The sequence below is a fragment of the Actinomyces ruminis genome (assembly GCF_002154335.2).
GTDB classification, from domain to species: domain Bacteria; phylum Actinomycetota; class Actinomycetes; order Actinomycetales; family Actinomycetaceae; genus Actinomyces; species Actinomyces ruminis.
Genome location: NZ_MTPX02000008.1, coordinates 1 through 50,679, shown reverse-complemented (window position 1 = coordinate 50,679; position 50,679 = coordinate 1). Strand labels below are relative to the sequence as shown.

Sequence of the window (50,679 nt, the reverse complement as noted above, 5' to 3'; positions counted from 1 at the left end):
CCCCGGTGGTCGGCGGTGCGGTGTGGGACGCGGTGCCGCCCGGCGCCGTCGAGCCCGGCGCCCGGAGTCGGCTGCTGGTGATGACGTCGTTGGAAGGCGCGGTAGGCCCAGTACGCCAGCCCCACCGCCAGGCAGCTCCACACCACGGGCCAGAAGCCGTTGTACAGGTCCGACTGGGCCAGGCCGGTGATGTACCAGGACGGGACCAGGCCGTGGTCGAGCAGCACCCAGCCGGCAATGAAGGTGGCCAGCGCCCCGGCGAGTCCGGCGTCGAAGTCGCCGTTCAGTGCCTGCTCCAGGTGGATGCGTCCGTCGGACTCCTCGGGCATGAGCGCCCAGCCGAGGCCGTACAGCACCAGCCCGACCCCGCTGAAGATGGTCAACACCAGCCATATGCAACGCACCAGGGTGGGGTCCAGGCCAAGGCGGCGGGCGACGCCGCCGGCCACACCACCGATCCAGCGCTCATTGGTGCGTACCAGGCCGGTGCGGCGCAGGGACTCGAAGAACCCTGCCGCGGCCGGCGTGGTAGGGGCGCGGACGCGCCGGCGTCGGGTGGGAAGGCGCCCTGCGGCGGCACAGTGCCGAGGGGATCGGTGCCCGGCGGCAGGTTGCCCGGGGGGGACGGCACCCGGTGGAGGGACCGGCCCACCGGGCTGGGCGGGCTGCCCGGCACCGGGGCTGGGCGCCTGCTCTTGAGGCTGCTCGGCGGACGGCTCGGGAGGGGGCACTTCGCTCATGGCCCTATCTTCGGCTCGTCGGCCACGCCGAGGCGATGGGGGTCCCCCCTGAGCCTCCCCCGATTCCCACACCGGGGGTCCCTGATTTCCGCCCGTGGCCCTGCATGGGAGACGGAACGGCGTGCCACCATGGGGCCATGACCCAGACGGCCTCCGGCACGCCCCCCGCATTCGGGGAGCGGTCTGCGCCCACCCCGTCCGCGCCCCCGCAGCAGCGGCCGACGTCGGCGGCCGCTGCTGCGGGCGTAGGTGCGGGTGCGCCGTCGTCCGGTCGCCCGCCGCTGCTGCGTCCACCCTTCCGGGCCGTGGCGCCGTGCCCGTCGCGGGTCCTTGCCGGCGTATGCGCGGGACTCGCCGTCCACCTGGGGCTGCCGGTAGGCGTCGTGCGGCTGGGCATGGTGCTGGCGGGAGTCATGAGCGGCGCCGGCATCCTGCTGTATCTGCTGCTGTGGGCGTTCGTGCCCACCGGCAACCCGCTCAGCCCGGCACCGCTGCCACCCGCGCGAGCTCGGCTCGCCGCCCGGTTGGCGGGTCGCACCGCCGATCGGCCGTTGTTGACGCCCAGACTGCGTGGCCTGGTCGGGGGCGCTGCGCTACTGGTTGCGGCGGCCCTTATCGCCGCCTGGCGGCAGGGAGCCTTCTCCGGTGGCGCAGGTTGGCTGCTGCCGCTGATCCTGGTCACCTCTGGTGCCGCCCTGGCCTGGTCCCAGGCCGATGCTCTGACCGGCCCGGAACGGGATTCCGGCACCGTCGTGCGCCTGGCCGGCGCGTGGTGTTGACCGCCGTCGGCGTGCTGCTACTGATCGGCGACGACACCCCGCCGCGTGAGTTGTTCAAAGGCGTACTTACCGGAGGTGCGCTGGTGCTCGGCATCGGCCTGGTGCTGGCGCCCCTGTGGCTGCGCACCAACCGCGCTCTGTCGGACACCCGGGCCGCCGAGGCCCGCGAGGCCGAGCGCGCCGACATCGCCGCCCACCTGCACGACTCCGTGCTGCAGACCCTCACCCTGATCCGCAAGCGCGCCGACGACCCCGAGACGGTGGCCCGCCTGGCCCGCTCCCAGGAGCGCGAACTGCGTGCCTGGCTGTACACCGACCGCCCCGAGGCAGCCACCTCAACCGCCGACGTCCTGCGCGACCTGGTGGCCGAGATCGAGGATCGCCACGGCGTCGAGGTGGAGCTCGTGATTGTGGGGGACCGGCCCCCAGACGCGGCAACGGAGGTCGTGGTCGCCGCCGCCAGGGAGGCGCTGTCCAATGCCGTGCGCCACGGGGCGGCGCCGGTGAGCGCCTACGCCGAGATCTCCGTCGACCACCTGGACGTGTTCGTACGCGACCACGGCACCGGCTTCGACCTCGCCACCGTCGCCCCCGACCGCCACGGCGTGAAGGAGTCGATCATCGGACGCATGGAGCGCCACGGCGGCCACGCCACCGTGCGCTGCCGCGAGAATGGCACCGAGGTGCACCTGTCCCTGGCCGCACCGGCCGTCCCGTCCACGCCGGCGTCCACCGCCTCCGCGGCCTCGGCCGGGCCCCCCTCTCCGTACTAAACCGGCCGGCCCAAGCCATCGCCTGCCGCAGCCCACCCCATCCAGAACCAGGAATCCCCATGACCCAGCCGCCCACCTCCGAGCCGCCCCAGCCCCCGCTGCGCATCCTCGTCGTCGACGACCACGCCCTGGTACGCGCCGGCGTGCGCGCCGAACTCGCCGCCGACGCTCCCGACATGGAGGTGATCGCGGAGGCCGACGACGTTGAGGGCGCCATCGCCGCCGTTCACGCCCTGACCCCCGACGTCGTCCTGCTGGACGTGCACCTGCCCGGCGGCAACGGTGGGGGCGGTGCCGAGGTCGTCACCGCCTGCCGGGACATGCCGGCCACCCGCTTCCTGGCCCTGTCCGTCTCCGACGCCTCCGAGGACGTCGTCGGGGTCATCCGCGCCGGCGCCCGCGGCTACGTCACCAAGGCCATCTCCTCCACCGACCTGGCCCAGGCGGTGCGGCGCGTCGCCGCCGGGGACGCCGCCTTCTCCCCGAGGCTCGCCGGCTTCGTACTGGACGCCTTCGGCGCCGGGGCCGGGGAGGTGGCCGTGGCCGACTCGGAGCTGGACCGCCTCTCCGCCCGTGAGCGCGAGGTCATGCGGCTGATCGCCCGCGGCTACACCTACAAGGAGTGCGCCGCCGAGCTCTTCATCTCCGTCAAGACGGTGGAGACCCACGTGTCCGCCGTGCTGCGCAAGCTGCAGCTGTCCAACCGCAACGAGCTCACCCGCTGGGCCGCCGCCCGCCGCATCGTGTAGGCGGCCCGGCGGACGGTAAACTGTGGCCTGTCCCGCAGGAACCGTGCCCTGAGTAGAACGAGGTGACCACATGGCGGACTTCCTGACAAGTATGTTGTTAGTTGTTGCATGTGTCGCAGGCGGTCTCACGGTCACAGTCATCGGCGTCAAGATGAAGCGAGGCACCCTGAAACCGAACTCCTTCGCAGGCGTGCGCATCCCCCGCGCCTACCGCTCCGAGGAGGACTGGTATCAGATCCAGTCGGCCTCCGCGAACGCCACCTTGCTGATGGGCTTCATGTTCTTCGACTGCGCGGTGCTGTTCGCGATCCAGGCCTTCTTGCCCGAGGTCATACCATTCTTAGTCCCGTCAGGCATATTCGTGCTCCAGTCGATCCTCGGCATTGCCTGATCTGGCACAGTGCGCTGACCGCAGGGAAGGAGCCGACCGGCCGCTGAGCCGGTCACCGCGGCGCGTGCGCGCGTAACGGGGTGAATCGTGCGAAGATGACGGCCGTGACAGAGCAGGCCCAGCAGTCGATGCCCGAGCAGATCGCCAGGGCCGCCGCACACGTCGCCGCAGGCGGGCTTCTTTCCCTGCCCACCGACACCGTCTACGGCCTGGGCGTGCGCGCCGACGACGCCGACGCCGTGGCCCGACTGCTGGCCGCCAAGGGACGGGGCCGCTCCATGCCGCCGCCCGTACTGGTCGCCGACGCGGCTCAACTTGACGGCGTCGTCGCCCACGTCCCGGACGCTGCCCGGGCGCTCATGGATGCCTTCTGGCCCGGGGCGCTGACCCTGGTGCTCGACGCCGCCGTCGGCCTCGGTTGGGACCTGGGGGACACCGGCGGCACGATCGCCGTGCGCATGCCCGACCACCCCGTCGCCCTGGCCCTCCTGCGCGCCACCGGCCCCATGGCCGTGACCAGCGCCAACGCCACGGGACGGCCACCGGCCACCGACGCCGTCGGCGTGCGCGCCGCCTTCCCGGGCCGCGTCGTCGACGTCGCTGACGCGCCCCGGCCGGGCGAGATGGGAGCGGTGCCGACGCAGATCCTCCTGCTGGACGGCGGCCCCACCCCCGGGCCAGTGCCCTCCACCATCGTGTCCCTGGCCGGGGCGACCGCCCGGGGCCCCGAGCTGCTGCGCGAGGGCGTTATTACCTGGGCGCAGTTGGAGAGTGTGGGCGCGTGAAGGTCTACCTGCTGGTACTGCTGGTCGCTGCGGCCGTCACTTACGTGGCCGTGCCGATCGTGCGTCACCTCGCCCTGGTCAGCGGTGCCCTCACCCCGGTGCGGGCGCGGGACGTGCACTCCACCCCCATTCCACGGCTGGGTGGTGTGGCCATGTTCGCCGGCTTCGCCACCGCGATGGTGGTTGCCTCACAGGTGCCCTACCTGTCCCGAGTCATCGACTCCTCGGCCTGGGCAGTGGTACTGGGGGCCGGCCTGGTGTGTGCCCTCGGCGTTATCGACGACCTGTGGGAACTGGACTGGATGACCAAGCTGGTGGGGCAGGTGTTGGCCGCCGGCGTCATGGCGTGGCAGGGCGTACAGCTGATTACCTTCCCCGTCGGCGGGCTGACGCTCGGCTCCTCGCGACTATCGCTGTTCTCCACGATCATCGTGGTGCTGGCGGTTATCAACGCCGTCAACTTCGTCGACGGCCTGGACGGGCTGGCCGCCGGCATCATCGGCATCGGTGCCTCCGCCTTCTTCCTATACATATACGTGCTCACCCGGCACACCTCCCCGGAGTCCTACACCTCCCTGGCAGCCACGGTGATGGCGGCCTGATCGGCATCTGCCTGGGATTCCTGCCGCACAACTTCCATCCCGCCACCATCTTCATGGGCGATTCCGGCTCCATGCAGCTGGGACTGATCAGTGCCGCCGGCACCATCATCGTCACCGGGCAGGTCGACCCGGGTACGCTCGGGGGCCCGACGGCGGTGCCCGTGTTCCTGCCCGTGCTCATCCCCCTGGCGGTGCTGCTGCTGCCGCTGATGGACATGCTCATGGCAATCGTGCGCCGCACCCGCGCCGGCCACAGTCCCTTCCACCCCGACCGCATGCACATGCACCACCGACTGCTCGCCGCCGGCCACTCCCACCGCCGCGCCGTGCTGGTGATGTACGTGTGGGCGGCCGTGGCCGCGTACTCCGTGGCCGCAATGGCCTTCTTCCCCCTGAGCTGGGTGCTGGCGGGCGCCGCCGTCGGCGTGGCCCTCGCCTGGTGGTCACGGCGGATCTGATGCCCGGCGTCCGTCAGGCCTGGGCCCGCCACCTGGGTGCCCGTCATGCCCGCCCCCGGCACGGCAGAGGTAGCCGACGTTGAAGCAGAAACCGAGACAGAGCAAGAAGCAGCCCCTGTCGCAGCGGATGTCGCAGCAGTCGCTGTTCCGCCGCACCGCCGTGCGCGTGGCATGGACGGGTGGGGTAATCGCCGCAGCCGCGTTGATTGCCGGCGCCCTGGCCGGTGGCAGCGCCTGGGCCGGGGCGGCGTGGGGCGCTCTGATCGGGGTTCTGCTGACCCTCATCACCGTGGGCGCCCTGCTCATCCCCTGGGACCGCTTCCCAATGTTCGCGTCGGCCGGCGTCATGGCCTCATTCGCCGCCAAGATCCTGGTGATGATCGGGGTGGTGCTGGTGCTCGGAGCGCACCGGGAGGCACTGGCCCCGGGTTGGTTCTTCTGCGCCTTCGCCGCAGTACTGCTGGGGGTGACCGCCGTCGAGGTCGTCTCGCTCGGTTCCGGCAGCCACGCGCCCTCTGGCCGGTCGGGCAGGAATGGCGGCGAGAAGGACGCGGCGAACCCGGGCGCTTAGACGGCGCGGACCGTCAGCCCGCCCGCGTTCCGGCAGAGTCCGAATCGCATGGCTCACCTGCACGCCGCCATATCGACCGACCTCGGCACGTAACGTCTACCGACATTGGCGAAAGTGCGACCGGGGTTGAAGCAGGGCTGGGTCACTGCCCCATGAGGGGAGTAGCATGACCGCCAGGTGCTGGCGCCGGATGCGGTGATGAATGCCATCGGGCATCACTGCTACGGCGCACCGCGGTAGCATTCCGCAGTCCGCAATCGTTCCTGAGGAGGTCCGGTGACAACGAGCGCGATCCTCGCATCCGGTCTGGCCGCGATCGTCCCGGCAGCGGATGAGGGCGGCTTCGAGGCCCCGTCGATCGACGACTTCTATCCCGAGCCCTTTGCCTTCCTGGGCACCCCCTTCGAGCTCAACCGGGTCATGCTGGTGCGCATCATCATGACGCTGGTGCTGGTGGCCCTGTTCGGCATCGGCGCGTCCCGCGCCAAGGTGGTGCCTGGGCGCTTCCAGAACGTGCTGGAGATGCTGCTGGAGTTCGTCCGTAAGAACATTGCGGTCGAGATCCTCGGCGAGAAGTACGGCGAGCGCTACACCCCGATCATCACCACGATTTTCCTGGGCGTGTTCTTCCTGAACCTCTCCGGCGTGATCCCCGGCCTGCAGATCGCCTCCACCGGCGTGGTGGGCATGCCGCTGGTGTTTGCCATCGTCTCCTACATCACCTTCATCTATGCGGGTGTGCGTACGAACGGGGTCGGAAAGTTCACCCTGCGCTCGCTGGTGCCGGCGGGCGTGCCCGGCTTCCTGTACCCCCTGATCGTCCCGGTCGAGTTCCTGTCCACCTTCGTGATGCGACCGTTCACGCTGACCGTCCGACTCATGGCGAACATGATCTCCGGACACCTGCTGCTGTCGCTGTGGTTCCTGGCCACCAACGCGCTGTTCGTGTACGCGTCGGCGCAGCTGAAGGCTGTTGGCGTCGTCACTATGGCGGCGGGTATCGTCTTCATCCTGTTCGAGACGTTCATCGCCGCTCTGCAGGCCTATATCTTCGCCCTGCTGTCCGCCGTCTACATCGAATCGTCGGTGCACCTGCACTGACACGCCCGAATAATCCACCACCACCCACCAACACTGAGGAGAAACCCCATGGGAATCACCGGTTCTATCGCGACGATCGGCTACGCCCTGGCGACCGTCGGTCCCGCCCTCGGCATCGGCATGGTCGTGGCCAAGACCCAGGAGTCCACCGCTCGGCAGCCCGAGGTCGCCGGTGTGCTGCGCACCAACATGTTCATCGGTGCGGCCCTGATCGAGGCCCTCGGCCTGCTCGGCTTCGTCGCCGGCTTCATCTTCTCGTGATCGATACGGAGTGACCAGCATGTCTGTCGGTACCGTCGTGCTGCCGGCGGCCGGGACTCCGGAGGGGATTGGTCTGTTCATCCCTGACCTGGCCGACCTGGTTTGGGGCACGATCTGCTTTCTGATCATCGCCGTCGTCCTGGTCAAGTACGCCCTGCCACGATTCAACGCGGTGCTCGATGAACGCACCGCGAAGATCGAGGAGGGGCTCGCCCTGACGGAGAAGGCCAAGGAGGAGCAGTCCGGAGCCGAGGCCCGTGCGGCTCGGCTCGTGGAGGACGCCCGTCTGGAGGCCGCCAAGATCCGCGAGAACGCGCAGGCGGAGGCGGACAAGATCATTGCCGACGCGCGCGCCGAGGCCGCCGGTGAGGCGGGCCGCGCCATGGAGGCCGCCGAGCGGCAGATCCAGGCGGACAAGCAGGCCGCCCAGATCTCACTGCGCTCCGAGGTTGGCCTGCTGGCCACCGACCTGGCCGAGAAACTCGTCGGCGAGCACCTGACCGACACCGAACTGTCCAGCCGCGTGATCGACCGCTTCCTCGACGAGCTGGAGGACGCCCCGGTCAGCACAGCCTGGTCCGCGAGAGCGGGGTCGGTCCGGTGAAGGCCGGCACCGCCACCACCCGCGCCCACGCCGAGGAGGCCTGGGCGCCCGTCCTGGCCGCCGCCGGCGCGCAGGGCCAGGAACTGGGCGAACAGATCCTCGCCATGGCGCACGCGATCGCCTCCAACCCGCTGCGCGGGCCGCTGACCGACCCCAACCGGGAGCCGGAGCACAAGGCCGCGCTGGCCTCACGGTTATTCGCCGGGCGGGTTGACGCGCGGGTGGTGGAGCTGCTGCAGGGCATGGTCCGGGGCCGCTGGTCGCGTCCCGTCGACCTGATCAGTGCGCTGCACGACCTGGGCATCCAGTCGATCCTCGCCGGCGCCCGGGCGGGCGGCACCCTCGACGACGTCGAGCAGGAGGTCTTCGCCGTCTCCCGGCAGGTCGCCGCAAACCGGGAGATCCGCGAGGCACTCGAGCCGGCCCGCCGCACCAGCACCGAGGCCCGCGTGCGCCTGGCCCAGCGGCTGTTCGCCTCCCGCATCTCTCACCCCGCCATGACCCTGGTGGTCTGGTGCGTGCGGCACCAGCCGGAGGTCGCCGTCGGCGGGGTGCCCTACAACCTGCGCCGCGTCACCGAGTTGGCCGCCGCCATGCAGAACCGGGTGATCGCCGACGTCGTCACCGCCGTGCCGCTGACCACCCAGCAGCAGGCCCGGTTGCGTGACATCCTGGCCCGCCGCCTGGGATACGACGTCGAACTCAACCTGGAGGTCGACCCGGAAGTCATCGGCGGCGTGCGGGTCATGGTGCGCGACCTCGTCATGGACAACACCGTGCGCCACTCGCTGGCCGGGCTGCGCGCCGCACTGACCGGATGACCCGACGCCACACACAAGCCAAACGAACCGCTGCGAGAACGCAGCCAGCCACAGCGAAGGAGACGACAGATGCTGATATGACCATCGCCGCGGAGGACGTGCGCTCCGCCCTGGACGAGTTCGTCGATTCCTACCGGCCGGCGGAAGTTGCCGCCGATGAGATCGGGCACGTGGTCTTCGCCGCCGACGGCATCGCCCACGTGGAGGGTCTGCCCGGCGCCATGGCCAACGAGCTGCTCACCTTCGAGGACGGCACCGCCGGACTGGCCATGAACCTGGACGAGCGGCAGATCGGCGTGGTCATCCTGGGCGACTACTCCGACATCGACGAGGGGCAGGTCGTGCACCGCACCGGCGAGGTGCTCTCGGTCCCGGTGGGGGACGCCTTCCTCGGGCGCGTCGTCGACCCCCTGGGCCGTCCCATCGACGGGCTCGGTGAGATCGCCGCCGAGGGACGCCGCGCCCTGGAGCTGCAGGCACCCGGCGTGATGATGCGCAAGTCCGTGCACGAGCCGCTGCAGACCGGCCTGAAGGCCATCGACTCCATGATCCCGATCGGCCGCGGGCAGCGCCAGCTGATCATCGGCGACCGCAAGACGGGCAAGACCGCCATCGCCCTGGACACGATCCTGAACCAGAAGGCCGCCTGGGAGACCGGCGACCCCTCCCAGCAGGTGCGCTGCATCTACGTGGCCACCGGCCAGAAGGGCTCCACGATCGCCTCGGTGCGCGCCACCCTGGAGGAGCGCGGCGCCCTGGAGTACACCACCATCGTCGCCTCCCCGGCCTCCGACCCGGCCGGCTTTAAGTACCTGTCGCCCTACACCGGCTCGGCCATCGGCCAGCACTGGATGTACGGCGGCAAGCACGTGCTGATCGTCTTCGACGACCTGTCCAAGCAGGCGGAGGCCTACCGCGCCGTTTCCCTGCTGCTGCGCCGTCCGCCGGGCCGCGAGGCCTACCCCGGTGACGTCTTCTACCTCCACTCCCGGCTGCTGGAGCGCTGCGCCAAGCTGTCCGACGAGCTGGGGGCCGGCTCGATGACCGGCCTGCCGATCATCGAGACCAAGGCCAACGACGTCTCCGCCTACATCCCCACCAACGTCATCTCCATTACCGACGGGCAGATCTTCCTGCAGTCCGACCTGTTCAACGCCGACCAGCGCCCCGCCGTCGACGTGGGCATCTCGGTGTCTCGCGTCGGTGGTGACGCGCAGATCAAGGCCATGAAGAAGGTCGCCGGTACCCTCAAGATCACCTTGGCGCAGTACCGCTCCATGCAGGCCTTCGCCATGTTCGCCTCCGACCTGGACGCTGCTACTCGTCAGCAGCTGACGCGCGGCGAGCGGCTCATGGAGCTGCTCAAGCAGCCGCAGTTCACGCCCTATCCGGTCCAGGAGCAGGTCGCCAGCGTGTGGGCGGGCACCAACGGCTACCTCGACGACCTCCCCGTCGCCGACGTGCTGCCCTTTGAGCGTGCGCTGCTGGACCACCTGCGCCGCAACACCTCCATCCTGGACACCATCCGCGACACCGGTCAGCTGGACGAAGACACCGAGGCGGCCCTGCGTCAGGCCGTGGAGGCCTTCCGCACCACCTACCTGTCCGGCGGGCGCATGCTGTCCGGGCAGGTAGAGGCACTTGAGGAAGAGGTGCCCGCGGAGCACACCGCCGAGCAGATCGTGGTCAAGAGGGGCTGACGCACGTGCAGGGAACCAGCGCATCTACAAGCAGCGCATCCGGTCTACCCAGACGCTGCAGAAGGTCTTCCGGGCCATGGAGCTGATCGCTTCCTCCCGGATCGGTTCCGCACGCCACAACGCCCAGGAGGCCGGCCCCTATGACCACGCCCTGAGCCAGGCGGTTGCCGCCGTCGGCACCCACGCCGCCCTGGATCATCCGCTCACCCGGGAGCGGGAGGACACCAACCGGGTGGCCGTCCTCGTGCTCACCTCGGACCGGGGCATGGCCGGCGCCTACTCCGCGACCATCCTGCGGGAGACCGAGCGGCTGATCGAGCAGCTGGTGGCGGACGGCAAGGAGCCGGTCCTGTTCACCTACGGGCGCCGTGCGAGCGCGTACTTCGCCTTCCGCGGACGTCCCGTGGAGTTCTCCTGGACCGGCGAGTCCGACCGCCCCAGCGACACCTCCATCGAGGAGGTGGCGACGGTCCTGCTGGACTACTTCCTGTCCAGCCCCGAGGCCGGCGGCGTAGCGGAGGTCCACATCGTCTTCACCCGCTACGTTTCCATGGTCTCGCAGGTGCCCGAGGTGCGCCGCATGCTGCCGCTGAAAGTCGTGGACGTAGACGGCCCCGGGGAGCTGAGCCGTGAGGACCTGGCCGCCGACGTCGAACGAGTCCGGGCCGAGCGGACCGGCGCCCGCCCCCTGTACGAGTTCTCGCCCAGCGCCGACGCCGTCCTGGATGCCCTGCTCACCCGCTACGTGCGCAGCCGCATCCGCAATGCCCTGCTGCAGGCCGCCGCCTCCGAGCTGGCCAGCCGGCAGCAGGCCATGCACACGGCCACCTCGAACGCCGAGGACCTGATCGCCACCTACACCCGCCTGGCCAACGCCGCCCGCCAGGGCGACATCACCCAGGAAATCACCGAGATCGTCTCGGGCGCCGACGCCCTCGGTTCGCAATAGCGGCCCGTCGCACCACCCGACTCACAGCCAATCAACCCCAGCAGCTTCTGGCAGAACGGACACGGAAGAACGCATCATGACCGACACGACCCCCCAAGGGACCACCCCCGCCATCGGGCACGTCACCCGGATCATCGGCGCCGTCGTCGACGTCGAGTTCCCGCCGGACGCGATCCCCGCGATGTACAACGCGCTGAAGGTGACCGTGAACGCCACCGGTGAGGGCGATGCGACCCACGAGATCACCCTCGAGGTGGCTCAGCACCTGGGCGACAACATCGTGCGCACCGTCTCGCTCAAGCCCACCGACGGGCTGGTGCGCGGCACCGAGGTGCGCGACACCGGTGCCCCCATCTCCGTGCCTGTCGGGGATGTCACCCTCGGGCACGTCTTCAACGTCACCGGCGAGGTGCTCAACCTCGCCGACGGAGAGCACCTGGAGATCAACGAGCGCTGGCCCATCCACCGCCAGCCGCCGACCTTCGAACAGCTCGAGGCCAAGGAGCAGATGTTCGAGACCGGCATTAAGGTCATCGACCTGCTGACCCCCTACGTGCAGGGCGGCAAGATCGGCCTGTTCGGTGGTGCCGGCGTCGGCAAGACGGTTCTGATCCAGGAGATGATTCAGCGCGTCGCCCAGAACCACGGCGGTGTGTCCGTGTTCGCCGGTGTCGGTGAGCGCACCCGTGAGGGCAACGACCTGATCGGGGAGATGGACGAGGCCGGCGTGTTCGACAAGACCGCGCTGGTGTTCGGGCAGATGGACGAGCCGCCGGGCACGCGTCTGCGGGTGGCCCTGAGCGCGCTGACCATGGCGGAGTACTTCCGCGACGTGCAGCACCAGGACGTGCTGCTGTTCATCGACAACATCTTCCGCTTCACCCAGGCCGGCTCCGAGGTCTCCACCCTGCTGGGCCGCATGCCCTCCGCCGTCGGCTACCAGCCGAACCTGGCCGATGAGATGGGCCAGCTGCAGGAGCGCATCACCTCGGCCGGCGGCCACTCCATCACCTCCCTGCAGGCGATCTACGTGCCCGCCGACGACTACACCGACCCCGCCCCGGCCACTACCTTCGCCCACCTGGACGCCACCACGGAGCTGTCCCGCGACATCGCCTCCCGCGGCATCTACCCGGCGGTGGACCCGCTGGCCTCCACCTCCCGGCTGCTTGCCCCCCAATACGTGGGTCAGGAGCACTACGACGTCGCCACCCGGGTGAAGTCGATCCTGCAGAAGAACCGGGAGCTGCAGGACATCATCGCCATCCTCGGTGTGGATGAGCTCAGTGAGGAGGACCGGGTCACGGTGGGCCGGGCCCGGCGCATCGAACAGTTCCTGTCCCAGAACACCTACATGGCGGAGAAGTTCACGGGCGTGCCCGGCTCCACGGTGCCGCTGGCGGAGACCATCGAGGCCTTCCGCCGCATCACCGAGGGCGACTACGACCACCTGCCGAGCAGGCCTTCTTCAACATCGGCGGCATCGAGGACCTCGAGCGTCGCGCTGCGGAAATGGCAGACGCCTGATGCCCGGCGAGCACAGCCTGAGTGTGGAGGTGGTCTCCCGGTTCGGGGGAGAGGCCTGGGTCGGCACAGCCACTCGGGTCTCGGTCCCGCTGCCCGACGGCGAGCTCGGTGTGCTGCCCGGGCGGCAGCCGATCCTGGCGGTGCTCGGGCGCGGCAATGTGCGCATCATGCCGCTCGACGGTGAGGCGGTCGCGGTGCCCGTGGCCGGCGGCTTCTGTTCGGTCGATGGCGACGTGGTCACCGTGGCGGCCGACGTCGCGGGGGCGGAGGCGCTCGAGTCCAGCACCCGGGTCACGGACGTGATCGCCGAGACCATCGTCATCCCCGGCGTGAGCATACGGGACTGATCATGAGCATGCCGGTGTGGGGAATTGTCGGCGCGGTAGCGCTGGTCGTGATCATCCTCGCCGGCCTGTTTCTCACGCGGCTGCGCCACCTGGCGGGGCGCGTGGGCGCCTTCGAGTGCGCCCTGCGCCCGGCCGGCGGGCGGCACTGGATCAGTGGCATTGCCGTCTTCGGCGACGATGACCTGGAGTGGCACCGGCTGGTGTCCTGGTCGTTGCGGCCGCGGCGGCGGCTGCTGCGCGAAGACCTTGAGCTGGGTCCGGTGCACCGCCGTGGCGAGGGCGGGCACGTCGTGGACGTGCCCTGCCGCTACCGCGGTGAGCGTTTTGAACTGGCCATGGTGGAAGACTCCCATTCCGCGCTGGTCGCCTGGATCGAGTCCGCCGCCCCCTCCCAACCCACGCTCTTCTAGCGCTTCCGGCTCCCGCTACCTCCCCCCCCTCGCCGAGACCGGCACAAGTTGTGTGCCGAGGTCGGTCGACGTGGTGGTGCCTGCCCAGCCGCTGGGGCTGCCCGTTCGCTGTGTCATCACGGAGGCCGCATCGTCGTCGACCTCGGCGAAGGGGACTGGGACGGAGGTGAACGGGTAGCTGCCGGGGTGCGCGTCGTCATTGCTTCCTGCTCCGTGGACTACTCCGGCCGCCTGGACGCCCACCTGCCCCGGGCCACCCGCCTGATCATGGTCAAGGCCGACGGCTCGGTCCTGGTTCACTCCGACGGCGGCTCCTACAAGCCGCTGAACTGGATGAGTCCGCCCGCGCGCCTGGCCGAGGTCGCTCCCGACGAGGAGGACATCGAGGCCGGCGTCACGGCCCGCTGGGAGGTGACCGCCGCCAAGAGCGACGACCGCCTGGTCATCCGTCTGTTCGACGTTGTGTCCGACAACAGCGTAGAACTGGGCGTGGACCCGGGCCTGACCAAGGATGGGGTCGAGGCCCACCTGCAGGAGCTGCTTGCCGAGCAGGTGGAGGTGCTGGGCCCCGGCTTCCGCCTGGTGCGCCGGGAATACCCCACTCCCATCGGCCCGGTCGACCTGCTGGTGCGCGACGCCGCCGGCGCCGCCGTGGCTGTGGAGGTCAAGCGCGTAGGCGGCATCGACGGCGTCGAGCAGCTGACCCGCTACCTGGACATGCTCGACCGCGACCCGCTGCTCACCCCGGTGCGCGGCGTGTTCGCCGCCCAGCAGATCAAGCCGCAGGCGCGGGTGCTCGCCGAGGACCGCGGCATCCGTTGCGTGGTGCTGGACTACGACGCCATGCGGGGCCTGGACGATCCCTCCGCCCGGCTGTTCTAACTCGCCCGTGCCACGCCCGGTGAGCGAGTCCGACCAGGCGGCACATACCATCTGCCCATGCCCGTCTCTCGTCCCGTCGCAGCCCCGCGCGAGATGTCCTATCTGCGCATCCTCGCCCAGGGACTCGTTCCCGCCACCACCGCCCCCGACGTCGTCGAAGCAGTGCGCCGTCAGCTGGCCGTGCAGGGTCAGCAGCCCTCCGCGGTGCCTCATGCACTGATCGTCCGCGCCGATGGTGCCACCGGAACCGATGTTGACGCCGCGTTCGCCGCCGGTCGCCTGGTGCGCTCATGGCCGATGCGCGGCACCATCCACATCACCACCGCGGCCGACCACCACTGGCTGCGGGTGGCGCTTAAGCACCGCTCGGACGCCTGGACCCTCCGCGCTGCGGAGAACCTCGGCCTCGACGACGCCTGATTGAGCGCGCTGCCGCCGTCGCCCTGGAACTGATCTCCGTACACGGACCGGTGCCGCGGGCACGTTTGGTTTCCGCCTGGGTCGAGGCCGGCCTACTGGACGCCGCCGAGGGGCCGGACTCCTTCGCCACCGGTGCGGGGCGTCGGCGCCACCTGCTGACGCGGCTGCAGCGCGAGGGCGTGCTCGTACAAGGACCGAGGCAGAGAAACGAGCACCTGATCGTGGATGCGCGTGACCTGCCCGCCGCGGAGACCGGTCCCGGCGGCAGCGGGGGAGTGGCGCACGGCGCGCCCGGCTACCGCGCCGCCCTGGCGGAGATCGCCCGCCGCTACGCCACCAGTCACGGTCCCGTGAGCGTGGCCGACCTGTCCCGCTGGACCACACTGCCGCTGGTGGAGGCCGCTCGCGCCCTGGAGGACGCCGTCGAGATCACGAACGCTGCCGCCTATCAGACCGACGCGGACGCTGCCCGGGTACCGCTGGCGCGCGCCCGTGCCGAGGGCGGACTGCGGGGGACCGTCCGGCTGCTTGGAGCGGATGCCGGGGCGACGCCCGGGCGCGACGTGCTGTACCTGCGCGCCGACCTGCCCGAGCTGCTGGAGACGAATCGACGCGCCGCCGGCAGCACCCTGTTCCTGCCCTCCTTCGATGAGCTGCATGTGGGCTACAAGGGTCGGCTCTGCCTTACGGATGCCGCCGGGGAGCGGCTGATCTGTCCGGCGAGCAATGGCATGTTCCGGCCGTTGCTGGTGGATCGCGGGCGGGTGGTGGCGGTGCGGCCCGTGGGGGAGGGGCTGCTGTGGGCCGACGACGCCCGCCGCTCGGCCCGGCTGGAGACCGCAGTTGACCGGGCGGTGCGGCGCGTTGAGCGCAGGTTGCGCCAGTGAATACCATCAATAAAGACAGCAGACGTCTGATGTCTACGGGGTTCTGCGGTAGGCTCACCCTATGAGCAATGCCGCCATGCCCGTCAGCACCACCCCTCCCATCACCGATCCCGGTGCGGCTCCTACCGACGACGCCCCGTTCGCCCTGCGCGGGCGGGTGGTCACCCCGCTGCAGATCATTGACGACGGCATCGTCGTCATCGCCGCGCGGCACATCGCCTGGGTCGGTCCGACCGCGGAGGCGGCGCGGGCCGGCTGGTCGGATCTGCTCACCGCCGCCCACAGCGCGCCGGAGGGCGGCTATCTGCTGCCCGGCCTGGTCGACGTGCACTGCCACGGCGGCGGCGGGGAGTCCTTCCCCAACGCCGAAACCGCCGCGCAGGCCATGACCGCCGTCAGGGAGCACCGGCGACACGGCACCACCAGCCTGGTCGCCTCCTGCGTCACCGCGGCGCCGGAGACGCTCAGGGCCCGTACCCGGGTACTGGCCGATCTGTGCGATGCGGGAGAACTCGCCGGCATCCACTTCGAGGGGCCCTTCGTCTCCGTCGAGCGCTGCGGCGCCCAGGATCCCACCTACATCACGGACCCCGACACCGCGCTGACCCGCGAACTGATCGAGCTCGGCCGCGAGCATGTGGTCACCATGACCATCGCCCCCGAAAAGCCACACATCACCGGCGACGACGGCGTGGTGGCGGCCCTGATCGACGGCGGTGCGCTGCCCTCATTCGGGCACACCGACGCCGAGGCCGCACCCGTGCGCGTCGGCCTGGCCGAGGCCTCCGCCCGCATCGGCGCGCGCCTGGAGAGCGGAGCTCCGGTCCGTTCCCTCCGCGCCACGGCCACGCACCTGTTCAACGGCATGCGGCCCATGCATCACCGCGAGCCCGGCCCCGTGCCGGAGTTCCTGGCCGCGGCCGCGCGCGGCGAGTGCATCGTCGAACTAATCGGCGACGGAGTGCACCTGGCCCCCGCCATCGTGCGGGACATGTTCGAGACACTGGGGCGGGAGAACGTCGTCCTGATCACCGATGCCATGGCCGCCGCCGGCATGCCCGACGGCGACTACGTGCTTGGCTCCCTCGCCGTCACCGTCGCCGACGGCGTGGCCCGCCTGACCGAGGGCGGTGCGATCGCAGGCGGCACCGCGCACCTCATCGACGTCGTGCGTGCCACCTGGCGCGGCGGGGTCGACCTGGTCGACGCCGTCTTCGCCGCCTCCTGCCAGGGGGCCGAGATCCTCGGGGACGTCTCCATCGGTGCGCTGGAGCCCGGGCTGTGGGCAGACGCGGTGGTCACCGACGCGAACCTGAACCCGGTCACGGTCATCCGCCGCGGCGCGGCGGTGGGCTGACAAGGGGGCTCGGCGCTTTGAGCAGTCGACGTAAGGTCTGATGCGGGGAGCGCGGTCGGTGCCGGACCTGCATATGGATGAGGTCGTCCATGGTGGCGTACCTGCCACAACCGTGCCCTTCATCCCGCATGCTCCCGCTTACGATCTCGGTCGAGAAACACTTCGCGGGCCGCGAAGGTGGCGTTGAGAGCCTTCGGGAAACCGCAATAGACGGCGGCGTGCAGCATCACTTCGGCGATTTCGTCGCGTGTGATTCCGACGTTAAGGGCAGCACCGATATGTACTTTCAGCTGGGGTTCACAGCCGCCCAAGGCTGTCAGCACCCCGAGAGTCACCAACTGTCGGCTGCGCGGATCCAGGCCTGGACGGTCGTAAATATCTCCAAAGGCGAATGCGGCGATGTGGTGGGCCATGGCCGGATTGATGTCGGCGAGTGAGTCTATGACTGCTTCGCCCTGGTCGCCGTCGATTTGGGACAAGACGTGTTGGCCATGCCGACGCCGGGCGAGGCTATCAGCGGAGGAGATGTCGTGCTGACTGGAGTTCATGGACGGGGCCCTTCGGCGTAGGTGGCGAGTTTGAATTCGGTGACTGCATGGCGAGTTGAAGTTGGGTGATCCGGCGGCGCAGCGTGTTGCGGTGCTCTGCGAGTAGCTCAACGCGGTCGGGGACCGTGCCCGGGCCCGCGTCGACTAGTTCGAGGTAGCGCCGGAGATCAGTGATCGACATTCCTGACGCCCGCATGCGGGTGAGGAATACCAAGCGGCGAACAACTGCTGGGGTGTAGCGCCGATGGCCGACGGCGTTGCGCGCAACAGTGATCAGCCCGACTCGCTCGTAGTAGCGAAGTGTGTGCGGGCTGACTTGCAGGTGTCGAGCGGTGGTGCCGATGTCCCAGTCCGCTGCTCGATCATCGCGGGCCAACTCCTGCAGTGCCTCGATACTGACTTCGCCGGGCGGGTCGATGGCAAGACGCAGAGCTCGTCCCAAGGCTTCCGAATCCATACCTGGAAGCTACGACTTTGAGTGCGCTCGAAGGCAAGGCCACGGGTGAGGGATCTCCTAGTGAGGGTGTGGTGGGGCGGGCGGCAGGCGCCAAGCGAAGGCTGCCCGGTGGATTCCGCGCCGACGGTGAGCCGCCCGCCGCTATCCACCACACCCGCAGACGGACAGGCCAGCATCCCAGCCGCATGCAGGTATCCCGTCTCCATGCCTCTGAAACCGGAAGAGTCCGTCTACTACGCCGGTTGGGCGTTAACAACGCTACTTAACGTTCTGCTGTATACCTCAGAGCCCTTCAGCAGACCGTTAACCGGCGTTGTTAACCCCGAAGTAGCGTAGTAGACCACGAAGTGGCGTTGTAGATGGCCTCGCTGGCAGGTCCAGGGGACGCAGGCAGTCAATCCCGGCACGGTGAACCCATCCGGCGCCCTGCCGTTTCCGCGATGCGCCTGCCTCTACCACCCCCCTCAGACCGGGAGAGCCGGATTGACACGAGTGGAGGGACATGGCCAGGCAGAGCGTCATTCGTGACGGTTTGAACGCGTCGTTAGTGGCGGCCTGGGTGCGTGACTTGTGCCGGTCTCGGTGCACCGTCGGTACATCGGCGGTCGCCGGAGTCAGCCGGGCAGTCCCAGCAGGCGGCGGGTGTAGACGGCCTGGCCGGAGTGCTGGGCGGCGTCGTCGATGATCGAGGCCAGCCGCACTCCGCGGGTGACCGGCGGCGTCCAGGCGCGGTCGATGACCTCCTCAAGCGCCCGCGGGGGCAGGGAGCGCAGGTAGTTGCGCGCGAGGCCGTAGGCGGCGTCGAGGTAGTCGGTCAGGACGCCGAGGCTGTCCACGCGCACCAGCGCGGCCTGCGCGGGGGTGTGGCGCCAGTCCTCGGTGTCGTCGGGCAGTGGCAGAGCGAAGCGTTCCTTGAAGCCGGCGGCGGTCCACAGCATCTCGCTGCCGGCCAGGGCGGAGATCTGCATGTCGATCTCGCGGGCGGTGTGCCAGGCCAGCCAACTGAGGGAGTCGATGCGCGGGGCGAGCTCCGGGGTGGGCTGGGTGTTGGCCTGCTCTACGCTGACACCGTCCAGGGCACGGTCGAAGCGCTCGCGGGAGCGGTCCAGTGAGGCTTCCAGAAGGCCGAGGTACGGATTGGCGTTCACAGGGGAGGTGGCGTGTTCGCTCATGTCTCCACAGTAGGCGCGGGCCGGGATTATGAACAGTGGCTCGGCGCCGCGGAATCAAGCCGGGTTCTAGCTCGTCGCTAGCGTGGTCCGACCGGGTTGAGGTTCTTGCGGGGCAGACCGCCGGAACGATCTCAGATCCGCTGGCCGCACTGGGAGCAGAAGGTGGCGTCCTCGGTCTCCAAATAACCGCAGGAGCGGCAGCGCAGCCGGACCACCTCTGCCGGCGACGCGGTTTTGGCGGAGCCGCCCAGCGCCGTTTGCAGGGTGGGAACCTCCTCGAGCCGCATTTGATCCTGGGCGCCTTCCGACCGCTTCCACGGCTCGGCGTCGCGGGCCTCGCCCTGGGGTGACAGCACCACGCCGGAACCCGCCAGGCCCTCCTTGCCGACGCGCCGGATCCACTGGCCGATCCCGATCAGGATGAAACCCACGAATGAGAGGGGAAAGAACTGGAATACGCGGCCGATGCTCTCGCCCGTGTCCGAAGCGCCGAACGCGGAAAAGCCGGTGAAGCCGACGACGAAGACACTGAAGAACAAGAGCAGGCCCACGCCCTGGAGCACGGCTCCGCCGTAGTAGGCGACCTTGCGCCAGGTCGGCACGTCGTAGCTGCGCTGCCGTCCGCCGTTGTCGGTATACGGGGACTGCTGGTTGGGCGCAGGGCCGTTGGTCATAAGAGAGCCTCCGGATGGGTTGACGACGCTTCACCATAACCGACGGCCCGCAGAATCACGAATCGGGAACGGGAGGCAATGCGGGTCTCAGGGGTCCGCATCCAAACTTTGAACGCTAGGGCTTCGAGCACCCTCTGGGGCAAGGCGATGCCCCGGAACGGCCGACGCGGTGACACGAAATGCACCACTTTCCCCGTCCCCGTAACCACGGCTCGCCTCTTGACCCGTGTGATTACGGGGTTTTCCTGGTGTGGCGCGAGCGGTCCACTTGGGAAAGTGGTGCAGATTGTGACACTTTGCTCTGCGAGTAGGCTCTGCCCGTACCCGAGAAAGGAAACCATGAGCGAGCGGCAGGCGTCGGAAGGCAACCGATCCACACGGCGCGGTGGTCAGAGCCCCACGGGCCCGGCCGCCACCAGTTGGATGGAGGTCGTGCGCCTGCGCACACTGCCCGCTGCCGTCGCCCCGGTCATTCTCGGCGCCGGTGCCGCCGCGGCCCTGGGCGGTTTCTCGCTGGTGCGCACCCTGCTGGCCGCGGGCGTGGCCCTGGCGCTGCAGATCGGCTCCAACCTGGCCAACGACTACTCCGATGGCGTGCGCGGCACCGATGATGACCGCACCGGTCCGCCCCGGCTCACCGCCTCCGGCCAGGTCGCTCCGCGCCGCGTGAAGTACGCGGCCTTCGGGTGTTTCGGCCTTGGCGCGCTGTTCGGACTGGCCCTCGTGGCGCTCTCCGGCCAGTGGTGGTTGGTGGCAGCCGGCGCCGCCGCGGTCGCGGCCGCCTGGTTCTACACCGGCGGCTCCCACCCATACGGCTACATGGGACTCGGCGAGGTCTTCGTATTCATCTTCTTCGGGCTCATGGCCACCGGCGGCACCGTGTACGTGCAGACCGGGAGCGTGCCCGGGTGGGTGTGGCTGGCCGCGAGCGGGATCGGCCTGATCGCCTGCTCCCTGCTGATGGTCAACAATCTGCGGGACATCGACACCGATCCGCAGCACGGCAAGCGCACACTGGCGGTGCGCCTGGGGGAGCGCGGCGCGCGGCGGGCCTTCGTGGTCATGGTGTGCGCCCCGGTGGTCATGGCGGTCTTGGCGCTGGTCTGGGCGCGTTTCGACCTGGCTGCGCGGGCGGTGGAACCGGGCTCGGTGTGGAGGCTGCTCGCCCTCGTCGCGGTGCTGCTCGTGGTGCTTACCGCCATGGCTGCTCGCACGCTGCGGCCGGTGCTGGCCGGGGCCACCGGCCGGGCGCTGATCCCCGCGCTGCGCGACGCCGGTCTGTACGAGCTGGCCTACGGCATCGTCCTGGCCGTCGTCCTGGTCGCGCTGGTGTGAGATCCGCCGGAGTTCGGCCCGACAGTTTGCACGGCTCGGATCGCGAGGGCTAGCGTCCAGGACATGGCTGACACTCACCTGATGACCCGGACCGCTGGCAGCGCCCAGGCGCTCGCGGTCATGTGTCAGGTGTGCATGTGTCGGTGCTGTCAGGCACGCTGACCCTGTCCGTGAGGCGCGACGCCCGCCGCTAGCCCGACTCAACCCCAACTCAACTCCGCGCGACTTCTGCATCATTCGGAGGCCCCGCCGGGGCGCAAACCCGACCTGGATCGAGCGCCGCGGAAACCTTGGGACGAGCCATTGCTGCCGCCGTCCGCCTGTGCCTGACAGCGATTCTCCCTTTCGGACAACGCCATTTCCGTCCGCAGCCGCGCAACGATCACGTCGATGCGCCTTGAGGAGAACCCCCATGTCCACTCCCTCCAACCCCGTCAACAACCCCGAGCACACGCCCGACTCGACCCCCGAACCCCAGGCCGGCGGCACCGCTGATCCCCAGGCCGGCGACGTCACCGCCGAGAACGCCGCCGACATCCTCGCCGCAGACGACACCGACGCCGCAGAGTCCTCCAAAACCTCGCGCTTTACCCGTCGCCGCCTGCTCACCGTCGGCGGGCTCGCCGCCGCGGCCGCCGTCGGCGGTGGGGCCTGGCTTACGCTGCGCCGCACCAACTCCGGCGTCGTCGGCGCCGCTGAGCCGCTGCCGCTGGTCATCGGCGGCGACATCTGCGCCGCCCCGCTGTACGCCGCCTATCACCAGGCTACTTCGATGACGCGGGCCTGAACGTCACCCTGGCCCGCACCCAGCGCACCGAGGACACCAAGGATGCCGTCAGCGCCGGCAAGTACATCGGTGCCCCCGGGATCTTCTTCTCCTGGCTGGAGCCCATCTACAACGGCATCAACGCCAGGCTGACCGCGGGCTTCCACTCCGGCTGCCTGGAGTTGGTGGTCAACAACGACTCCCCGATCACCTCCTATGCGGACCTGAAGGGTGCCACCATCGGCGTTCCTTCACTGTCCTCCTCGGCCTTCGCCTACTTCTCGATCGGCCTGGCCAAGGCGGGCATCGACGTGGACCCCGAGCACGGCGACATCACCTGGACCACCATCGACGAGGACTCCCTGGGCACCCGTCTGACCAACGGCGACGTCGACGCCATCATGGGCTCCGACCCGGCCCCGCTGCTGCCCGTATTCAACGGCACCGCGCACGTGATCGAGTCCAATGAGCAGGAGCCCTTCTGCTGCTCCGTGGCTCTGAACGGCGACTTCGTGGCCAAGCGTCCCGAGGACGCCAAGGCACTGACCGAGGCGTGGTTGAAGGGCTCGGACTACCTGGCCGCCTCCGAGGCCAACCGCAAGGAGATCGCCAAGATCGAGGTCGACAACAACTACGTGGCCGCCGACCAGTCCCTCATCGAGCAGGTGCTGGAGACCTACGGCTGGGAGGCCTCGGCCACCCGCTTCCGGGAGGCCATCGAGCCGGGCATCGAGGACTTCAAGCTCACCGGCTACATCGACTCCAGCATCGACGCCGGCGAGCTCGCCGACACCGTCTACGCCGACCTGGGAATCAACCGATGAGCGCCGCGTCCCATACGACCGTCGCGGCGGAACGGCCCACCTCCGCCGCGACATCGACCTCGACCGGCACCCCCACGACGGCGCCCGCCCGTTCCGCGGCGCCGCACCCCTCTGAGGATGCGGATCGGCGCGCCCGCCTGTCCCGGCTCGCCGGGTTGGGGCTGGTCATCTGGGCCGGGTACCTGGCCGTCGTCGCGGCAGTGCCCGACGCGGCCGGCGCGCGTACCGCCGCGACGGCGCCGCTGCTGGCCCTGGTCGCGTCTGGATCGTAACGCTGGGCCTGTGGACGGCGGCCGCCTGGCACGCCCCGGGTCCGCTGCTGCGGGGGCGCTGGCGCACCGGCTGCCTGGATCATCTTCTTCGGGGCCTGGTTCATCGTCTGGCAGCTGACCACGGTCAAGTCCGGGCTGCTGGACCCGCCCTACTTCGTGGCCCCGGAGGTGCTCATCGAGGCCTTCCTCGGCGACTGGACGCTGTTGGCGCGCTGCCTGGGCTCCTCCGCCCTGTTGTTCCTGACCGGCTACGCCGTCGGCTCCCTGCTGGGCTTTGCCACCGGGCTGCTCATGGGCTGGTCGCGGCGGGCCGACTACTGGCTGCACCCGCTGCTGCAGACGATCGGGCCGGTGCCCGCGGCCTCGTTACTGCCTCTGGCGGTGCTCATCCTGCCGACGACGTACGCCTCGGCCGCCTTCATCGTCGCCTTCGGGGCGTGGTTCCCCATGGCCACCATGACGCGCGCCGGCGTGCGCGCCGTGCCGCGCTCCTACTTCGACGTGGCCCGCACCCTGGGGGCGAACGGGGCCTTCCTGGTGCGGCGCATCGCCATCCCGGCGGCCCTGCCGGACATGCTCACCGGACTGTTCACGGGCCTGGGCACGAGCCTGGCTGCGCTGATGACCGCGGAGCTGGTCGGCGTCGACCAGGGGCTCGCCTGGTACATCAACTGGGTCAAAGGCTGGGCCGACTACCCGCGCATGTACGTGGGCCTGACCGTGCTCATCGTCTTCTGCCGCGCCCTAATGATCCTGCTTTTCAAGTTGCGCTCCTCGCTGCTGGCCTGGCAGCAGAACCTGGTGAGGTGGTAGGTCATGGCTGCTTCTTCGACTTCAGCATCAACGCAGGCGGACGCCGCGGGCACCCCCGCCACCGGTGCCGTCCCCGCCTCCCGCGGGGCACGGGTGAGCCTGGCCGGCATCAGCCACCGCTATCCGCTGCGCCACGACGTCGACCACGGCTGGGTGCCGGCGCTTATGCGCCTGTTCTCCCCGGCCGCCCGGGCCCGGCATGAGGCCGAGGCCGCCAAGCCGCAGCAATTGGCGGTGCTGGACCACATCGACCTGGACATCGCCCCGGGGGAGTTCGTCTCCCTGGTGGGGCAGTCCGGCTGTGGCAAGTCCACGATCCTGCGGCTGCTGTCCGGCCTGGAGACCCCCAGCCGGGGAAGCGTCGTCGTTGATGGCGAGGCCGTGACCGGCACCGCACCCGAGCGCGCTCTGGCCTTCCAGGACGCCACGCTGCTGCCCTGGCGCACGGTGCGGGAGAACGTCGCCCTGGGACCGCAGGCTCGTGGACGCGTGGAGCCGCGGCGAGTGGAGGCGGCGCTGCAGGTGGTGGGGCTGCGCGACTTCGCCGACGCTACCCGACCACCCTGTCCGGTGGCATGGCCCAGCGCGCGGCCCTGGCCCGAGCCCTGGTCAACCGGCCCCGCCTGTTTCTGCTCGACGAGCCCTTCGGCAAGCTCGACGCGCTCACCCGGCTGACCCTGCAGGACGAGATCGCCTCGCTGTGGGCCTCGCAGGGCTTCACCGCAGTGCTGGTCACCCACGACGTGGAGGAGGCGCTGCGTCTGTCCAACCGCGTGATCGTGCTGTCCGAGCGGCCCGCGCACGTGGTGGAGGACATCCGCGTCCCCGCGGGGCTGGGGAGCGACGAGGCCGCCCCCGAGTTCCAACGGCTGCGTCGTCACATCCTCGCGCTGCTGGGGCGCTGAGGGAACCACGACGGCGCCCGCCCCGGCAGAAGAGTCGGGGCGGGCGCCGTCGTCGGGAACTGAGCGATCAGCGCGCGGCGGCCTCCAGGGCGACCTCGGCGTCGGGCTCATGGGTGATCCGGTTGCGCAGGTCTCGGCGCACGATTTCAATAGACCACATCCACACGATGTGGCCGAAGAACTCCGAGAAGTGCTCCGACCAGGTCTGGGCGCCGTCGATCCAGGGGAAGGGGTTGGGGGCCCAACCCAGCAGCGGCATGACGATCACGTGCGCGCCCACGTACACGAAGACACCGAAGACGGCGCCTTGCCACAGCTTGATGCGCGGAAAGTACTCGGCGGCGATGCAGTAGATCAGGCCGAAGACGATCGCGAAGCTGAAGTGCACGATGAAGGACATGATCGGCAGCTCGTTGTTGGAGAACGTGATCGTCAGGTGCGAGGTCTCCGGGGACATGCCGAACCACTCCAGCATCGCCTGCGGCGGGTTCGTGTCGGAGCGGATTCCGGGCGTACGCGGCGGGAAGGGCACCTCCCAACCGAACTTGACCAGGGCGGAGAAGGTGCCGGCGATGAGGCCGACGAGCGTGGCCACGCCAAGGCGACGGCGGGACGGCTCGGTCGATCCGAGCAGGCGGGTGATCCAGGTGGGCATGGGAACCTCCGGGTATTGCGGCGGGGACGCCGCGATGATGATGAGGGGGCGCCTGCGGCGCTCGCTCCTCGGGGTCGGCGCAACGATTTCACGCTCCAGTGCCGGTGTCCAAGCGACCCGGCGGGAGCGGCGGGTGCCGAACTCGCCAACACACCTCTGGAGAGCACATAGGGTGAGTCCGTGATCTACTACCAAAAGGACGATGAGCGCGGCGGAACCGCGCTGGGTGTTGTGTGCGCGGTGCTGGCGGTGTGCCTAGTATGCGGTCTGCGGCTGGCGCTGGCGTTCTTCGCGATCTTTGTCATTGTGGACATGGCGGCCACAGGGGCCCTCATACTGTTGTGCTACTTCGCGGCGCTTGGAGCCGCCTGGTACGGCTCCCACCGTTTTCTGCTGTTTCCCCGGACCGTGCAGGTGACTGAACGGGGCATGCACATCGCCAGGGACTACCTGCCCTGGCCGCGGCGGCGCGAGGAACTGATCATGGTCGAAAGGCGGCGTTTGGTCAGACGCCCGCACCATCGTGCCGTTTACAACGCCGCGTTCGGCCGTGTGCGCATGCGCGGGCTGGAGAACATGAAACGATACGACGACCCTGCCGTCGCGCGCCGCGCCGTTGAGGCCCGGCTGGACGAGGTATGGGCGGCCTGTGAGCGAGCGCGCGAGGATGCGGCGCAGCACCGCCGCCAGGCGGCCGCGGAGCCGGACAAGGACGCTCAGAAGTAGTAGGGGAAGGGCGACCAGTCCGGCTCGCGGCGCTCCAGGAACGCATCACGCCCCTCGGCGGCCTCGTCGGTCATATAGGCCAGCCGGGTGGCCTCCCCGGCGAATACCTGCTGGCCGGCCAGGCCGTCGTCGGCCAGGTTGAAGGCGTACTTGAGCATGCGGATCGCCTGTGGCGACTTGCCGGCCACGATACGCGCGTACTCCAGGGCCCGCTGCTCCAGCTCGGCGTGCGGGACGGCCTCGTTGACCACGCCCCAGTGCTCGGCGGTGGCGGCGTCGTAGGTGCGGGCCAGGAAGAAGATCTCGCGGGCCCGCTTGTCCCCGACCTGCCGGGCGAGCAGGGCGGAGCCGTAGCCGGCGTCGAAGGAGCCGACGTCGGCGTCGGTCTGCTTGAAGCGGGCGTGCTCGGCGGAGGCAAGCGACAGGTCGCAGACCACGTTCAGGGAGTGGCCGCCGCCGGCCGCCCAGCCGGAGACGGCCGCGATGACGACCTTGGGCATGGTGCGGATCAGCCGCTGCACCTCCAGGACGTGCAGTCGGCCCGCCCGGGCGGCGTCCAGGCGCTCGCGCTGGGCGGCGACGGCGGCGTCGTGGTTGTCCGCGGGCACGGCGTCGCTAACGGGGGAGGCATGCTCGGCGTCGTCGTCCGCCTTCTCGTACAGGTAGCCGTCCCGGCCGCGCACCCGCTGGTCTCCGCCGGAGCAGAAGCCCCAGCCGCCGTCCTTGGGGGAGGGGCCGTTGCCGGTGAGGATGACGGCGCCGATGTCGCCGCTCATGCGCGCGTGGTCCAACACCCGGTACAACTCGTCGACGGTGTGCGGGCGGAAGGCGTTGCGCAGCTCGGGCCGGTCCAGTGCCACCCGCACCACCGGCAGGTCACGCACCCACGCGCCGTCGGCGTCGCGCTCGCAGCCGCGGTGGTAGGTGACGTCGGTGAGCGCGCCCGGGCCGTCGCCGCGGTTGCTGAATCCGTCGACGTTGCGCCAGCGGAGGGGGTCGAAGATCTCCGAGACCCGCTGCGGCAGCGGGTGGGGCGATGGTGCGGTTGAGGACGTCTGGCTCATGCACACAGGGTAAGGGTGCGGCGTACCGATCCTGTCAGCCGGTGATGTAGGCGGCCATGAGTTCGGTACGCGAGTTGTAGCCGAGCTCGCGGAGCACATCCGACACGTAGAGGCGGACCGTGTTTTGCGAGAGGTTCAGGCGAGTCGCTATCCGCTTGTTGGTCAACCCTTTCAGCAGGCAGGCGTGGACCGCCTGGAGGTGCGGCGGCAACTTCTCGACGGCGGCCTGCGCCTGCCGCACGGCATCGCTCCGGTCCTGCTGCACCCGGTAGGCCTCGACGAGCAGCTCGGTGGGGCGGGATGACATGACGGGCTCGCCCCGGGCGGCACGCACCAGGGCGTGGGCAACCGCCTCCGGTGGTTCGTCCTTGGTGATGAAGCCGCTGACTCCCTCGGCGAGGGCGTCCCGGAGGGAGTCCTCGCGCCGAAACACGGTGAACATGACGACGGCGATGCGGGATGGTTCTGAATGATCGCGCGCGCGGTGTGGGGGCCGCTCAGTCCGGGCATGTCGATGTCGACGAGGGCCGCATCGATGTCCAGGTTGGCGCGGCTGAGCAGGTCTAGGGCAGTCATTCCATCCTCGGCGGTGGCGACGACGGCGACGGGTGGCTGCGCATCGATCTGCTCGGCGAATACGGTGCGGATGAGTGGATCATCGTCCACGATCATGATCCGCAGCGACGGGGTGCCGTCAGACATGGGACGCTCCAGTGTGTTCCGGTAGTTCGGTGGGACGGGTAACGCCGGTGTGATCGGGGACCGGGGCGATCGGGATTGTTGCCAGGACGGTCCAGGAGTCACCTACCCGACTGGCGACGAGCTCGCCACCGGCCTTCTTGAAGCGGCTCGCCAAGGTGGACAGGCCGTGTCCGCCGTGCAGCTCGGCGGGGACCTCGCGGTCGCGCCACGGCGCGGTGAAGGTGATCGCCAGCTGTTCCTCAGTCGGCTCGACGACCAGCGAAAGCAGATCGTCGTCGTCGCTGTACTTCAGCGCATTGACGGTGCACTCACGAATGAGTGCCGCAAGCAATCTGCTTGCCTCGCGCCCGTATTGCGCGAGAAGACGTTCGGTATTGTCCAAGTCCGCATCAAGGGTGATGGAGCGCTGAGCGAGTGCCTTCCTGCTGGTGGCGACGAGTTCGGGGATGGCGGGTTCTTCGGCTTCGGAATGCGGGGGCGTCGCGAGGTTGTCGATGAGTGCGCGCAGGTGGCCTAGGGACTTCCGTGCGTTCGCCTCGACGGCGGCGGCCTCGGAGTCGTGCTCCGGGACCGCCTCTCGCAGCTGGCGGGTCAGGATCAGGAGGTGAGTCAGGTCTGCGGCGAGGTCGTCGTGCAGGATGTCGGCGATGTCATGCCGCAGTTGGCGGTTGAGCGCATCGGCTGCCTCGCGGGACGCCTTGGCTCCCGCTCTAGCGCATGCATGCGCCCGCCAGCCCATTGGAGCAGCAGCCCCACGCCCGTGCAGATGCCGGCCCAGAGCGCCATTGGGGTAAGAACGTCTGCGGGTGTATCTGCCCAGGGGAGTTGGGCGATGTGGACGGTGAGGAAGACCGCGACGGCGACGAGTGCTCGTCGCCGCGCAATGAGATCAATTACCACCACGTAGGCGAGAACTGGTGTCCAAACGAGGTATGCGTCAGGGAGCAAAAGCGTCGTGGCGAGAGTGGCTGTGAATATCAGTACGCCAATGCGTTCGCTTCGTATGTAGGCGATGAAAGCGGCAACCTGGAGTGCCTCCCACCACGCGGAGATAGGGTCACGTGATGTGATAAGCGTATGCAAGTCTAACGCCAGTATGATGGCTGTGATCAGAGCTAGAGACAGGGGTCTGACCTGTGTCGGCGCCAGTGGGTGAAATACTCGAGTCATTGTCGTTGGCACAACCAGGATGACGGTAAAAGCGTGCACCAGGGAGGTGGAGTCCGGTTTGCTGGGCTAGTGGTTACTGGTGTAACTACGAGGGCTGTCATCAATGCAAAGCAGGTGAATCTAAGCCTGTTTCTGCTTGGCTCAGTCGTCTTCTTCGATCCGCTTGCCATCTTCGTCAACGTAGTAGCCTTCATCGTCGATTTCCGAGAAACTCAAGCGGCCGTCCTGAATCTCCTCGGCGAAGTGTTCGCGTGTCATCAAGCGCACTTGGCGGCCGCGCTTCATCATTTCCTTGTGGTTGAGGGTGGTGTCCCAGGGCTTGTCGAGCGTAATGATGATGACCGAATAGAAGATCCAGGTCGCCAGGGTGAGGTGGAGCACCGAGGCGGGCGCGAGAAGTGCGGCAGAGATTGCGCCCGCCGCCGCTGGAAAGACGAACGATACTACGGCCAAAGTGGGGCCCTCGGGGTCCTGCGAGCGCTTGGCTCGCATGATCAGTCTCGACGCGGTTCCCCCGAGCGTCTCCCGTATCGCGGCCGCCACGATGGCGAACGCAATGGCGCGATCCGCATTCAAACCTGCATGCGTCAACGCTGACCAGGTTCCGACGACGATCGCGAGGGCAATGCCTTCGACCAGCGCCATGAAGGCCCTCCCCGAAACCATGGCCCAAAGCGGGATCGCCGGATGCCAGTGCTCGTCGGGCTCCTGCGCTGTAGTGGCCATGGGTCCTCCTGCCCGGAGTTCGTCCGCCGACATGCGGTCGGGCGATGTCTACGCAGGTCAGTGTAGGGAAGGTGCGAGTTAGATCGTAGGCTGATCTTCGTCAGGGTCGCGCTTGCCAGCCACTACGCAATCCGGATGCCTCGCTCCGGCGGCGTCACTGCTGCCTACCGGGGTGCTATCGGTCGTCTCCTTCTGGCGTGGGGATCTTCCCGTACAGCCAGTAGAGCAGCAGGAAGGAGACCAGCGCCGTCGCGCCGAACACCAGGACCGCGGGCAGGGGCTCCACCAGCAGCACCCCGATGAGCGCCATGGCAGATACCTGCACGACGAGTTCCAGCGCCTCGCCGAGGAACTGGCCCACGTGTGACTTGGAAACGAAGTCACCCCAGAGGATCACCGCCGCCAGCCAGGCCAGCATCAGAACCGGCGGCAGCCATACCAGCGTGAGACCGCCGTACTTGGGTCTGCCTATATCGAGAAGGGTCACTGCTGCCAGGGCTAGGTACATCGGTGCCGCGACCATGACAACCATGGCTACGAACACAACGTACCCCCGCAGCTCTCCAAATAGTTCTTTCATTCAGCTGACCCGAGGTAAGAGAATTCGGGCGTTTGGCTCGTGCATCGACATGTCCTAGCGTCGTTCCTTCGAAGCTGAAGCCATTGAATGAACGTCCCTAGAATCGCGGTTATCCAAGGAACGGGCGTGAGCGCGGCCGTGCGTAGGCTGATGGCCTCGAGAATCGTAAGCACGATCACTGAAAGCGTGAATACGAGGCAAAAGCTCCCGACCAGTATCGTTATCGTTCTCCCCCTGGCCCGGTAGGTGGTTTTCATTTCCGGCTCCTCGTTGATCCTTCGGGCGCGCGCGTGGGCTGGCTTCGACGCTCCGGTCGGGGGCGGCAGCTGTGCCGACACCCCCACCTCACTGTATGTCGCGCGCGTCTCCTCGAACAGTTGATCTTCGTCAGGTCGTTCAGCGGCTTGTTCCTGTGTCGGCGGGCGCGTGCTCGGGCGGTGCAACGTGGACGGCTCTCACAGTGCCGACCGTAGACTTAATTGTTCGCCGGTACGGGTGGTCGTTAACCATCCCGTCGTCGGAGCCCTGGCTGACTGTAGTCCGGGGTGTGTCGCAACCATGCTTGTAAGGTATTGCTGTAGATTTGTCTGCACCGGGTGGCGTTCCCTGACAAGGAGGTTGTAGATGTCTTCCGTGAAGAAGATCCTTGTCGTTGCCTGCGCCGCGCTTGGCCTGGTGGCGGTGACCGCCTGTGGCTCAAGCGATGATGATGCCGCGGAGGACTCGCCCTATTACGGCTCGTTGAGTGAGTTGGAGGCCGCCTCGGATTATGCGCTGCGCATCTCGGTGACCGACGTCCAGACGAGTGTCATGGATGACACGACGTGGGATGTTGTCCACGGTGACGTGCTTGCGAGTGATCCCAGTTTCAGCGATGAGGCTGTCATCCTGGAGATTCCGGCGGACACCGGTACGGCCGAGTCGGTCGAGATGGTGTCTGGTAGCGAGTATGCGATCTTCGTCAAGGTTTCCGATGATGGGGACGTGTTCCTCACCTCGGCGGATCAGGGTGTGTTCCCGGTATCTGACGGCGTTGCCGGAAGCAGTGATGCCGGGACGTTCCCTCTCGGTGACGCGGCAAGCAGACTCGGACTCGATGATTGACCAGCCTGGCTGACGGGCGACGGCCGTCGAGCGCCCGAACCGTCGGCTCACACCCCTCGCTGTCGGCCCACGGTGGTGCTCTATCGCTGCGGACCGGCATTCAGCGGTTCTTCCAGCTTCGGGGTTGGCGTTGGATTCCGGCGTTAGCTCGGGTGCGTGGGCTGGGGCCCGCGACCCGCCGTTGGCGCCGAGTCCCGTGCGGCGGCCCAAAGTGTCCAAAATCGGCAGGAACAGCCTTCATACCCGCCGACGGCGAATCGCGATTGGCGTCATTCCAACGTTTTGTGCCGGGCCGCTCCGCGCCCGCAGGCCGTTACTGCCGATTTTGGACATTTCGCCTCACGGCGGGGTGCCCGGGATCCCCACCAGCCCCAACCCACCAGGCCAGCAACACTCACCACCCGCCACGCCCACAAACCGGACAAGCTCGTTCAACGAGCTGTGCGGCTGCAAGTGACCAGACCTGCGTTCGCTCCGTGAGCGCAGGCGCGTACCCCGACGGCGCGCTCCATGCCCGGCTCGCCGCCCTCGCCGCCCACATGCCGCGGCTGCCGCTGGACCCGGCTAGCCTGGGCCCATGACGCTCATGACGACCAGTCCCCAGACGGCCCCGGATCCCGCCGACCGCACGGTCATTCCGCGCTCAGCCGGCGGCGGCCGCGTCGACTCCGAGACCGGCCGCCTGCGCGAGGTCATCGTCCACCGGCCCGGGCAGGAGATCGCCCGCATCACCCCGATCAACGCCAACTCCCTGCTATTCGACGACGCCCTGAACATCGCCCGCGCCCAGGCCGAGCACGACGCCTTCACCGCCATCCTGCGCGCCGAGGGCGTGATCGTCCACGACTTCCGCGACCTGCTCACCGAGACCCTCGCCGTCCCCGAGGCCCGCCGCCTGGTCCTGGAGGAGACGGTCGGCCCGCAGGCCGTAGGCGTGTCCACCTCCGAGGTGCTCATCGACTTCCTGGGCGGCCTGCCCGACGCCGAACTCGCCGAGGTCCTCCTGGCCGGCATCACCCGCAACGAGCTGCGCGAGCGTCTGGACCCCGCCGACGCCGCCACCCTGTTCGCCACCACCTACCTGTCCACCCTCGAAGGGCAGTTCGTGGTCACCCCCCTGCCCAACCACCTGTTCACCCGAGACACCTCCTCCTGGCTGTACGGCGGCGTGTCCGTGAACACCATGGCGCTGGCCCCGCGCCGCCGCGAGGCCGTCAACTACGAGGCCGTCTACCGCTTCCACCCCGCCTTCGCCGGTCGGCTCGACCTCGCCCTGCTCCCGGGTGCGCCGTCGTCGACGTCGTCGGAGCGGGCTCCGGGGGAGCGCGGCCCGCTGTGGGTGGAGCCGCACGGCGCCTCTCCGGCCACCGTTGAGGGCGGCGACTTCCAGGTGCTGGGCAACCGCACCCTGGTCATGGGACTGACCCACCGCTCGTCGGCAGCGGGCGTGGAGCGCCTGGCCACCCGTCTGTTCGCCGACGGCGTCGCCGACCGGGTCCTCGGCGTGCACATGCCCGACCGCGCCTTCTACACCGAGCTCGACGCGGTCATGCACCTGGACACGCTCATGACCATGGTCGCCCCCGACACCTACCTGCGCTTCTCAGGCTTCAACGACGTCACCACCGTGGAGATCGAGCCCGGTGCCAGCCACGGCTCCACCAAGGACTCCGCCCTGCGGGTAACCGTCCACGACGGCGGTGACATGGACGCCGTGCTGGCGCGCGCCGCCGGCGTGGACGCCTTCAAGGTCATCAGCCCCGACATGTCCGACGAGGCCGAGGCGCTGCGCGAGCTGTCCCGCGACTCCTGCAACGTCGTCGCCCTGGCACCGGGGCGGGTCATCGGCTACGCCCACAACCAGAGCGCCAACGACGTGCTGCGCCGGGCGGGTGTGGAGGTCATTGAGACCCCGGGCGTCGAGCTGGTGCGCGGCCGCGGCGGCGCCCACTGCATGACCTGCCCCGTTACTCGCGACGCCGTCTGAGATGCTCGCGGACAGGAGTCTGTGCGCCTTAGCCTCCGTATGAGGTGCCGCGCCATGTTTGCGGGTGCCCGCGGTGGACCTCCGCGAGCGGTTGACTCAATGTGTTCATGCCATTACCGTGAGTTTTGATCGCTTGCGCGGTCGTGCCTCTGAACCCTGCAATATCCAATATCCGCCCTGGCGCCTAAGTGTGCAGCGCTATTTGCTCGAGGCGATTCCGTGGGGCGGGTATGGGAGGATCCCATGAACGCGAGACTCACCGGAAAGAAGCCCATCAAAACCCCGATAGCGGCGTTTGTGTCGTTGACTGCGATTGCGGTCCTGGCGGTTTCCCCCGCAGTCGCGGCTACGTCGACGTCCGGAACCGCCGCCGCGCCCGCCCCGGGCGGCGTGGCCGCGCCATCGGGGGCTGCCGCGCCGGTTGCTGAAGATGACGACGCCGCTTCAACCGCCGTCGTCGCGCCCAACAGCTTCGGCCAAGAGGCGGTGCTCGCGGACGAGGCCGCGCTGGACAACGCCGACGCCGAATCCAACCAGGACGTGATCGACTACTGGACGCCCGAGCGGATGGCGCAGGCTAAGCCCGTCGACGTCGTAGCGGACCCCGAACAGCTCGCCGAGGCCGAGGCGTCGGTGCTGGCGTCCGCCGAGGGGGAGGCGGGCGCCACCGATCCCGTCCAGCCTTCCGACGACGTGCTGGCGCAGGCGGAGGCCGCCGGCGTTTTCGACGAGGACCTGCAAACGCGGACCGCGGAGTCAGATGAGGAGACTCTCGTGGTTGCGCCTCCGGTGACAAACTTCTCCGTCACCAACGGCAAATTGTTCTTCGAGGGCTACGAGAAAAACAACGGATACTGTTCGGCGTCCGCGCTCAATACCCCGACCAGACGCGTGATCATTACCGCGGGCCATTGCGTGTATTACCAGGGATCCTGGTCGCAGAACGTCGTGTTCGTCCCCGCCTACGACGGCCGGAACGCGGACCCCGATCCGGTGGGAATCTGGACCGCGCGTACCCTGCGCACATTCAACTCTTGGATCAACGACGCGGACCTGTCCCACGACGTCGGTGTCATTACCCTCAACAACGGTGGAGACGATAACCGAAGGATCGTGGACGCGGTAGGTGGACACGGCCTCATGTGGAACGGCTCCAAGAGCTTCGACGTCTCGATCTTCGGCTACCCGAGCAACAAGAGCAATCCGAACGGCCGCTACAGCATGTGGGCATGCTGGGGCGCCACCCGCGGCGACAGCGATCGGGATACGGTCACCGGCTGCGACTTCGGGCGCGGCTCGTCGGGCGGGCCCTGGCTCGCCTGGTACAACAACAGCACCGGGCTGGGGTACGTTCGGTCGGTGACCTCCACATGGCTGGACTCCTCGGATCAGAACTGGGGGCCCTACTTCAACACCGATGTCAAGAAGATGGTGGACGCCTCAAACCATGACTGACTCGGCGTGCATCGACGCCGACCACCGAGCACAGGGGGCGATCATGTCGCTTATCAGACGCCGCACGATGACCAGGATCGCGCTTGCCGCGGGCGTCGCACTCGCAGGAGGCATGGGCGCGGGAGGCTGCACGCAAGCGCAGGACTCTCCCACCTCCTCCACGGACTCGACCGGTCCGAAGGGCACGGACTCGTCCGCAGGCCAGGCCACATCCACCGGTGACTCTGGAACGGCGGGGTCAACGAGCGTTCCCGCGCCGGCCGACGATGCGACGGAATCGGTCCAGGTGCTTCAGCCCCGCGATGACCTCGTCTCGCCCGCCAGTGTGGCGTGGGATTCGTGGGAGCTGGTGGACCCGCGGACGGTCGAGGTGACTTTCCTGGCCGGTTCCGCGCAGTGCGAGGGCGTGAGTGTGGAGGTCATCGAGACCGAACAGGATGTCACGATCAACCTCAGCGTCGGTTCCTTGCCGGGCGCCGGCGCCTGCCCGGCGATCGCGTTGACCTCGGCCACGCGCGTCACCCTCGACGCCGACCTCGGCAACCGGACAGTCCGCCAGGACGCCGGTTGATGCCCAGGCGATTGGGAGGGGGATGTCGCCAGCTTATTGGCGACATGGCTCTTCCGGTTTGGGGGTTTGGTGGGCTGACGGATGGCGGTTGGCGCGCGTGTGTCGGTGGCGTGGCGCGGTGGGGCCTCAAGCTGGTGGCGATCCAGCTTTGTGCTATAGCAGTCATCGCAGGCGGCTTGCTTCCTGAGAGGCTCGGGCTAAGACCTCCGCGTCGTCTCAAAGACACGTCGTCTCACCAACCTGGACTCTGGCGCGCTGGATCTTCCTACACCCCCTATGGATAATTCTCCAGCTGTGTAGCGCTGTCCCCCGGTCGTGTAACGAAGGCTGCGGCTGAGGGAGGCGCGTCGTAGTCTTCTCTGTACCGTTCTATCCATTCGTCTGCGAAGGCGTAGGCATCAGCGCTCGGCACGATGGCATAAACTGAACCGCCCCATCCTGCGCCGAAGGCTGAGGCCCCGATTGCACCCATGTGTCGGGCCAGAGACACCATTGAGTTTGTAGCCGGGACTTGGTTGAGCAAGCGCTCGTTTGCTAAGGTATGCGAGCGATTGACTATTGCTCCTATTGCGTCAGAGTCGGCTGCTGCGATAGCGTCGGCTCCAGCGGGCACAAGGACTAGCGACTCTATGAGGAATTGTTCGACGCGTCCTCTCTCGTAACTTGACTGTGTGAAATTAAGTAGCTTTTTCAGCTGTGGGTCTTTTATGGCTTCACTTCCGGTGGCGTCGCCGATAAGTGAACGGACCGCGCTCGCCAGTGTGGCGTCACTGCGCCCATTGGCTTCGTTCCAGCGCGCGAGTACTGTCTGCAGCGTTGCCGGACCGCGGTTGTAGTCCGCAAGCGCTGCGCCGCTCTTTTCAGCTAGTATGCCGCTGATACCTACGACGATCGACCACCGTGAGGGAAAGGTGATAAGACGAAGTATTTGCGCAGGGGCAAACTCGGCGTAGATCAACTTGTCTCTTGCTCCGCACAGTATGCCCGTGTGGTCTTCGCTGCCTCCCTGCGTTCCTACACCCGTTGTGCCTGGCAGTTCGCGCCAATCTCTCCCGTTCTCGACGCTGGCTAAGTAGCCGGCGAGTGACAGGCGATCGGGATTGTTGCGCTTCCACACCTCCGTGGAGGACCAACCGTTGAGATCTGCCAGGGCGAGGGTGCACGCGCAGACAAGCGACGAGGAAGAACTCATGCCTGACGCTGGCGGCAGGTCCGAGGTGATTGTCAGACATGCGGGTACCGACGCGCCGAAGTTGTTGGTCAGCCGATCGAGTACCGTCTGCAGGTAGTGCCCCCAGTGGCCAACTGGCAAAGCCGCGTTGACGTTGGCTGTCAGCGACACGGGTTCACCGCCGGCTGTCGTTGTGGCCGTGATGGTACCTTCCGCGTTGTTGGAACGTTCGGCGCAGGCGGTGATTCCCCGGTCGACGGCACCCACCAAGACCCGTCCTCCGGCGTAGTCGGTGTGCTTGCCCAGGATCTCGATACGCCCGGGTACGCGCCAGGCCGAGCGTACGGGGGCGGAGCTGCTGAGGTAGGTCGCGACTGCGGGAATACCGTGCTCATTCATAGGAACACCTCAGTGGTGGCGAGACGGGCTTCGACATCCGCGATATCGTCACGGCATGTCAGGTCGAGTACCGGACCGCTCCAACCGATGACCGTCACTGGAGTATCTAGGGCGCGCACGGCGTCTACGATCTCGTACTCACCACGCGGCGATGGTGAGATGCGGCGGCAGGCCTCGAAGATATCTGGCATGAAGGTGAAGCAGTTCATCGAGATTTGTGCATGTGGCCCGGCAGAACTGACCGCCTCTGGCGTTGGTTTTTCGACAATGTCCATTAGCCGGCCATCTTTCGAACATATTAGTGCGAAAGACGCCACTCGCTCGGTTGGGATGTTGGAATCAGCCACGAGAGCGGCGCGGTCAAAACCGAGCAAGGCGTTGCCCTTGTGGGCGGCGAGAGCCCGGATTCCCTCCGGTGGGTAGTAGTTGTCGCCATTGACCATAAGGAAGGGCTCATCACCTATGGCCCCGGCGGCCGATACGACGGCGTCGGCGGTGCCCAGCGGCTCGACCTGGACGGCAAGCTCGACGGCAATTCGAGTCAGGCTGAGCGAGCGTAGGTGTGCTGAAAAATCGTCGTGTTTCGGACCGACGACTAGTACGATGCGCTCGATGCCGGCATCCGCCAGAGCACTCATGGAGTAATCGACGAGGCGGTGCTCTCCGATGGGCATGAGGGCCTTGTAGCCGCTGACAGCAGCGGCAGCCTGGTCAGTCTTGATGATGGAGCCGCCGCTGACGGCGCGCATCCGCGTGCCCAAGCCTCGGGCGAGAATGAGAGCTGTGCGGGTGGTCGTGTCGGTCATGTCGTCAGCTCAGTTCGTAGTAGGTGGCGATGGCGTCGGCAACGGTCTGCGCCTGGTTGCGGGTGGGCATCTCGCAGAACACACGCAACAGGGGCTCTGTCCCCGAGAAGCGGATGGTCGTCCATCCGCCATCGGTGAAGTAGACCTTGCAGCCGTCCTCCCAGATGACCTTTTCGGTCTTATGACCCAGAACAGTGAAGTCCGGCAGGTTATGATCCTCAAAGATCAGCGAGGCCAGCTGGCTGCGGCGCTCGACGGTGAAGCCGTAAGCAGCCTCAACCATGACAAGCTCGCCGTAGCGCTCGATAATGTCGGCATACAGCTCGGACAGAGACTTGCCGGAGGCAGCCACGGCCTCCACCAGCAGGGAACCGGCGTAGACGCCATCCTTTCCGGGTATGTGACCGCGCACGGTCAGACCCCCAGAAGACTCCCCGCCGATGACGGCGTCTGTCTCGGCCATCTTCGCACTGATCCACTTGAAACCTACGGGCACCTCGTAGCAGGTTTGGCCGTGGGCGGCGGCCACGCGGTCGAGCATGTGGGTGGTCGACATGTTGCGCACCACCGGGCCGCTCCACCTTTGCGGGTGAGAAGATAGTCATAGAGCAGGACCAGTACCTGGTTGGCGGTGATGTAAGCTCCCTTATCGTCGATAATACCCAGACGGTCGGCGTCGCCGTCGGTGGCGATACCCATATCTGCCCCCGAATCGAGGACGGCATGACGCAGTGCCGTGAGCGTGTCCTCAGTGGGAGAAGGCACGTGCCCGCCGAAGAGCGGGTCGTGGCGGTCGTGGATAGCCTCAACCTGGCAGCGGGCAGTGAGCAGAATGGTTTGCAGGCTCGTCTCGGAGACGCCGAACATGGGATCGAGGACGAGGTGCATGTGGGCGTGGCGGATTGTCTCGGTGTCCAGCTTGTCGAGAATCGCGTCGAGGTACTGGTTAAGCGAGGTTTGGACGATGACGAGAGGGTGGGAGCGGGCCTTCTCGGGCGCGACGGCGCGCACGTCCGCTTCCGTTAGGGCGTTGGCGTGCTCGCTCAGGCGTCGGTGGTGGCGAGGTCGGCGTCACGTCCGCCTGGCAGAACGACTTTAATGCCGTTATACAGAGCAGGGTTGTGTGACGCGGTCACGACCATGCCGTAGGCGGCTCCGGTGTCTCGTACGGTCCACATGGTCGTAGGGGTGGGGGCGGGACGGTCAAGGACGGTGGTGGGCACCCCGTTGCCCACGAGAACCTCAACTGCCCACCAGGCGGCGGTGTCGGACAGGAAGCGGCGGTCGTAGCCGATGACGACGCCGCGGTCAGTGGAGCCCTCTAGGGCCATGCGATTCGCGAGTGCCTGAGTGAGTAGCGAACGTTGGCGCGGGTGAAGCCATCCGCGATGATGGCTCGCCAACCGCCGGTTCCGAACTGAATCATTGTCAGCCTTTCAAAGACGATGGGCTGGGAAAGGGAATGGAAAGTGGAACAGTAAAAGGTCTGGTTGCTATTTGCCTGAGCCGAGCGTCATCCCCTCGACTAACCGTTTGCCAAGAATGGCATAGAGTAGGACGGTGGGAATGACGACGATGACGATTCCGGCGAATAGTCCCCCCAGTCGGACGTGTATTGCATGGTGCCTTGGAGTGCCAGCAGTGATTGTGGCAGGGTGTACTTCTTGTCGTCCGTGATGAACACCAGGGCAAGGAGTGTCTCGTTCCAAAGGCCCATGAGGGTAAGCATTGCCGCCGACAGTACCCCAGGGCGTGCCAGGGGCCACATGATCTTGACGAAGGTGATCCACGCAGAGGCTCCATCCAGAGCCGCCGCCTCCTCGAGATCGGTTGGCAAGGACCGGAAGAATCCCGTTAGCAGGAATACGGCAAAGGCAGGGATGTCGCCACATACAGCATACCAAGGCTAATCCGCTCGTCCCACCAGCCGATGGTATCCCACATGAACCCGGAGACCGCATTCATGGCTACCCACAAGGGAATCATGACCACTTGAACGGGGATCCCGAGTCCTATTGCGAAAAAGGACGTGATTGGGCCCGCTGTTGGGACGTTGGTGCGCGCAAGCACATAGGCTGCCATCGAGGCGAGTACCACGGTTATAATCGTGCAGGTGACGACGATGGTCAGCGTGTTGAACAGGCCCCGGCCCAGCGATGATGCAGTCCAGGCGGAGACGTAGTTTGTGGGCGAGAGCGTCTTGGGTAGCTCGAGTGGACGGCTGAAGATGGCAGACCCCCCGCGAAACGAATTGAGAATGACCCATCCAAATAAAACGATGTTGAAAAGGCACCACAGCGCGATCACGAGTTTGGTGGCCTGCCATGTCAGGGTGCCGAGTGCGCGTCGTATGCGATGGCGACTAGAGTGTCCGGGTAAGGAGGTGGCGCCTTCAGCGGCGACGTGTGTTGTCGCGGTGAGATCAATCGTTTCTTCTGTCATCAGAACTCCAAGGAATCGCGCCGCATGAGTCGCCGTACCCCGATGACGAACAGTGAGATGAGAATGACCATGATTACCCCCATGGCGCTACCCAAACCGAGTTGGTACTGGGGATTGCGTCCTCCCGTGGTAGCCAGGAACTGGGCGATGGTCAGGGTGCGGGCCTCTGGCGCCGGCGCATCCCCGGAACCAGTGATGCCATAGATGAACTCGAAGATCTTGATCGAGTTGATGCACCATAGCACCACTGAGACCGTCAGGACGTCCCAGGTCAGAGGCAAAGTCACGTTGAAGAATGTGCGTAGTCGACCGGCGCCGTCGAGATCGGCCGCCTCGTAGTAGTATCTTGGAATGCGCCCGATCGCGCTCATCATGAGGGTGAGGTAATACCCTACGCTTACCCACACGATACCGACAACAATCACTTTGAAGATGTAGTCCGGCGTCAGCCACATCCGCGCCCACGATCCCAGCCCCAGCCCGCGCAGTCCGGCGTTTAGAGGTCCGTCGGGGGACAGCAACAGACTCAGTGCAATACCAACGGCTATCGCGGAGAGCAGGTATGGGAAGAACATCAACGACAGTGCTGCCCGGCCCCAACGCACCTCACGGAAGACTGCGGAGAAGATGAAGGTCAGTGTGAATATGCCGACGCCACAAATCGCGAGAATGAGGAGCGTGTTGGTGAACGCCTGGCGGAACAGAGCGTCCCTCCACAGTCGTATATAGTTCCCCAGCCCGATGAACTGGGGTGCTTCGCCGCGGCCCGTCCAGGTCGTTAGGGAGATGTAGACGCCGTAGAGGGCAGGGACGATGAGGAGCCCTACATATACGACGAGGGCCGGAAGGAGCAGGGGCCAGTAGAGCCTCCGTCGAGCCACCTGGGCGGGGGAGGCAGTGGACACTGTCGCCCCTGCCCCGGGGGACGACGCGGATGTGCGTAGCCAGGCCATCACTGGTTCCCGTGGTAGGTCACTGTGTTGGCCGCCAGCTGTTCCCGGAATTCGGCGGCGTCAATCTTCGCACCGAAGAAGTCGTTGATGAGGGGCTGCCAGACGTCGGTGACCCACTGCGGTTCGGCGACGCCTACGCCGTCGGTGAAGGGCACGATCTCGGAGGCCTCGGCGTACTCCCTGCCGTAGTCAGCGAGCTCGGGGCTCTGGTCAATGTCAGTTCGAGCCGTGAGGTTCTTGGCATCGGAGGCGATACGTCCGCAACGCTCTTTATTGGCAAAGTAGGCCATCCAGGTTTTGGCTGCCTCCTGGTTGCGGGCCTTGATGGGGATTGCGAAACCGGTCGGACCGGAGATCGCGATGCCAGCTCCGACGTTGTCGCCGACGGCCGGGAACTTGAAGGAACCCCACTCGACTGATTCTGGATCGTCTCCAGATTTCTCAAGAGAGGAGGAGGCCTCGGATGGGAGCCAGGTGCCCATGAGAATCATGTCGGTTTTAGTTGACTGGTCGGCAAAGGAAGCCTGTTGCGTGGGGAATTTGGTGCCTTGAAACCCTGCGGGGAAGTAGCCCCCAGCGATGAGTGTGCCGATAGCCTCGGTCGCGTCCACCCACGGTTTGGACCCGAAGTTCTCGCCGGTCGCGTCCTGTGCCGCCTCTGTGATGACGCCACGTCCGCCAGCGCGCAGAAGCGCGGACTCGAGCCAGTAGGCCTCGTAGTCCTTGATGTCACCGTCGAGGGCGATCGGTGTGCGCCCCGCCGCCTTGCGCTCATCGAGATAGGCGAGCAGATCATCGAAGCTTTGGGGCGGGTTCTCCGCCAACTCGGGGGTGATTCTCTTGTTGAAGAAGATGGTCTCACCGGCCACGGAGTAGGGGAAACAGAAGATCTTGCCGTCGGTGCGTAATGCGTCCATAAGCGATTCGGGGATCGACTCGCCCACGGTTATGTCCTCGCCGTCGATGGGCGTGGCCCACAAGTCGGTCAGATCTGCGAGATTGTCCAGGCCGAGCTTGGCGGGGAAATCCGAAGCGGCCTGGTCAACGAGGTCTGGCGGGTTGCCCGAGTTTAGCCGCGGGACCACCTGAGTGAGTACCTCGCGGCCGGCCCACTGGGCCTCAACCTGGATGCCTGTTTTCTCGGTGAAGTCCTCGAAGAGTTCTGCCAGGAGCACCTGCTGAGGCTCTCCTTGCTGCCACATGGACCAATAGGTGAAACTCTGCCCTCCGCCTGAGCTGGCGGTTCCGGAACTGCCGCAAGCGGTCAGTGTGGTGGCAAGCGCCGCCATGCTAGACAATGATATGAAGTCACGTCGCGTGAGTGTCATCACGATCTCCTTTGTTCGTGTATTTGGTGCTACAGCTGTGTGTCGTAGTCGTGGTGAGTCGGTGCAGCCAGGCCGGGGTGGGAAGGTGCTCGCCGTCGAGCGCCGATTTCCTGTCTCAGTAGCGCTCCTCCTGTGGTGATGTGGTCATTGAGAAGGCATAGGCCTCGGGGACAGGGTCGTGGGTTCCGGCGAGGCGCTGGTAGTCCCACCACAGGCGTTCCAGGCCCAGGTCACCCTCACGCAGGTCCGGGAGGATGAGTGGGGCCTCAATGAGTTCGCGAGCCCGGGCAAGATGCCCTGCCCGTACCCGACCGACGCACTCTAGATACTGCACCCGGGGCAGGTCGCGCACGGCGGAGGGCAGAGAGTCGATGAGGGTGAGGGCTTTGTCGATCAGGCCTATGTCGAGTAGGTGGGTGAGTGCTTCGATAGTGATGCCGTGACGACTTGGGGCGAGAGTGTGGGCACGGAGCAGGCCAAGGGCGCGTGCTTCACCGTCGGAGTCGGTGAGGGCCAGAGCGCGTAGGACGTCGGCGGTAAGGTGCGTGCGCTCTGACTTTCGCCATAGCGCACGGGCCTCGTGCGTGTAACCGGCGGCATGAAGTGCTATCCCAAGAAGGTAGTCACGCAACCAACTGGGCTTTGCACGTCGCAGGACGGCGATCCAATCGGATCCGATCATCGCTGACCCGAGCAGGATTGGGTCCAGCTGGCCTGTGCGTGCAGCTTTGAGCCAAGCGCTCTGCTCGGCGTTAAGCGCGTCGGTGTTGAAGGGCGTGGCCCAGGAGGCAGCTCGATGTCCCGCTAGCACCTCGAGGGCTCCCCATCCCTCTCGCGCTGCGTGCTCCTCCGGGCCGTATTTGAGGGGGGCGGGGACGACTCGGGACTGTTCAAGGGAAGTGAGATGCGCCGAGGCTTCCTCCAGGCGTGCGGGATTGACGACGGCCCGCGCTGTGTGCGCTACGAGTGCCTCCCAGTGGTCCTCAGGGTTGTCGATGACCACGGGGCTGTAGCACTCGGTAAAGCGGATGGAGGCGCCCGCAGAGAGGTGTAAGTGTTCCAGCTGGGTGGGGGCAAGCCCAGCCTGGATCTCGGCGTAGCGGCGTGTCCCGGACAGTCGGCGTTGCCATGACCTCCCGCCCATGCCGCTTCCCCAGGTGAAGAGTTTGCGTCCGCTCAACTCGGGTGTCGAGTACTGGCAGATCCCGAGGCCGTCGCCGTCCACCGCAGCAATCCACGGGATGCGCGATCGGATGCGATAGAAGTAGTCTGCGCCGCTAGTCTGACGCTGGGGGTGGGTGATGTCGCGGCCGCGATACTCGGGGACGCTGACGACGTCAAGCGCGTCGGCGTAGCCGAAGTGGAAGGCCGAGTCGGCGTCGACAATGACTCGGGTGGAGGCGCTCTGTGGAATGGCAATGTTGGACCACCAATAGACGGGAGTATCCCGGGTGGTGGGATTCTCCAGCAGGATGTGGGTGTAGAGGGACTCGGAGTCGTCGGGCAGCCAAGCGTCCAGCCGCCAGGTGACTCCGAGCATGCGCTCGTACGCCCACATGCGCAGGATTCGTCCCCCGCGTCCATCAGGGAGGGTTCCCGCAGCTACGGGCTCGTTGGTCAGACCCCAGTGGCCGGTGGTGCCAAGGTTCCACTCGACGCCGCCGGCGAACCAGGCGTTGCGCAGAGCGAGGTTGGCCAAGTCGATTCGCTCGGGTCGGTGTAACAGCTCGCGGCCCGAACGGCGGTCTGTCAGTCGCCACAGTCGCCCACCGAGGTCAAGCAGGAACTCGGCGCGCAGCCGCTGGTTCTCCAGGATCGCTACGTTGAACTCAGACGATATGACGCTGCCGTCGTAGGAGTCTTGGTAACGGTAGGGCAGGAGAGTCGGCGGTCCGCTCATGTGGTTCTCCCCGACCTGCAGCAGCTCCAGATCCGCGGCGGTTGGAACTCGGCGGTCCCCACCATCGAGGATGAGCTCGCCGAGCTCGCCGAGCGGCGTCATGGGGATCACCGCCGTTTCGAAGCGGATGCCTGGCATGGTCCCTCCCTTGGGATGCAGCGACCGTCATACGGTGAGCAGTTGTTTTTTGTTAGGTAGTAAGTAAACTGCTTAAAGAAAAGATACCATGTCTTGGACGTGTGCGGAAGTGCCTGGAAGGATGACTGCTGTGGAGGACACGACCCTTGCCCAACCGCGGCCCGCGCTGGCCGGATCGCAGCGCTACGCGCAACGGGCGAGTACAGGCCGCGGCGACCCAGGTGCGCTGCGCAGGTGGAACGAGTACGCAGTTCTCACTGCGCTGCGCGAGTCCAGCCCGCAGCGCGCATCGCAGCTGAGGCAGACGACGGGGTTGACGGTAGCCACGCTCGGGACGGTGCTGCGTGATCTCCGGAGCAAGGGATGGGTCGCGGTGGGGACGTCGGCTCAGGGCGCTAAGGGGCGGCCCGCTCAGACATACTCACTGCGAGTGCCGTCCGGGTGTGTGCTCGGCTTGGATGTCGGAGCACACGCGGTCCGAGCTCAGTGTCTCGACCTAAAAGGCAAAGAACTCGCGCAATCCGAAATTCGTCTTACCGCCGGGCGGGAGGACGATGAGCGTGACGTTGCTGCCCGGCAGGTCGTCGAGCAGGCGTTGAGAGGATCGCAGTGCTGGTCGGCTGTGCTCGCCGTCGGCGGTTTCGTTGAGGAAGACGGAACTCTGGTGGAGAGTGTGGCAATTCCCTCCTGGAACGGTACACGTCCCCTTGAGCGCTTCGAGTCTCTTCTCGGGCCCGGGTGCCTCATCGTCAATGACGTGTGTGCTTCCGTGTATGCAGAGCGTTGCAGGGGAGCAGCGTCCGGCTACGATGACGTTCTTCTGTTGCAAACCGGTCGGCGTCCTACGCTCGGCATCATGCACGGCGGTCGTCTCAGGCACGGTGCTCACGGGATGGCTGGCGACCTGTCGGCAGATGCCCGTGTGCCTACGGAGCACCGTCCGGCGGACTGGGCGAGCTCAGCGAGGGGGCGGACGCCTTGGGACGCGCCGTGCGCGAGGCTAGCGCGGGAGACCAAGTCGCCCTGGGGCGCATTCGCCGGCTGATGGAGGACATCACCCCCGCTCTGGTGACTGCGGTGGCGATTGATGATCCCGAACTGGTTGTCATGGCTGGTGCCCTCACCCCGGTCGCACACCTGTTCCTCGACGACATCAGGGCCGCGCTCGCTGCAGGGGTCAGGCGCCCCCCGAAGGTCGTGGTCTCGGCGAATGACCAGTTCTCCTCGGCCCAGGGGGCAGCGCTCCTGGCGCTGAATCGGGTCCGTTCCAGCCTTGCCTCGCATGAGGGCGTGCAGCCTTTCACCCGGGAAGCCTTTCTCGCTCAGGAACACCGTCCCGGGCGCGCCCTCGTCTGATTCGTTTCCGGCATTCGTGAGCTCACAGGCGGTGGTGGGTGGCTGCTGTCCTAAGAGAGACGCTCTTTGTGGGTGTTCCGGTAGTGCGCACGACATCCCTAAGGTCGTGCAATGCCTACCATAAGTCGGGCGACGTCGTACACTCTGCCCTGGCGCCGGGGCTACTGGCGGGGGAGTAACGGGAAACTGGTATGGGAGCCGGTAGTCTAGTCTCGGCTGGACTCACTGTGTCGAAAGGACCCCCGCATGCCCGCCGTCATCCCGGCCCCCGCCCCCGCCGTCCTTGCGTCCCTGCAGGGCCGCAGTTTCCTGCGTGAACAGGACTTCACGCCGCAGGAATGGATGACGCTGATCGGCCTGGCGGCGCAGCTGAAGGCCGACAAGCGGGCCGGCCGGGAGACTCAGCACCTGAAGGGCAAGAACATCGCCCTGATCTTCGAGAAGACCTCCACGCGCACCCGCTGCTCCTTCGAGGTCGGCGCCCACGACCAGGGCGCCCACACCACCTACCTGGATCCGTCGGGCTCCCAGATGGGCCACAAGGAATCCGTGGCGGACACCGCCCGCGTGCTGGGCCGCATGTTCGACGGCATCGAGTACCGCGGCGACTCCCAGGCCAAGGTCGACCAGCTCGCCGAGCTGTCGGGCGTGCCGGTGTGGAACGGGCTCACCGACGACTGGCACCCCACTCAGATGCTGTGCGACTGCCTGACCATGCTGGAGCACACCGACAAGCCCGCGGACGAGATCGCCTACGCCTACGTCGGGGACGCCCGCTTCAACATGGGTCGCTCCCTGCTGGTGGCCGGTGCCCTGCTCGGCGCCGACGTACGCATCGTCGCCCCCAAGCAGTTGTGGCCCGACGACGAATGCGTCGCCGCCGCCCAGGTCGTGGCCGCCGACACCGGCGCCCGCATCACGCTGACTGAGTCCGTGGACGAGGGCGTGACCGGGGTGGACTTCGTGCACACCGACATCTGGGTATCCATGGGGGAGCCGAAGGACGTGTGGGCCGAGCGCATCGAGCTGCTGCGCGACTACCAGGTCAACGCCGCCCTAATGGACAAGGCGGGGGAGCAGGCCAAGTTCATGCACTGCCTGCCCTCCTACCACAACCGCGAGACCACGATCGGAGAGGAGATCTACCAGGCCACCGGCATGGACGGCCTGGAGGTCACCGAGGACGTCTTCGAGTCCGAGCGCTCCATCGTCTTCGACCAGGCCGAGAACCGCATGCACACCATCAAGGCCGTCATGGTCGCCACCCTCGGCGAGCCGGCCGCGACGGCGCAGGCCGGCTGATCTGGGACGTCCGGTCATCCAGAGGGTTTAGGGAAGCTGTGGAGGCGGCTGGACCAATATCGATATAGGGGATGGCAGATGAGGACTGACGCAAAGGTTCACGAGTGGCTTCTGGTTGGGCTCTGTTTCATCTTGCGGACAGTCATGGTGCTGGCCGGGCTCGCGCTGCTGATATGGGGGGCGCAGTGGGCCGCCATGCCGTTAGGCCTTTCGAGGGTTCGGCCGAATACGGCAGCCGACAGCGGGATGGTCACACGGATAATGAAGGGGGATGGAACGTTCACTTTTGTTTGGTGGCGCTCCACGCTGGAGGCGGCGCTCGGTTTCGCTCTCATTCCGAAGTGGCACGCCAAGTGTCGTTATGATGTTGTGACAGTAGCTGTGGTAGCGCTGAGTGCTGTTTGCATGGCGTTCCTTATTCTTCTAATGGCGGGTGCGGGGACCTATGGGACATGCACCTACCCGAGTTGTTGGCCGGCTCCGTGGGACGGGATTGTCTTGGCGGCACCGTTCTTTGCCGGGTTGTTGACGCTCGCGGTGATGGCATGCTTCGCAGACCGGATCAGCCTCTGGGCACGCTGTCTGTCTCCAATGGCGGTATACCTGGTTGGCACGGTGCTGCTCGTCCTGGTCTGGGACCGCTGGCTGCTGCCGTTCTTCGCGGGTCCGCCACCTTGGTAATACTCTCCTGCTCACTGGACTGCGCGCCTCCTACTCAACCCCCGAACCCGTTGCCGGCGACACCGCCAGCAAGGTGTTCTACGGCATGGATGAGGAGTGATGGCCGAATCATTGCCATTAGGCACTGATCGTCACGCTCGGCCGCCACGGCCCTGCCGCCTGGCTATCCTGTCCGCGTGACCATCCCCAACCGCGGCCCGGATCCCGCGTCCGTCCGCGTGCGCGGCGAACTCGATCTGGACGCCCTGCGCGCCGGCATCGGCGGGGCGCTGCTGGCCGACGTCGACCGGGCCGTCGCCTGGGACGTTCCCCTGCGCACCCGTTTCCGCGGCCTGACCCGCCGCGACGGCGTGCTCCTACACGGGCCGGCCGGTTGGGGCGAAGTCGCTCCCTTCTGGGACTACGACGCCGACGCCTGCGCCCCCTGGCTGGCCGCCGGCCTGGAACAGGCCACCGTCGGCAGCACCGACCTGCCCCGTCACCGGGAAACGGTCCCCGTAAACATCACGGTCCCCGCCGTCGAACCCGACCAGGCGCGCGCCCTGATCGCGGCGGCGGGCACCGCCGCCGGGCCGGCTCGGCATGCCGCCACACCTCCCCGTGTCCTTCCCGTCACCGTCAAGGTCAAGGTCGCCGGCGCGCGCGTCTCCGACCGCCAAGCCCTAGCCGCCGACCTGGAGCGCATTGAGGCCGTGCGCGACGCCATCGGCCCGCACGGCCGCATTCGCATCGACGTCAACGGCGCCTGGGACCTGGAGACCGCGCGCAGAATCCTGCCGCTGATGGATGCCGCCGCCCAGGGCCTGGAGTACGTCGAACAGCCCTGTGGCTCCACTCAGGCGCTCGCCGACCTGCGCCGCCTGGTGGACATTCCTATCGCCGCCGACGAATCCATCCGCCTGTCCGCCGACCCGCTGGCCGTGGCCCGCCTGGCGGCCGCCGACGTGGCCGTCCTCAAGGTCGCCCCGCTCGGCGGCGTACGCCGCGCCCTGGCCCTGGCCGAGCGCCTGGGCCTGCCCACCGTCGTCTCCTCCGCCATCGACACCAGCGTCGGCATCGGTGCGGGCGTCGCGCTCGCGGCCGCCCTACCGGGACTCGAACACGCCTGCGGGCTGGGCACGGTCCGACTGCTCGCCCGCGACGTCGCCGCCCCTGCCGCCATCCCCGCCGACGGCGTCCTGCCGGTGCGCCCCGTACACGTCTCACGGGCACTGCTGCGCACGGCCGCCGCCGACGCCGAACTCACCGCCCGCTGGCAGTTGCGCCTGAGCCATATCGCGGCTGCCCTGCAGCGCCGACGCGAGCGCGAGGGTTCCCGCCCCGGAAGCGCCGTGGCCGGACTGCCTCTATGAGCACCGCCGCCGATTCCGTGCGCCTCGGGGTGGGTCCGCAGCCCGAGCCGCCGTCGCTCGTGGCTGCCCGCACCGTCGTTGGCGCCCTGATTAGTGCCGGTGTGCGCCAGGTGATCCTCGCCCCCGGCTCCCGCTCCGCACCCCTGGTGCCGGCCCTGGCCGCCGCCGAACGAGGCGGGAAGCTGCGGGTGCGAGTGGTCCTCGACGAGCGCAGCGCCGGCTTCGTGGCCCTGGGATGCGCCCGTGCCGAACTGCTGGCCGGGCACCGCCGACCCGCCGCCGTCATCACCACCTCTGGGAGCGCGGTGGCGAACCTGCACCCGGCCGTCGCCGAGGCCGACGCCGCCGGCGTGCCCCTGCTCCTGGTCACTGCCGACCGGCCCCACGAGGCGGTCGGCACCGGCGCCAACCAGACCACCGAGCAGACCCGCATCTTCGGCGCGGCCCCACGCCTGGTGGTCGACCTGCCCGCGGACATCACCGCCGACCTGGGGTCGGCCGGCGTGCGCGCCATCGCCGGCCAGGTGCGTCGAGCGGTGGATGCCGCCGCCGGCGCACTCACCAACGATCCGGGGCCGGTCCAGCTCAACCTCCGCTTCCGGCCGCCACTAGCACCCGCGCCCGGCGTGGAGACTCCTGCCGGAACCGGGACGGCCCCCGGCGCCGCACCGCTGATGCAGGCGGATGGCCCGGAGCCCCCAGCGGGAGCCACCGCGCCGGGCGCTGCCGGGCCCTTTCCTCTCCGCCAGGTGGTTGCGGGACAGCCCCGGGAGGACGCGCACGACGGGCGCCGGGAGGAACGCGGCATCGTCGTCGCCGGGGACAGCGTCGACGCCGCCGGGCGGTACGCGCGCGCCCTGGCCGAGTACCTCGACTGGCCGTTGCTGGCCGAGCCGACCTCCGGCGCGCGCGGCGGCCCCCAGGCCGTGACCCGTTACGCCGAACTGCTGGCGGCTCCCGCGGGCGCCCGGCTGGCCGAGCAGGCGGAACGCATCGTGGTCGCCGGCCACCCCAGCCTCACCCGGCCGATCAGCTCCCTGTTGGCCCGCGACGACCTACGCATCGACGTGCTCACCTCCACCGCACGCTGGACCGACGTCGCCGGCACTGCCGCATCCGTCATGCCGCTGCCTATGCCCGCCGCGGTGCCGGGCGCACAACGCCCCGTGCCCGCCGCCACCGCCGCGCCGACGCCAGCCCCCGCGGACCTGGCGACCACCCTCGACCTGGG

The 50,679-nt window shown here is 67.6% G+C and carries 55 protein-coding genes and 4 pseudogenes; 37 read left to right on the top strand and 22 right to left on the bottom strand.

The genetic code is table 11. The features are described from left to right. On the bottom strand, window positions 1-740 hold a 740-nt coding region (locus BW737_RS01080), incomplete at its 3' end, for a PspC domain-containing protein (RefSeq protein ID WP_218961722.1). A gap of 137 nt (window positions 741-877) precedes the next feature. Between BW737_RS01080 and BW737_RS19260 the strand changes: the two genes are divergently transcribed. From BW737_RS19260 to BW737_RS00990, 20 genes and pseudogenes are all read left to right on the top strand, one after another. Beyond that, a complete protein-coding gene (locus BW737_RS19260; protein WP_338063823.1) occupies window positions 878-1,519 on the top strand; it encodes a PspC domain-containing protein in 642 nt (213 codons plus the stop codon). Continuing rightward, the gene (locus tag BW737_RS19255; RefSeq protein WP_338063822.1) at window positions 1,510-2,292 is read left to right on the top strand and encodes a sensor histidine kinase; all 783 of its coding nucleotides are present in this window, start codon (window positions 1,510-1,512) and stop codon (window positions 2,290-2,292) included. Before BW737_RS19260 ends, BW737_RS19255 begins: the two co-directional genes overlap by 10 nt. Window positions 2,293-2,351: 59 nt before the next feature. Next, window positions 2,352-3,041 carry a response regulator gene (locus BW737_RS01070; protein WP_086615365.1) on the top strand — a complete coding sequence of 230 codons (690 nt, stop codon included), beginning with the start codon at window positions 2,352-2,354 and terminating at the stop codon, window positions 3,039-3,041. Between the two features lie 70 nt (window positions 3,042-3,111). Next, window positions 3,112-3,432, top strand: a complete 321-nt coding sequence (locus BW737_RS01065) for an SdpI family protein (protein WP_086615364.1) — start codon at window positions 3,112-3,114, stop codon at window positions 3,430-3,432. Between the two features lie 95 nt (window positions 3,433-3,527). After that, window positions 3,528-4,217 (top strand): L-threonylcarbamoyladenylate synthase, encoded by a 690-nt coding sequence (locus BW737_RS01060; protein WP_086615363.1) that lies wholly within the window; start codon window positions 3,528-3,530, stop codon window positions 4,215-4,217. Further along, window positions 4,214-5,360 (top strand): annotated as a pseudogene (locus tag BW737_RS01055) (MraY family glycosyltransferase). Before BW737_RS01060 ends, BW737_RS01055 begins: the two are co-directional and overlap by 4 nt. A gap of 44 nt (window positions 5,361-5,404) precedes the next feature. Continuing rightward, window positions 5,405-5,848: a hypothetical protein gene (locus BW737_RS01050; RefSeq protein ID WP_180271972.1), complete on the top strand. Its 444-nt coding sequence runs from the start codon at window positions 5,405-5,407 to the stop codon at window positions 5,846-5,848. Window positions 5,849-6,124: 276 nt separating this feature from the next. After that, window positions 6,125-6,949, top strand: a complete 825-nt coding sequence (gene atpB, locus BW737_RS01045; protein ID WP_086615362.1) for a F0F1 ATP synthase subunit A — start codon at window positions 6,125-6,127, stop codon at window positions 6,947-6,949. Window positions 6,950-7,003: 54 nt separating this feature from the next. Continuing rightward, window positions 7,004-7,210: an ATP synthase F0 subunit C gene (atpE, locus tag BW737_RS01040; RefSeq protein WP_086615371.1), complete on the top strand. Its 207-nt coding sequence runs from the start codon at window positions 7,004-7,006 to the stop codon at window positions 7,208-7,210. Window positions 7,211-7,229: 19 nt separating this feature from the next. After that, window positions 7,230-7,814 carry a F0F1 ATP synthase subunit B gene (locus BW737_RS01035; RefSeq protein WP_086615361.1) on the top strand — a complete coding sequence of 195 codons (585 nt, stop codon included), beginning with the start codon at window positions 7,230-7,232 and terminating at the stop codon, window positions 7,812-7,814. Continuing rightward, window positions 7,811-8,635 carry a F0F1 ATP synthase subunit delta gene (locus BW737_RS01030; protein ID WP_086615360.1) on the top strand — a complete coding sequence of 275 codons (825 nt, stop codon included), beginning with the start codon at window positions 7,811-7,813 and terminating at the stop codon, window positions 8,633-8,635. Before BW737_RS01035 ends, BW737_RS01030 begins: the two co-directional genes overlap by 4 nt. A 77-nt stretch (window positions 8,636-8,712) precedes the next feature. Next, window positions 8,713-10,335, top strand: coding sequence for a F0F1 ATP synthase subunit alpha (atpA, locus tag BW737_RS01025; RefSeq protein ID WP_086615359.1), 1,623 nt, complete (start codon window positions 8,713-8,715; stop codon window positions 10,333-10,335). 22 nt (window positions 10,336-10,357) lie between these two features. Next, window positions 10,358-11,284 carry a F0F1 ATP synthase subunit gamma gene (locus BW737_RS01020; protein ID WP_257210325.1) on the top strand — a complete coding sequence of 309 codons (927 nt, stop codon included), beginning with the start codon at window positions 10,358-10,360 and terminating at the stop codon, window positions 11,282-11,284. A gap of 76 nt (window positions 11,285-11,360) precedes the next feature. Then, window positions 11,361-12,811: pseudogene (atpD, locus tag BW737_RS01015) on the top strand (F0F1 ATP synthase subunit beta). After that, window positions 12,811-13,158, top strand: coding sequence for a F0F1 ATP synthase subunit delta/epsilon (locus tag BW737_RS01010; protein ID WP_086615357.1), 348 nt, complete (start codon window positions 12,811-12,813; stop codon window positions 13,156-13,158). The pseudogene atpD and the gene BW737_RS01010 overlap by 1 nt, the downstream one beginning before the upstream one ends. A 2-nt stretch (window positions 13,159-13,160) precedes the next feature. Continuing rightward, complete coding sequence (locus BW737_RS01005) at window positions 13,161-13,568, top strand: DUF2550 family protein (protein ID WP_180271970.1); 408 nt, start codon at window positions 13,161-13,163, stop codon at window positions 13,566-13,568. A 186-nt stretch (window positions 13,569-13,754) separates the two neighbouring features. Further along, complete coding sequence (gene nucS / locus BW737_RS01000) at window positions 13,755-14,450, top strand: endonuclease NucS (protein ID WP_086615355.1); 696 nt, start codon at window positions 13,755-13,757, stop codon at window positions 14,448-14,450. A 57-nt stretch (window positions 14,451-14,507) separates the two neighbouring features. Beyond that, window positions 14,508-14,870, top strand: coding sequence for a DNA glycosylase AlkZ-like family protein (locus BW737_RS19250; protein ID WP_338063821.1), 363 nt, complete (start codon window positions 14,508-14,510; stop codon window positions 14,868-14,870). 50 nt (window positions 14,871-14,920) lie between these two features. Then, window positions 14,921-15,757, top strand: coding sequence for a DNA glycosylase AlkZ-like family protein (locus tag BW737_RS00995; RefSeq protein ID WP_338063820.1), 837 nt, complete (start codon window positions 14,921-14,923; stop codon window positions 15,755-15,757). A 61-nt stretch (window positions 15,758-15,818) separates the two neighbouring features. Continuing rightward, window positions 15,819-17,114, top strand: a complete 1,296-nt coding sequence (locus BW737_RS00990; RefSeq protein WP_257210324.1) for an N-acetylglucosamine-6-phosphate deacetylase — start codon at window positions 15,819-15,821, stop codon at window positions 17,112-17,114. 119 nt (window positions 17,115-17,233) lie between these two features. Here the strand turns inward: BW737_RS00990 and BW737_RS00985 are convergent, their stop codons facing one another. The 4 genes from BW737_RS00985 to BW737_RS00970 all read right to left on the bottom strand — a co-directional run bounded on the left by BW737_RS00985 (window position 17,234) and on the right by BW737_RS00970 (window position 19,965). Continuing rightward, a complete protein-coding gene (locus BW737_RS00985) occupies window positions 17,234-17,662 on the bottom strand; it encodes a carboxymuconolactone decarboxylase family protein (protein ID WP_086615354.1) in 429 nt (142 codons plus the stop codon). Continuing rightward, on the bottom strand, window positions 17,628-18,119 hold the full coding sequence (locus BW737_RS00980) for a MerR family transcriptional regulator (RefSeq protein ID WP_338063819.1): 492 nt from the start codon (window positions 18,117-18,119) through the stop codon (window positions 17,628-17,630). Before BW737_RS00980 ends, BW737_RS00985 begins: the two co-directional genes overlap by 35 nt. A gap of 614 nt (window positions 18,120-18,733) precedes the next feature. Further along, the gene (locus BW737_RS00975; protein ID WP_086615353.1) at window positions 18,734-19,291 is read right to left on the bottom strand and encodes a mycothiol transferase; all 558 of its coding nucleotides are present in this window, start codon (window positions 19,289-19,291) and stop codon (window positions 18,734-18,736) included. A gap of 131 nt (window positions 19,292-19,422) precedes the next feature. Further along, entirely contained in the window at window positions 19,423-19,965 is a 543-nt protein-coding gene (locus BW737_RS00970) for a hypothetical protein (RefSeq protein WP_086615352.1), read from the bottom strand. A 339-nt stretch (window positions 19,966-20,304) separates the two neighbouring features. Here BW737_RS00970 and BW737_RS00965 point away from each other — a divergent pair, with 339 nt between their 5' ends. The 6 genes and pseudogenes from BW737_RS00965 to BW737_RS00950 all read left to right on the top strand — a co-directional run bounded on the left by BW737_RS00965 (window position 20,305) and on the right by BW737_RS00950 (window position 24,880). Then, window positions 20,305-21,300, top strand: coding sequence for a 1,4-dihydroxy-2-naphthoate polyprenyltransferase (locus BW737_RS00965; protein WP_086615351.1), 996 nt, complete (start codon window positions 20,305-20,307; stop codon window positions 21,298-21,300). A gap of 412 nt (window positions 21,301-21,712) precedes the next feature. Beyond that, window positions 21,713-22,087: a hypothetical protein gene (locus BW737_RS19245; RefSeq protein ID WP_338063818.1), complete on the top strand. Its 375-nt coding sequence runs from the start codon at window positions 21,713-21,715 to the stop codon at window positions 22,085-22,087. Beyond that, a complete protein-coding gene (locus BW737_RS00960) occupies window positions 22,030-22,890 on the top strand; it encodes an ABC transporter substrate-binding protein (protein WP_338063824.1) in 861 nt (286 codons plus the stop codon). Before BW737_RS19245 ends, BW737_RS00960 begins: the two co-directional genes overlap by 58 nt. Further along, window positions 22,887-23,162 (top strand): hypothetical protein, encoded by a 276-nt coding sequence (locus BW737_RS17240; RefSeq protein ID WP_257210323.1) that lies wholly within the window; start codon window positions 22,887-22,889, stop codon window positions 23,160-23,162. Before BW737_RS00960 ends, BW737_RS17240 begins: the two co-directional genes overlap by 4 nt. 156 nt (window positions 23,163-23,318) lie before the next feature. Continuing rightward, on the top strand, window positions 23,319-23,975 hold the full coding sequence (locus tag BW737_RS17235) for an ABC transporter permease (protein WP_257210322.1): 657 nt from the start codon (window positions 23,319-23,321) through the stop codon (window positions 23,973-23,975). 3 nt (window positions 23,976-23,978) lie between these two features. Then, window positions 23,979-24,880: pseudogene (locus BW737_RS00950) on the top strand (ABC transporter ATP-binding protein). A gap of 67 nt (window positions 24,881-24,947) precedes the next feature. Here the strand turns inward: BW737_RS00950 and BW737_RS00945 are convergent. Further along, window positions 24,948-25,535, bottom strand: coding sequence for a YagU family protein (locus BW737_RS00945; RefSeq protein ID WP_086615350.1), 588 nt, complete (start codon window positions 25,533-25,535; stop codon window positions 24,948-24,950). A 180-nt stretch (window positions 25,536-25,715) separates the two neighbouring features. Between BW737_RS00945 and BW737_RS00940 the strand changes: the two genes are divergently transcribed. Further along, complete coding sequence (locus BW737_RS00940; RefSeq protein ID WP_086615349.1) at window positions 25,716-26,261, top strand: hypothetical protein; 546 nt, start codon at window positions 25,716-25,718, stop codon at window positions 26,259-26,261. Here BW737_RS00940 and BW737_RS00935 read toward each other — a convergent pair. The 6 genes and pseudogenes from BW737_RS00935 to BW737_RS00915 all read right to left on the bottom strand — a co-directional run bounded on the left by BW737_RS00935 (window position 26,252) and on the right by BW737_RS00915 (window position 30,503). Continuing rightward, on the bottom strand, window positions 26,252-27,325 hold the full coding sequence (locus BW737_RS00935; RefSeq protein WP_086615348.1) for a 1,4-dihydroxy-2-naphthoyl-CoA synthase: 1,074 nt from the start codon (window positions 27,323-27,325) through the stop codon (window positions 26,252-26,254). The genes BW737_RS00940 and BW737_RS00935 overlap by 10 nt on opposite strands. A 34-nt stretch (window positions 27,326-27,359) precedes the next feature. Further along, window positions 27,360-27,767: a LuxR C-terminal-related transcriptional regulator gene (locus BW737_RS17230; RefSeq protein WP_257210321.1), complete on the bottom strand. Its 408-nt coding sequence runs from the start codon at window positions 27,765-27,767 to the stop codon at window positions 27,360-27,362. A 71-nt stretch (window positions 27,768-27,838) separates the two neighbouring features. Beyond that, window positions 27,839-27,997, bottom strand: a pseudogene (locus BW737_RS17225) (response regulator transcription factor); the annotation flags it as partial. Window positions 27,998-28,019: 22 nt separating this feature from the next. Next, a complete protein-coding gene (locus BW737_RS00925) occupies window positions 28,020-28,766 on the bottom strand; it encodes a sensor histidine kinase (protein ID WP_086615347.1) in 747 nt (248 codons plus the stop codon). A gap of 572 nt (window positions 28,767-29,338) precedes the next feature. Then, window positions 29,339-29,923 (bottom strand): hypothetical protein, encoded by a 585-nt coding sequence (locus tag BW737_RS00920; RefSeq protein ID WP_086615346.1) that lies wholly within the window; start codon window positions 29,921-29,923, stop codon window positions 29,339-29,341. A gap of 175 nt (window positions 29,924-30,098) precedes the next feature. Then, window positions 30,099-30,503, bottom strand: a complete 405-nt coding sequence (locus tag BW737_RS00915; protein WP_143233209.1) for a hypothetical protein — start codon at window positions 30,501-30,503, stop codon at window positions 30,099-30,101. A 624-nt stretch (window positions 30,504-31,127) separates the two neighbouring features. Here BW737_RS00915 and BW737_RS00910 point away from each other — a divergent pair. The 4 genes from BW737_RS00910 to BW737_RS16490 all read left to right on the top strand — a co-directional run bounded on the left by BW737_RS00910 (window position 31,128) and on the right by BW737_RS16490 (window position 35,620). Next, window positions 31,128-31,607: a hypothetical protein gene (locus BW737_RS00910; RefSeq protein ID WP_086615344.1), complete on the top strand. Its 480-nt coding sequence runs from the start codon at window positions 31,128-31,130 to the stop codon at window positions 31,605-31,607. Window positions 31,608-32,184: 577 nt separating this feature from the next. Continuing rightward, the gene (locus tag BW737_RS00905) at window positions 32,185-33,594 is read left to right on the top strand and encodes an arginine deiminase (protein ID WP_257210320.1); all 1,410 of its coding nucleotides are present in this window, start codon (window positions 32,185-32,187) and stop codon (window positions 33,592-33,594) included. Between the two features lie 243 nt (window positions 33,595-33,837). After that, window positions 33,838-35,049 (top strand): trypsin-like serine peptidase, encoded by a 1,212-nt coding sequence (locus tag BW737_RS00900; RefSeq protein WP_257210319.1) that lies wholly within the window; start codon window positions 33,838-33,840, stop codon window positions 35,047-35,049. Then, on the top strand, window positions 35,042-35,620 hold the full coding sequence (locus tag BW737_RS16490) for a hypothetical protein (RefSeq protein WP_218961721.1): 579 nt from the start codon (window positions 35,042-35,044) through the stop codon (window positions 35,618-35,620). Before BW737_RS00900 ends, BW737_RS16490 begins: the two co-directional genes overlap by 8 nt. A gap of 274 nt (window positions 35,621-35,894) precedes the next feature. Here the strand turns inward: BW737_RS16490 and BW737_RS00890 are convergent, their stop codons facing one another. The 10 genes from BW737_RS00890 to BW737_RS00855 all read right to left on the bottom strand — a co-directional run bounded on the left by BW737_RS00890 (window position 35,895) and on the right by BW737_RS00855 (window position 44,757). Further along, window positions 35,895-37,190, bottom strand: coding sequence for a galactokinase family protein (locus BW737_RS00890; protein ID WP_086615343.1), 1,296 nt, complete (start codon window positions 37,188-37,190; stop codon window positions 35,895-35,897). Beyond that, window positions 37,187-37,996 carry a nucleotidyltransferase family protein gene (locus BW737_RS00885; RefSeq protein ID WP_086615342.1) on the bottom strand — a complete coding sequence of 270 codons (810 nt, stop codon included), beginning with the start codon at window positions 37,994-37,996 and terminating at the stop codon, window positions 37,187-37,189. Before BW737_RS00885 ends, BW737_RS00890 begins: the two co-directional genes overlap by 4 nt. A 4-nt stretch (window positions 37,997-38,000) precedes the next feature. Next, the gene (locus BW737_RS16485; protein WP_218961720.1) at window positions 38,001-38,552 is read right to left on the bottom strand and encodes a phosphohexomutase domain-containing protein; all 552 of its coding nucleotides are present in this window, start codon (window positions 38,550-38,552) and stop codon (window positions 38,001-38,003) included. Continuing rightward, window positions 38,483-39,007: a phosphohexomutase domain-containing protein gene (locus tag BW737_RS19110; RefSeq protein ID WP_276567334.1), complete on the bottom strand. Its 525-nt coding sequence runs from the start codon at window positions 39,005-39,007 to the stop codon at window positions 38,483-38,485. The genes BW737_RS16485 and BW737_RS19110 overlap by 70 nt, the downstream gene beginning before the upstream one ends. Window positions 39,008-39,039: 32 nt before the next feature. Further along, complete coding sequence (locus tag BW737_RS16475) at window positions 39,040-39,327, bottom strand: hypothetical protein (protein WP_218961719.1); 288 nt, start codon at window positions 39,325-39,327, stop codon at window positions 39,040-39,042. 194 nt (window positions 39,328-39,521) lie between these two features. Beyond that, window positions 39,522-39,833 carry an ABC transporter permease subunit gene (locus tag BW737_RS00875; RefSeq protein WP_257210318.1) on the bottom strand — a complete coding sequence of 104 codons (312 nt, stop codon included), beginning with the start codon at window positions 39,831-39,833 and terminating at the stop codon, window positions 39,522-39,524. A gap of 17 nt (window positions 39,834-39,850) precedes the next feature. Next, the gene (locus BW737_RS00870; protein ID WP_143233208.1) at window positions 39,851-40,438 is read right to left on the bottom strand and encodes an ABC transporter permease family protein; all 588 of its coding nucleotides are present in this window, start codon (window positions 40,436-40,438) and stop codon (window positions 39,851-39,853) included. Then, window positions 40,438-41,343, bottom strand: a complete 906-nt coding sequence (locus BW737_RS00865) for a carbohydrate ABC transporter permease (protein WP_180271969.1) — start codon at window positions 41,341-41,343, stop codon at window positions 40,438-40,440. Before BW737_RS00865 ends, BW737_RS00870 begins: the two co-directional genes overlap by 1 nt. A gap of 47 nt (window positions 41,344-41,390) precedes the next feature. Continuing rightward, a complete protein-coding gene (locus tag BW737_RS00860; protein WP_180271968.1) occupies window positions 41,391-42,566 on the bottom strand; it encodes an ABC transporter substrate-binding protein in 1,176 nt (391 codons plus the stop codon). Window positions 42,567-42,834: 268 nt separating this feature from the next. Further along, the gene (locus BW737_RS00855) at window positions 42,835-44,757 is read right to left on the bottom strand and encodes a DUF5107 domain-containing protein (RefSeq protein WP_086615337.1); all 1,923 of its coding nucleotides are present in this window, start codon (window positions 44,755-44,757) and stop codon (window positions 42,835-42,837) included. Between the two features lie 88 nt (window positions 44,758-44,845). Between BW737_RS00855 and BW737_RS19695 the strand changes: the two genes are divergently transcribed. The 6 genes from BW737_RS19695 to menD form a co-directional block, all read left to right on the top strand. After that, window positions 44,846-45,802, top strand: coding sequence for an ROK family transcriptional regulator (locus BW737_RS19695; protein WP_086615336.1), 957 nt, complete (start codon window positions 44,846-44,848; stop codon window positions 45,800-45,802). Continuing rightward, window positions 45,748-46,113 (top strand): ROK family protein, encoded by a 366-nt coding sequence (locus BW737_RS00845; protein ID WP_180271966.1) that lies wholly within the window; start codon window positions 45,748-45,750, stop codon window positions 46,111-46,113. The genes BW737_RS19695 and BW737_RS00845 overlap by 55 nt, the downstream gene beginning before the upstream one ends. A 246-nt stretch (window positions 46,114-46,359) precedes the next feature. Next, window positions 46,360-47,415: an ornithine carbamoyltransferase gene (argF, locus tag BW737_RS00840; protein WP_086615334.1), complete on the top strand. Its 1,056-nt coding sequence runs from the start codon at window positions 46,360-46,362 to the stop codon at window positions 47,413-47,415. 144 nt (window positions 47,416-47,559) lie between these two features. After that, window positions 47,560-48,096, top strand: a complete 537-nt coding sequence (locus tag BW737_RS16470) for a hypothetical protein (protein ID WP_218961718.1) — start codon at window positions 47,560-47,562, stop codon at window positions 48,094-48,096. Between the two features lie 176 nt (window positions 48,097-48,272). After that, window positions 48,273-49,448 carry an o-succinylbenzoate synthase gene (locus BW737_RS00830; protein WP_257210316.1) on the top strand — a complete coding sequence of 392 codons (1,176 nt, stop codon included), beginning with the start codon at window positions 48,273-48,275 and terminating at the stop codon, window positions 49,446-49,448. Further along, window positions 49,445-50,679 (top strand): 2-succinyl-5-enolpyruvyl-6-hydroxy-3-cyclohexene-1-carboxylic-acid synthase (menD, locus tag BW737_RS00825; protein WP_099330316.1); only part of this gene is annotated, 1,235 nt, incomplete at its 3' end. The genes BW737_RS00830 and menD, both read left to right, overlap by 4 nt.

Bases quoted from the DNA above. Each gene is read 5' to 3' on its own strand.
- BW737_RS19260 (WP_338063823.1), top strand. From the start codon at position 878: ATGACCCAGACGGCCTCCGGCACGCCCCCCGCATTCGGGGAGCGGTCT.
- BW737_RS01070 (WP_086615365.1), top strand. From the start codon at position 2,352: ATGACCCAGCCGCCCACCTCCGAGCCGCCCCAGCCCCCGCTGCGCATC.
- BW737_RS01065 (WP_086615364.1), top strand. From the start codon at position 3,112: ATGGCGGACTTCCTGACAAGTATGTTGTTAGTTGTTGCATGTGTCGCA.
- BW737_RS01060 (WP_086615363.1), top strand. From the start codon at position 3,528: ATGACGGCCGTGACAGAGCAGGCCCAGCAGTCGATGCCCGAGCAGATC.
- BW737_RS01050 (WP_180271972.1), top strand. From the start codon at position 5,405: ATGTCGCAGCAGTCGCTGTTCCGCCGCACCGCCGTGCGCGTGGCATGG.
- BW737_RS01035 (WP_086615361.1), top strand. From the start codon at position 7,230: ATGTCTGTCGGTACCGTCGTGCTGCCGGCGGCCGGGACTCCGGAGGGG.
- atpA (WP_086615359.1), top strand. From the start codon at position 8,713: ATGACCATCGCCGCGGAGGACGTGCGCTCCGCCCTGGACGAGTTCGTC.
- BW737_RS01010 (WP_086615357.1), top strand. From the start codon at position 12,811: ATGCCCGGCGAGCACAGCCTGAGTGTGGAGGTGGTCTCCCGGTTCGGG.
- BW737_RS01005 (WP_180271970.1), top strand. From the start codon at position 13,161: ATGAGCATGCCGGTGTGGGGAATTGTCGGCGCGGTAGCGCTGGTCGTG.
- BW737_RS19250 (WP_338063821.1), top strand. From the start codon at position 14,508: ATGCCCGTCTCTCGTCCCGTCGCAGCCCCGCGCGAGATGTCCTATCTG.
- BW737_RS00990 (WP_257210324.1), top strand. From the start codon at position 15,819: ATGAGCAATGCCGCCATGCCCGTCAGCACCACCCCTCCCATCACCGAT.
- BW737_RS00985 (WP_086615354.1), bottom strand. From the start codon at position 17,662: ATGAACTCCAGTCAGCACGACATCTCCTCCGCTGATAGCCTCGCCCGG.
- BW737_RS00980 (WP_338063819.1), bottom strand. From the start codon at position 18,119: ATGGATTCGGAAGCCTTGGGACGAGCTCTGCGTCTTGCCATCGACCCG.
- BW737_RS00975 (WP_086615353.1), bottom strand. From the start codon at position 19,291: ATGAGCGAACACGCCACCTCCCCTGTGAACGCCAATCCGTACCTCGGC.
- BW737_RS00970 (WP_086615352.1), bottom strand. From the start codon at position 19,965: ATGACCAACGGCCCTGCGCCCAACCAGCAGTCCCCGTATACCGACAAC.
- BW737_RS00965 (WP_086615351.1), top strand. From the start codon at position 20,305: ATGAGCGAGCGGCAGGCGTCGGAAGGCAACCGATCCACACGGCGCGGT.
- BW737_RS19245 (WP_338063818.1), top strand. From the start codon at position 21,713: ATGTCCACTCCCTCCAACCCCGTCAACAACCCCGAGCACACGCCCGAC.
- BW737_RS17240 (WP_257210323.1), top strand. From the start codon at position 22,887: ATGAGCGCCGCGTCCCATACGACCGTCGCGGCGGAACGGCCCACCTCC.
- BW737_RS00945 (WP_086615350.1), bottom strand. From the start codon at position 25,535: ATGCCCACCTGGATCACCCGCCTGCTCGGATCGACCGAGCCGTCCCGC.
- BW737_RS00935 (WP_086615348.1), bottom strand. From the start codon at position 27,325: ATGAGCCAGACGTCCTCAACCGCACCATCGCCCCACCCGCTGCCGCAG.
- BW737_RS17230 (WP_257210321.1), bottom strand. From the start codon at position 27,767: ATGTTCACCGTGTTTCGGCGCGAGGACTCCCTCCGGGACGCCCTCGCC.
- BW737_RS00925 (WP_086615347.1), bottom strand. From the start codon at position 28,766: ATGGGCTGGCGGGCGCATGCATGCGCTAGAGCGGGAGCCAAGGCGTCC.
- BW737_RS00920 (WP_086615346.1), bottom strand. From the start codon at position 29,923: ATGGCCACTACAGCGCAGGAGCCCGACGAGCACTGGCATCCGGCGATC.
- BW737_RS00915 (WP_143233209.1), bottom strand. From the start codon at position 30,503: ATGAAAGAACTATTTGGAGAGCTGCGGGGGTACGTTGTGTTCGTAGCC.
- BW737_RS00910 (WP_086615344.1), top strand. From the start codon at position 31,128: ATGTCTTCCGTGAAGAAGATCCTTGTCGTTGCCTGCGCCGCGCTTGGC.
- BW737_RS00905 (WP_257210320.1), top strand. From the start codon at position 32,185: ATGACGCTCATGACGACCAGTCCCCAGACGGCCCCGGATCCCGCCGAC.
- BW737_RS00900 (WP_257210319.1), top strand. From the start codon at position 33,838: ATGAACGCGAGACTCACCGGAAAGAAGCCCATCAAAACCCCGATAGCG.
- BW737_RS16490 (WP_218961721.1), top strand. From the start codon at position 35,042: ATGACTGACTCGGCGTGCATCGACGCCGACCACCGAGCACAGGGGGCG.
- BW737_RS00890 (WP_086615343.1), bottom strand. From the start codon at position 37,190: ATGAATGAGCACGGTATTCCCGCAGTCGCGACCTACCTCAGCAGCTCC.
- BW737_RS00885 (WP_086615342.1), bottom strand. From the start codon at position 37,996: ATGACCGACACGACCACCCGCACAGCTCTCATTCTCGCCCGAGGCTTG.
- BW737_RS16485 (WP_218961720.1), bottom strand. From the start codon at position 38,552: ATGTCGACCACCCACATGCTCGACCGCGTGGCCGCCGCCCACGGCCAA.
- BW737_RS16475 (WP_218961719.1), bottom strand. From the start codon at position 39,327: ATGGCCCTAGAGGGCTCCACTGACCGCGGCGTCGTCATCGGCTACGAC.
- BW737_RS00870 (WP_143233208.1), bottom strand. From the start codon at position 40,438: ATGACAGAAGAAACGATTGATCTCACCGCGACAACACACGTCGCCGCT.
- BW737_RS00855 (WP_086615337.1), bottom strand. From the start codon at position 44,757: ATGCCAGGCATCCGCTTCGAAACGGCGGTGATCCCCATGACGCCGCTC.
- BW737_RS19695 (WP_086615336.1), top strand. From the start codon at position 44,846: ATGTCTTGGACGTGTGCGGAAGTGCCTGGAAGGATGACTGCTGTGGAG.
- argF (WP_086615334.1), top strand. From the start codon at position 46,360: ATGCCCGCCGTCATCCCGGCCCCCGCCCCCGCCGTCCTTGCGTCCCTG.
- BW737_RS16470 (WP_218961718.1), top strand. From the start codon at position 47,560: ATGGTGCTGGCCGGGCTCGCGCTGCTGATATGGGGGGCGCAGTGGGCC.